Consider the following 57,671-nt stretch of genomic DNA (forward strand, 5'->3'; position numbering starts at 1 on the left):
ATGCTGGCGCCGGGGGTCAAGGGCGACGGGATGAAGGTGCTGGGCGGGGCGCCCCAGGCCGAGGAGAAGACCCTCGCGCCTTATGTCTCGATCGTCGATGGCGACAAGCTCGAAGTGGGTTTTGGCAATGGCAGCGCGCGGGTCAGTTGCCGCACCTTGCACCCGGTGCTGTTCAACGACGTGTGGAGCGACCTGCACATCCGCTACGCGGGCAAGGGCGACAACCCCTTCACCCTGATGGTGAACGACGCGCCAGTGCCGCTCACACCCTGCAGTACCACGGCCGAGCCCTGCGGCACGGCCATGGCGCTGGTGGCGGCGGGCAGCAACGGCTTTGTCGGTGCGTTGAAGCGCCTCGCTGTCACGGTGGCGGGCACCGCCGTGGTGCAACTGGACTGCAACAGCGTCAACTACAGCGACAACCCGCCGACCACGCTCAACCAGGCCGCCTCGGGCGTGAAAGTAACGGTGCAGGGCGCGCGCCTGGAGCCGTCGGCTTCGCCGGTCAACAGCGACATGAGCGGGGCGTTCTACATCGACGCCATGGGCCTGACCTACTACGCCGGCCTGGCCGGGTTCATCCGCCCGAACGCGGCCACCTGCCTGATCGACGGCTCCGACGGCCTGCTGCACCTGTACTACCCCGGCGACGGTAACCTGCTGACGGTGGCGCAGTTCTCCACCCAGTCGGCGCGCGCCACTTTCACCGTCGACTGGACCACGCAATGGGGCAGCAGCGGGGCCAGGGCGGCGGCGTTGGAGCTGCCCGCGACTTCGGTGGCGCTGTACCGTGGCGTGAGTTGCGAGCACTGGGCGCCGGTGGCCGCGCGGCTGTTGGTGGCCCCGGACACCACCCAGAGTGGCTTCGTCAACTTCGTCGCCCACCGGGTGGGCACCTACATGAACAGTACGCGGATCACGGTCGCGGCCTCCAGCGTGTCCGAGCTGCTCTGCGACATCCACGTAGAGGCCGCGCAAAGCGTCGGCACGGAGACCTGGCGGGGCCTGCCACGGGATATCGCGCAACTGACACAGGTCTGGAACGGCGCCGCTTCCAACAACCCGGACGACCCCCAGGTGCTCGACCAGTCCAAGCCCTATTTCGACTATGCGGGCAGCGCGCCGGCAGTGCTGGTGCCGACCCGCGCGGGCGGCAACGGCAGCTTCTTCCTGCTGACCTCGGTGCCGCAGTTGCCGGTCACGCTGACCTCGGTGGCGGTCGCTGCCGGGGCCACCGATGAGTTCGTGGTGGTCGACATCACGATGGCGGCGCCACCGCGCTGGCCGGCCAGTGCCACCCTCAACCAGCACTGGCCCGCCGTGCCGGCGACACCGCGCACCCTGCTCGACGTGTTCGCCGGCAAGGCGCCGCACTACGACTACAGCGCCGTGACCACCGCTGGCAGCCGCGCCTACGGGCTGCCCCTGAGCCTGGCGCGTTCCGACGAGCAGGTCAGCCATGTGCTGGTGTTCGTGCGCGACGAGCAGAAGGACTTCACGGTGACGGTCAGTGCCGCCACGCAGCCGCTGCTGTGCAACGTGGTCATTTGCGGCGTCAGCCTGCCCGATGTGCCCCGCGAGCAGGCCGGGTTCGTCAAGGTGCTCAATGGCGACGCGGCCGGTTATGCCTACCCCAGCGGTTACCAGGCCGGCCTGGCGACGTTGATCTATGCCCTGGGCAACGGCTTGAGCGCTGATGTGGTCGACACCCCGGCACCCGCGCCCGAAGGTGGCGCGTTCGCCTATGCCGGGTTGCTGCGCGTGCTGTTCCAGGGGGCAAGCTACGATGCCCCCGGCATGGCCACCCAGGCCTTGACCCACGCGGCGGTGATCCAGGGCGCGCGGTTGGCGTTCAATGGCCGGGACGATGCCATTCGCGGCTCGATGCTGTTCGGTGCGCTGGTCGACGCACCGCCCACCGACGGTGGGGTAGGGCGCCTGACCAACACCTCGGTGCACCCGGGCGGCATCGCCCCGGTGCTGACGCCCGGGGTCAACGGTGGCTGGATGCCGTTGCCACCGAGCTTCAGCCTCGACCTGAACCCGCCGAGCAAGAGCAACTACGTGGCGTTCAATGTCGACAAGGCGTTCTCGCCCTCGGACCAGTTGGCGATCACCGACGACCTGACCGTGGAGGCCTGGCTGGCCCTGAGCGATAGCCGTATCAACCCGTCGTCGCGGGCGCTTTCCTACAACGTCATGGGCAACCGCAAGCACCCGGACCTGCCGGTGCAATACATGATCGGCGCCCGGCAAGGGCCGGGGCTGGAGATGAGCGACAGCACCTACGTGACCCGTGCCTTCAACTTCAAGCCGCCAGCGCTGTCCTTGCAGGTCTATGTCTACTTGCCGCAGAGCGGCCTGAGCGGCACGCTGCTGTCGGTCTCGCAGGTGCGTGGCAGCGACCAGTACGTGCAGTTGGCGGTGAACGAATACGGCAAGGCGGTGTTCACCTTCCTCGAAAACGCGGGCGAAGTGCAGACGGCCCAGCCGCTGCCGGTGGGAGCCTGGACCTGCCTCACGGCGGTGGTGGAACTCGCCGGGCAGGGGCAGGTGACCCTGAAGTTGTCGGTCAACGCCGGAGCGCCGGTCAAGGCCACGGCCAGCAACAGCTTCAGCGGCGACCTCGGCGCGCTGATGCTGGGCAGCAACCAGGGCGGCAGCCTGCCGGCCCGGGTCAATGGCGTGGCGTTCTGGCAACGGGCGCTGAGCGACAGCCAGATGCAGAACAGCTTCAGCCAAGGCTTCGCCGACACCGACTCGATGCTGGGTATCCGCTGGAACCTGGCCGAAGGCACCGGCATCGTGATCACCAACTCGGCCGCCACCGGTATCGAGTACGACGCCACGCTGATCAACCCTGCCAGCCCCGCCTGGAGCGCGCAGGGGGCGTTCCAGGTGCCCTATGCCGGGCGCAACGAACTGGTGCTGACCTCCAACCGCATCCTCAAGGGCTGGACCCATGTCGCGCTGGCCTCGCGCCAGGGGCATGGGCTGAGGCTGCTGGCCAGCAACTACGGCAAGGTCAGCGACGGCGATGCCTTCAACCCCTCCAGCACCTTCGCCCTGGAAGCCTGGATCGCGCCTTCGGCGTTGAACCGCAAGCAGATCCTGCTGGAGAAGAACGGCAGCTACTCGCTGTACATCAACACCCTCGGCCAGGTGTGCCTGACCGTGCAACTGCAGATGGACCCGCCCAAGTACGACGACCCACCCGTCAACTTCACCCACGAAGTGAAGTTCGCCATCACGGCGGGGGTGACCACCTACGTGGCCCTGAACTTCAGTACCGGCACCGTGGCCAACGACAACGGCAGCAAGGAGTATGTGGCACAGAAGTACTACGTGCGGGCCGGGCTGTACCTCAACGGCGTCCAGGTGGCCGAGCAGATGCGCAACGACCTGGCGCGCCCGGCCACGGTGCGCACGCAGACCTCGTCCTTCTACCTGGGGGTCAACGACGACCTCACGTTCAACTACGAGGGCCTGATCTCCCACGTGCGGGTGTGGAACCGCACCCTGGCCACCGACCAGATCGCCCAGACCTACGACCTGCGCCTCACACCCGCCTCCACCGATGGCCTGGTGGCCGCCTGGGACTTCGACGAGATGGCCGGCACCAACGCCAAGGACCTCACCGGCAACAACACCCTGATACTGAGCAGCAACCAGCTGTGGACGATCTGGCAGGACGTGGCCCAGGCCAGCCTGGTGGTCAATGGCCGTGGCAGCCTGCCGCTGCGCCTGACGGTGGCCGATGTCGGTGGCTACCAGGACAGCCAGTTCACCTTCGGCGGCGCCCGCCAGGGGACGACGCTGACGCTGCCGTACAGCGGCCGCATCGACGACGTGCGGCTGTTCTCCACGCGCCTGACCGAGCAGCAGATCCGCGAGAGCATGAACAAGGCGCTGACCGGTGGCGAGGAGCACCTGGCCGCCTACTGGCGCATCGAGGCCGGCTCCGGCCCGACGCTGTTCGACTTCACCGGCTACGGCAACAACGGCACCCTGACCCCGGCCGGCAGCCCGCCGCAGTGGAGCAGCGCCGCGGCGCCGATCCAGAACGAGGCGCAGTACGTGGTCAACACCCTGGGCGGCACGCCGGACTACTACGTCGCGCGGATCCAGGGCCAGCCCTCGGTGATCGAGTACGCCAGTGCCGAGAAGGACGCCTACGGCAAAATCTTCAGCGTGATGAAGCGCGGCTACTTCTACCAGAGCAGCGACGGCGTGACGGCGTTGGAGGTGGGCTACAAGGTCGGCGACCTGGACACCCTGTTCGTCGGCCAGGTGCAGAGCAAGCCGACCATCATCGGCTTCATCGAAGGTGGCCCACCGCTGCCCAGCGAGAACCAGACCCTGGCCTACTGGGTCGGCGACATGGGCGGCCCGGCGTCGGACTACGCCACGGCCTGCTCGGTCACCTACCAGGAGAGCGAGAGCAAGAGCTGGACCTTCACCGGCAACAAGACCTCGACCTTCAACGGCGAATTCAACCTCAAGGGCGGCCTGTACCAGAAGAGCAAGAGCGATGTGTCGGTGGGCCTGGGCGCCGAGGCCGAGACCATGGTGCTGGAAACCACCATCACCGGCGGCGCCAAGATGGTGCTGTCGGGCAACCTGGGCGAAGGCCTGGAGGTGTCGCAGAACCATTCCAGCAGCGTGAGCCTGGCCACATCGATGACCCCCGCCGGCAACTGGGAGGCGGCCAACGCGGTGCTCAACCTGACGGTGGGGCGGCGCTACATCCAGAACAACGTCGGCATAGCCCTGGTCAAGTCGTCCACCGCCGACCTCTACATGCAGGCGCTCAAGGGCACCCAGACCCCCGTGGGCTATGTGCTGGCGCCGAACACCACGATCCCGGTGGACACCAACATCATCGACTTCCCGATCAACCCGCGCTACGTGAAGAACGGCACCCTGGACGGCAAGGTCGGCCTGGTCAACGACCCGGACTACCCCGAAGCCAACGATGAGCGCGGCAGCTATTTCAAGCCGCTCGAGGCCTACGACACCAAACGCAGGATCGAGAAGCAGGAGCAGCAGCTCAAGGCCTACTACGACCAGTTCGACGTCAAGAAGTACCGTACGGTGGCCGCCATGGACAACCTGCGCGACAAGCTCAGGTCCAACCAGTTCTACGACTTCGCCAACCAGCGCAACCTGCGTAGCCTCTACAACAACTACGTCTGGACGGCGGCGGGGGGGCTGCACAAGGAGGAGCACAGCTTCGCCAACAGCTACAGCGAGACCTACACCGGCACCAGCAGCCTGACCTTCGCCGCGGGCCTGGAGTTCAAGGCCGACATCGGCACGCCGTTCGGCGGCTACTACATCGAGGCCGACACCCTGCTGGGCAACACCTGGACCATGACCGCGACCAAGGTCGAGGCGCTGTCCAACGGCTTTGCCCTGAGCTGCAGCGTAAGCCCGACCAACTTCCTGCCCGCGCCAATCCTCACCCAGGAGGGCGGCAACCTGAAGTTCAGCGGCTACGGCGCCAACGCCGCGCCAGGCAAGGTCGACGCTTACCGCTACATGTCGTTCCTGCTGGCACCGGCCGCCGACAACTTCAGCGTGCTGGCGAAGGTGGTGGACCAGAACTGGCTGAACAACGCCACCAGCGCCTCGGCCGCCGCCATGCGCGAGGCCATGAACAACCCGAGCGAGCCCTGGCGGGTGATGTACCGCACCACCTATGTCAGCCGGGTGCCCGCTGCGTTCCAGCCGGTCAAGGCCGACACCAACGCGCCGAACATCACGCCACCGGCCAACCTGCCGTCCAATCACTGGCTGGTGAGCGTGATCGACAAGCAACTGGACAAGGCCGACCCGACTCGCCTGGAGATCGGGATGGCGATCGACACGGTGCTGGGGAGCCCCAGCGCCGGCCCAGGCTTGCTCAAGGACCTGATCCCCTGGTGGGCCGCCTTCTACACGGCGGCCAAGGTCTACGGGAGTGACGAATTCCTCGAACTGGCCGAACTGCGGGTCGACTTGTTGAACTACATGGCCAGCAAGTACGAAGCAGAGCACTACCGCACCAACTGACCCACAACCCACGTAAAGGAGCTACGAACATGGCAGATACAAGCTTTGCAGTGACCGGCATCTTCTCCGGCCTGCAGATCGTCTCGACCGGCGTCGGCGGCCTGGTCAACGTCGCCTCGAGCGTCTCGGCGCAAACCGGCTACGCCATCGCCCGCCAGCAGACCTCCGACGGCACGCCGTACACTTTGCTCACCGCGGCGAACACACAGGTGGTGAAAGACCCGGCCAGCCTGGTGGTCAGTGCCCAGTACGCGCAGATCGTCACCTTCGCCGAACTGGACCTGGAGGTGCGCTACACCGACATCCCGGCCGATTCCCAGGTTTCGGTGGATGCCACCAACCCCAAGCTGGCGGTCTCGCGCCAGGATATCGCCGGCACCAGCCTGCTGGGCAAGCAGAGCAAGAAGCAGGAAGCCTTCGAGATGGACCTGAGCCTCAACCTGTGGGTGGCCAAGCCCGAGCAGCTCAAGGCCACGTCGTCGATCACCCTGAGCCTGTCTAGCATCGATGGCAGCTCGGGTGGGCCAGTGAAGAAGACCCTGCTGCAGAAGGTGCAGATCAACCTGTCGAAATAACCCCTGCAAGGAGCACGCAACATGGCTACTGAAACCTGGAGCGGCATCGTCGTGCGCGCGACCCTGGCGGAGAGCGGCACGGTACCGCGCAGCGCCTCGTCGTCCTCGCCTGACATCATTCTCGCCGGCAAGGAACCGCTGGCCGTCCCCTCGGTACTCACCGACCCGGCCAACTACAACAACGGCTACGACAACAAGCTGTACATCGGCTTGCCCAACTACCTGTACGTGCGCGGCAAGAACTACACCGCCGGTGACCTGGCGGGTTACTGGAACCTGTTCTGGGCCACCCCCAACATCCTGCTGTACCCGTACCTGTGGGAGGGTAACCAGCTGAAGACCTCGGGGGGCGACAAGAACCCGCCGTTCGCCATCAAGGCCGGGGCCATCGGCGCGTCCCTCGACTGCTTCACCTGGGTGCCGCCAGACACCTCCGACCACTACTGCATGATCGCGGTGGCCAGCACCCCGGAGCATCCCAACCCGCTGAAGGGCGTGACCAACATCACCGACCTGGCGGACGTGCTTTCGAAGAACGCCAACATCGCCCAGCGCAACGTGCAGATGGTCCGTGGCGACCTGCCGCAAGTGGTCAGCACCGCGGGCTACAACCAGGGGGACGAGGGGGCGCTGGTGGACCTGGCGGTGGTGTTCGAGAACATCCCCAAAGGCACCAAGTACACCATTTCCTCGGGCACGCCGCTCAATGGCAAGACCCTCAGCCACTCCGACAACAACACCCTGGACAACGACTTCAAGTACGCCTGGGTCGGCCAGGATATTCCCGCCAACTGGCAGACGCTGTTTACCTTCACCCTGTCGTTCGGCAGTGACTGGTCGGGGATCCCTCCCGGCAAGAAGCCCAAGGTGACCATCCGCGGCGAGCTGGTGCAGGGCTCTGCGGACCGGCTGTACAACAACCCGGCGGCGTACTTTGCCGACCCGCATCCACACACCCGCGCGGTGCGCCTGGATGCGACAGGGGGGCCGGTGAAGCTCATCGTGGCGGGCAGTGTCACCACGCTTTACACCGACATCGGGCCTAAATAGCCGTTGTAGCGTCCATGAAATCGAGCGCCGCTCTCGCGGCGCATCGCGGATGAATCCGCTCCTACACACAGGCAGGGTCACGTGTAGGAGCGGATTTATCCGCGATGCGCCGCGCGGGCGGCGCCCGACCGCAACACATTCCTTGCGCCAGGCTAATACTTTAGTCGTACAACCCTCGGTCCAAAGAGGCCCCCAACCGCGCTCCCCCTATAGACTCGCCCGGTAATCCGACAATCCAACAAGAAAAGGACATTACCGTGGCCGCTGAAATCCAAGACAGCCGCTCCGCCCGCTTTGCCCTGCGTTGCTCTAACTGGGCCGAACGCTGGTTCCCCGACTCCTGGGTGTTCGCCGCCCTGGCCGTGATGCTGGTGTGCCTCGGTGCCCTGGCCATGGGCGGCAAGCCCACCGACACCGCCAAGGCCTTTGGCGACGGCTTCTGGAGCCTCATCCCCTTCACCATGCAGATGGCCTTCGTGGTCATCGGCGGCTATGTGGTGGCCAGCTCGCCACCTGCCGCGCGGCTGATCGACCGCCTGGCGCGGCTACCCGGCAACGGTCGCTCGGCGGTGTGCTGGGTAGCGCTGATCTCGATGCTCGCCTCGCTGCTCAACTGGGGCCTGTCGCTGGTGTTCGGCGGCCTGCTGGTACGCGCCCTGGCCCGGCGCACCGACCTGAAGATGGACTACCGCGCCGCCGGTGCCGCCGCCTACCTGGGCCTGGGCGCGGTGTGGGCACTGGGCCTGTCGTCGTCGGCCGCGCAATTGCAGGCCAACCCCGCCAGCCTGCCGCCGTCGATCCTCGCCATCACCGGGGTGATCCCGTTCACCGAGACCATCTTCCTCTGGCAGTCCGGGGTGATGCTGGCGGCGCTGGTGATCGTCTCGCTGATCGTCGCCTACGCCACCGCCCCCGGCCCGAACAGCGCCCGCAGTGCCCAGGACTGCGGCGTCGACCCCAGCTTCAGCGCGCCGCCCTCGCCACAGCGCACCCGCCCGGGCGAGTGGCTGGAGTACAGCCCGATCCTGATCCTGCTGCTGGTGGCCCTGGCTGCTGGCTGGTTGTACCAGGAGTTCGCCACCAAGCCTGCGATCACCGCGATCTCCGGGCTGAACACCTACAACCTGTTGTTCATCATGCTCGGTGCCTTGCTGCACTGGCGCCCGCGCAGCTTCCTCGACGCCGTGGCCCGCGCCGTGCCGACCACCACCGGGGTGCTGATCCAGTTCCCGTTGTATGGCTCGATCGCCGCCATCCTCACCCAGGTCAAAGGCGTCGATGAGCAAACGTTGGCCCATCACATCTCGCTGTTCTTCACCCAGATCGCCACCCATGACACCTACGCGCTGCTGATGGGGGTGTATTCGGCGGTGCTGGGCTTCTTCATCCCCTCCGGTGGCGGCAAGTGGATCATCGAGGCGCCATACGTGATGCTGGTGGCCAACGACCTGCAGTACCACCTGGGCTGGGCGGTGCAGATCTACAACGCCGCCGAGGCGCTGCCGAACCTGATCAACCCGTTCTACATGCTGCCGCTGCTGGGGGTGCTGGGCTTGAAGGCGCGCGACTTGATCGGTTTCTCGTTCGTGCAGTTGCTGGTGCATGTGCCGTTGGTGCTGGTGTTGCTGTGGGCGCTGGGCACCACCTTGCAGTACGTGCCGCCTGTGATGCCGTGACAACGGCTTTCGCCAGCAAGGCTGGCTCCTACGGCAGGCGCATCCCCTCGTAGGAGCCAGCGTTGCTGGCGAAAGCGCCCGTAAGACCACTGCAAGCCTTTCTTCTTGTTACTTTTCGATAATGATTCACAACCGCGAATCGTTCTCCTATGACTGTCGCTCACCGACAGCCAAGGACACCCCCTCGAATCGAACAAGGAGACAGGCAGCGATGTTCGCGCCCATCAGCCGTTCCATGACCCTCACCCTGGGTCTGTGCGCCACCGTCATCGGCCCATTCGCCCAGGCCGAAGAGACCGACCCCAGGCCCACCGACGGCGTGCTGGAGCTCGGCTCCACCGAAATCCTCGCCCAGGGTCTGGGCAGCACCACGGAACACACCCGCTCCTACACCACCGGCAGCATGAGTGCGGCCACGCGCTTGAACCTGTCGATCAAGGACACCCCGCAATCGGTATCGGTGCTGACCCGTCAGCAGCTCGACGACTTCCAGCTGAACTCGCTGTCCGAGGCCATGGCCCACGTCACTGGCGTCACCGTGCAGCGCAACGACTCCGAGCGGCCGACCTATTTCTCCCGTGGCTACGCGATCAACAACTTCCAGATCGACGGGATGCTCAACACCTTTTCCGGGCTCAAGTCCGACTCCGACACCATCATCTTCGACCGCATCGAAGTGGTGCGCGGCGCCACCGGCCTGACCACCGGGGCAGGGGACCCGTCCGGGACCATCGCCATGGTGCGCAAGCGCCCGACCGCCAAGCTGGCGGTGCGCACGGGCCTGAGCGCCGGCAGCTATGACAACTACCGCGGCTATGTCGACGTCGGCGGGCCGCTGGGCTGGGAAGGGCGCCTGCGTGGGCGCACGGTGCTGGCCTATCGCGACAGCCAGTCGTACATGGACAAGTACGCCAGCCAGCGCGAAGTGGCCTACGGCATTCTCGAAGCCGACCTCACCGACAGTACCGTGCTCGCCGTGGGCTACGACTACCAGAACAAGCACGTGCAGGGCGCCTCCTGGGGCACCGTGCCGTACTGGAACGCGGACGGCGGCAAAGCACACATGGCGCGCTCGACCAACCTGGCCGCGCCCTGGTCGTCCTGGCCCTTGAAGGACCAGACCGTGTTCGCCACCCTCGACCAGCACCTGGGTGACGATTGGCTGCTCAAGGCCGCTTATACCCACCGCCAAAGCGACAGCGACGGCAAGGTGTACTACGGCGGCAACGGCTTCCCCGCGGCCGACCGCAGCGGCATGAACGCCTGGAGTTCGCACTTCGCCGGGGTGGAGAAGATGGACGCCCTCGATCTGAACCTGGCAGGGCCTTATCAGTTGCTGGGGCGCAGCCACGACTTCATGGTCGGTTATGGCGTATCGGAGTTGCGCAGCACGGCGCCGGCGTTTGTTGGCCGCGTCGACCCCAAGGATTACGCCAAGATCGCGGATTGGAAGTACATGGGCGGCATCCCCAAGTTCAGCGACCGCGACAGCGGCCTGGATTCGTCGCGCTCCTACACCCGGCAGAAGGCCGGCTATATCGCCACCCGCCTGAACCCCACCGACCGCCTGCATTTCGTGCTGGGCAGCCGCTACGGCAGTTGGGAGAGCGAGAGCAAGAGCTGGAGCTACGACGCCAACCTTGCAGTGACCCGCTCCAGCGTCAGCAAGCAGACCCAGAACGACCAGTGGACTCCTTACGCTGGCGTGCTCTACGACCTCACCGAGCAGTACACCGTGTACGCCAGCTACACCGACATCTTCAACCCGCAGACGCGCAAGGACGTCAGCGACAAGTTCCTCGAACCCATCGTCGGCAAGGTCTATGAAATCGGTTTGAAGGGCAGCCTGTTCGACGACCGCGCCAACCTCAGCACGGCCGTGTACCGCAGCAAGCAGGACAACGTGCCGGAGATCGACGACTCGGTGCCGCTTGGGCCCAATGGCCAGCAGTACTACAAGTCCGGCGGCAAGGGCGTGGTGGTCGAGGGCTTCGAGGCGGAGCTGGCCGGGGAGGTGATGCCGGGCTGGCAGATGAGCCTGGGCTATAGCTACAGCCATGCGGCCAATGGCGACAAGACCCGCAAGAACACCGAACAGCCGATGAACCTGGTGCGATTCTCCAGCACCTACCAGTTGCTGCCGCAGTTGACGGTGGGTGGCACGCTCGATTGGCAGAGCGACATCTATGGCAACGGCAGGCGCCCGATCGGGCGTGATGGCAGCGGCAACATTGTCACAACGCCGGATCGCATGACCCAGGATGCCTATGCCCTGGTCGGGCTGATGGGGCGCTACCAGTTCGACGAGCACCTGTCGGCGTCGGTCAACGTGAAGAACCTGTTCGACCAGCACTATTACAACAATGTCGGGTTCTACAACGGTGTGTACATGGGGGAGCCGCGGACGGTGATGGTCAGCCTTGATTGGAAGCTGTAACCGTAGTCGACAAGTAGAGGGAGGGCACCCGTTCAACCAGCCAGACACCATTGTCCGCCTGATAGAACTCGAATCCCGCCTCGCGCATGCGTTGGGTGTCGATACCGAGCAACACCGGTTGCCCATAGCGCTTACCCACCGCGAGCGCAGTTTGTGGGTCTTCACTCAGGTGCACATGGTGGCGGCTGCCGGGGATCAGGCCTTGCGCCTCGATGGAGGCCATGAAGCGGCTGGCGGTACCGTGGTAGAGCAGGGCAGGTGGTGTCTTGGCGAGATGGTTCACCTGCACCTGGGCCGTGCTGTGGCCCTGGGCGGCGCGGATGCGCAGGCCATCGTCGGAGAGGGTGAAGCGTTTCTTGTCGTTGGTCTCGACCACTTCACGCAGCATCGGCAGGTCGACGTCGTGGCCTTGGGCGCGGGCACCCTGGATGAGTGCCTGGGTATCGGCCCAGCCGTCGTGGTCGAGGGTCAGGCCGATGGATTCGGGGGCGTGGCGCAGGATGTAGCTGAGGAACTTGCTGAGGGTGTCGCGTTGTTTCTGGTTCATGGGAAAGGTCCTTTTCCGTTGGTTTCGGGTCTTTGTCTTTGGGGCGGCATTTTCCCCATCTGCCAGCAGGACTACAAGGTTGCCTTTCGAGGTGTTTGACGGGAGTAGTGCGGTGTCTATGGGATCGAGCGCCGCCCGCGCGGCGCATCGCGGATGAATCCGCTCCTACATCGGTTGCAACGTGCCACACCTGTCAGGCCATGGTTGCCAGCCTTGGCGCAAGGCTTGAGATTGGTGGGGCGGCGACAGCGCCAACCAATAAACCGCGTCGTGCCACCAAGGCGGACAACCATGGCCTATCAGGCATAGGCACGTTGCAACGAATGTAATCGGATGGACTCGCCCCCGCCGAGGCATCACAGTGCCACGGTGGCGTTCTAAAAAGCCAACGGCAGCGAGGGCGAGACCATGAGCAAGCATAGGACGAAGCGCAATTCCCTGTCTTCCAACGATGTAACGCTTTGCCAACATCTGTCAGTCGACCTGGCCAAGCAAGTCTTTCAGGTGGCCGGAGATGACGGTTCCGGGCGCGTCATCTACGAAGATCGAATCAAATCCCGTGAAGCCTTTCATGCGTTCCTGACCAGGCTGCCACCCACCGTGACGGTCCTGATGGAAAGTGGCCCCGGCGCTCAAGCATGGGGGCGTTTGCTACAGGCGCAGGGAACGCCAGTCCGCATCCTGCCCGCGCAGCGAGTGGCGGAGCACCGCAGTGGTGCCAAGAACGATCGTAACGACGCCCATGCCATCTTGCGCGCAGGCCGGGATACCAGCATTGCTGCGGTGCCGATCAAGAGCACTGCCGCTTTGGCGATTCAAGCCTTACACCGCGCCCGCAGAGGCTATGTCAGGCGCCACACCGCGCTAGGCAACCAGATCCGCGGCCTGTTACTGGAACAGGGCGTCGCCCTGGCGCAAGGCGATTTAGCCGTCAGCCACGGTGTACCGCGCATTCTTGAAGATACGACTCAACCATTGCCAGATCTGCTGCGTGAATTGCTCGATGAACTGCTCGCCGAATGGCGCTATCTGAGTGAGCGTATCGCCATCCTGACAGGACGGCTCGAAACAGCGGCGCAGGCCGACAAGGTCGCATGCCGCCTGATGACGATACGCGGTGTCGGCCCGATCATCGCCACAGCGATGCTGGCCAAGCAGCCTGAACCCTCGCGTTTCCCCAATGCTCGACAGTTTGCCGCTTACTTTGGCCTGGTGCCCGACCAGCACAGCAGTGGAAAGAAGGTCAGGCTAGGCAAGATGAGCAAGCGAGGTGACGGCTACCTGCGCAGCATGATGATCCAGGGTGCGCACGCGGTTCTTAGCCATTTGAAGCCTGATTCCGATCAGCCAGACGATCGCCGCCTCTTGCGATGGTTAACTCGACTTGGTCGCAAGGAGGCGGCGATCAGACTGGCTAATCGAAATCTGCGCATCATCTGGGTGCTGCTACAAGGTGAGCAGGTCTACCAACGCCAACCGAACGATCGTCAGGAGCCCGCCATGAGCCACTGACTTACGGTGTTACGCCACCGGGGTGCCGAGCGCCCCAGCCCCTGCTAGTGAACATCGACCCTAGGTAAGACCGTCGCGGATTAATGCCTACGCTCCTACCGGCCCAAGAGGCCTAAATGTAATGGGCATGCTGCGAGCTCACCCCGATGTTGGCCAGAAGCACCAAGCTTCCTCGAATAGGCCTGATACATAGATGCAACCGGGTAACCTTGTTCGAAAAGCAGGTAGACAATGTAGGCGAGTCCATACATAGGAGCGGATTCATCCGCGATGCGCCGCGCGGGCGGCGCTCGATCTTCAGAACGCTGCAAGACGACCGGCTTGCACCTGGCCGCCATCACGCGATATCTGTAACAAGCCTTTCGTAGTTTCCTGGCTCTGAACGCCGATATCGCGCCAACGAGTCGGAATTTCCCTATTCCATGTAGTCTATTTCCGAAGCATGCTTTTGCCGCCCTCCAGCCCTTGCCCCAGGCCAACCCGGTCACTAGTCTCGGCCAGCCGCTGCCAATTCAGCGGCCGGTTTTGACAGACCGTCGATTGTTGTCCACGTGTGCATTCGCTCAATGGCGGCTGTACGTGCGGGCACCTTGTGTGCGCCGAGTGCCAACAATCTCGGTCTGTCAACCCGCGTACAGCTGCCACCCGACTGTTTGACAGCAGCTCAGCTGACAGCTCAATCCTCAACCATTGTTGGAGTACGAGCATGCTGAAGATTGTCCCCGATCCACCTTCCCCCCAAGACCACGCCCACTTCCTCGAAGACACCCTGGTGCGCGCCCTCGAGTACGCCTTTTGCGCACTCACGGTCGCCAACCAGGCCGTGCAGCTGAAACCCAGGTCGCCCGGTGCGATTCTGATGCTGGCCGCTGCCCACGAAATGGAGGCGGTGCGCACGTTGCTGGAGTCCGCCCTGGCCCAGGTGCAGCATTCGGCCCATGCGCAGGCCGAACCACCCACGCTGCACTGAGGGAGATCGAGCATGACCACAGATAATGGCAATACCCCCGTCACCCCCGGCAAGACCCGCTTCTACCAGGGCGAGGGCAAGAACGCCCAACCGCTGTTCTGCATCGAGCCCGGCATTCCCTGCCAGCATGCCCGCGAGCAGGCGTCCGAACTGATGGACTACGTGCGCCACCTGACCCTGGTCGGGGTGATGGACGAAGACCCGCGGATGGTCTGGGCCGCGCACTACCTCAGTGCCCTGGCCAAAGCGCTGATGGATGATGCGGAACTGGGCATGGCGCACTGACGCCCAGTGGGGCGGTTGACCCCGCCCCACTGGCTAAACCGCTTCGTAGGCGCCGGCTTGCCGGCGATGGGCCGCACAGCGGCCCTGGCATTTCTGCCAGTTTCGCGCTCTCCCCAAGTCGTCTACCGTCCTCCCAAGCGCATCTGGGAGGACGCCCATGCAGGCCATGGCAATGGATCTACACGCGAACACACCCACGGTGACGGTCTTCAGCAACCGCAGTCAGGTGGTTCGCGAGGTTGCCTTTCACCGGCATCCCGGCACCCCGACCGTTACCGACACGCGCATCACCCGCCACCACTACGACCCGCGCGGTTTCCTGAACCGAAGTCAGGATCCCCGATTGTTCGCTGCCGATCTTACGAACTTCACCTGGCTGAACGACCTCGCCGGCACGGTGGTCCGCACCCAAGGTGTCGACCCCGGCATCTCGCTCGACCTCAACGACATCGCAGGCCGCCTGTTACTGACTGTCAGCCAGATCGCCCCGGGCCTGGACGGCGATGACTACAGCCAGGCGGTCACCCGTACCTGGCGCCACGAGCCGCCGACCTTGCCCGGGCGCCTGCTGGCCATCACGGAACAGGCCAGCGGCGAGCCTGTTCGCCAAGCCGAGCGCTTCGTCTATGCCGGCGCCGACCAGACGGCCAGGCAGCGCAACCTGGCCGGCCGCTGCAGCCACCACTACGACACGGCGGGGCTGCTGCGCACCGACAGCCTGGCCCTGACCGGCCCGGCATTAGCCAGCATGCGACGGCTACTCAAGGTGGCCGACGATGTTGCGGTGATGAGCGACTGGCAAGGCGAGGACGCATTGGTGTGGGAGACGCAGTTGGTGCCGGAGGGCGAAGGCCACCGCACCGTGGGCACCCTGGACGCCACCGGCACGCGGCTGACCAGCATTGATGCCGCCGGCCATGGGCAGCGTGTGGTCTATGACGTGGCCGGGCAGCTGCGAGGCAGTTGGCTCGCGGTGAAGGGCACGGCGGAGCAGGTGATCGTCACGTCGTTGAGCTATACCGCCACCGGCGAAAAGCGGGAGGAGGTGCATGGCAACGGGGTGGTGACCCACTACACCCGCGAACCCCGCACGCAGCGCCTGGCTGGTATCAGGACCGAGGGCCCGGGAGCCAAGGTGCTGCAGGAGCTGCATTACACCTACGACCCAGTGGGCAATGTGCTGGGCCGAGTGGACGAGGCGCTGGCGATCACGTACTGGCGCAACCAGAAGGTCGAGCCGCGCAACACCTATGACTACGACAGTCTGTACCAGCTGGTCAGTGCCAAGGGGCGCGAGATGGCCGGCGGCGGCAAGCTGGGCTCGGCCCGGTTGCCCTTTCAGGCATTCGATTACGCGACGTACACCAACTACACCCGGCTCTACACCTACGATACGGCCGGCAACCTGACGCGGATCGAGCATCAAGCCGATGCCAGCGGCAACAGCCACACGACCGACATCACCGTCAGCGACCGTAGCAACCGAGCGGTGACCAGCGAGCTGGCGAGCGGCGCGGTGGACGTGGAAGCACTGTTCACGGCGGGCGGCCAGCAGAAACAGCTGTTCCCGGGCCAGCACCTGGCCTGGAGCCCGCGTGCGGAACTGCTGCAGGTGAAACCGGTGAGCCGCGAAGGCGAACCAGGCGATCACGAGGGTTACCGTTATGCGGGTGACAGCCAACGCTTGCTCAAGGTCAGCGCGCAGAAGACCTCAGGCGGTGAGCGAACGCAGCGGGTGGTATACCTGCCAGGGTTGGAACTGCGCCGCACGGCAACGACGGGGAGCGCGCCGGAGGACTTGCAGGTGATTTGCGTGGGGCAGGCGGGGCGGGCGCAGGTTCGCGTCTTGCACTGGGTGACCGGTAAACCGCCAGAGATCAGCAACAACCAGTTGCGCTTCAGCGTTGACGACTTGCTCGGCAGCAGTGCGCTGGAGCTCGATGGCCAAGGCGAGGTCATCAGCCAGGAAGAGTATTTCCCGTTTGGTGGCACGGCGGTGTTCAGTGCGCGCAGCGAGGCCGAAGGTCGTTACAAGGTGCTGCGTTACTCGGGCAAGGAGCGCGATGCCACGGGGTTGTATTACTACGGCTATCGCTACTATCAGCCGTGGGTGGGGCGCTGGCTGAGCACGGACCCAATGGAAACGGTAGATGGGCTCAATCTGTTCAGGATGGTGCGTAACAGTCCGGTTTCTTTCAGGGATGAAAACGGACTTGTGACAGTTGCTGAACTGAGGCAAAAACACCAGCAAGAGATCGACGCGAATAGACAAGGGGCCGGAACGCAACCGCCTCGAGTCGCGGCGCCCCGACCCAGTGTAAGTCGTCCGGAGCCCGGTGCTGCTGTGATAAATAAAAGAGAGATTCATACAGTAAGGCCAAGTGGGGTGAAGGCGCCCGGAGTAGAGAAACAGGAGCCCCCCCAATCGACCTCTGAAAAAAGGCCGGCGACGGCAGCGGTACAGGCTAATGCTGGAGCGGAAGCGGTCAAAAAGTCCTACACATTCTATAGAGTTGATGGGCGTGATTTTGAAACGCTGAAAAAGAATTCCCCGGAAGGCTTCAGGGCTTGGCAACCTCTTGATACATCAGCCTCAAGAAAGCTTGTAAACGTATTTTTAGGGGGGAAGGATATCAGTGGCCTTCCAAAGAACCTATCGGAGGAAATTAAAAGAATGGGCGCCTCACCCAGTCTGCAGGACCTTTCAAGGTATATAAAAGTTACAAAGGATAGGTCAACGACGACATGGGTTTCGGCTGCAGTAAATACCAATGGTGGAGGGCAGAGCGGCGGTAGTCCAGTGTACGAGATTTCCATGGAATTGTACGAGTTTGTGGTGGTCAAGAAAAAACTTGCTCCCCACCTGGGCGGGGCGGCAGGTGTTATGAAACCGACTATTTTTATGGATGCGATTGAGCCAGATAAAGCAACGATAGTTGCATTGGGTCATGGTCCTGACGATGACCGGGAAGTGTCGTTTCTAAGTTTGATTCCTATGAAAAACATCAAACCGCACAATAGAAAAGCTTAACGACCTTGTGCAGGGTCTGTCGCTCGGCAGGGTGACTGCAGCAACAGGTAGTTGCCCTCACTGCAGGTTCCGGTACCCACCCCGGCGAAACCACACGCATCATAGAACGCCAGCGCGGCGACATTGCACATCAGGCACTTGAGCCGGTAGCAAGTGCCGGGCCAGCCGGGCAGGGCGGCCAGCAGGGCGCGGCCGATTCCCTGGCGGGCGTGGCTGTCGGCGATGTACAGGTGATGGATGAAGTGGTCTGAGGCCCAGACTGAGATAAAGCCGACACAAAGACCGTCGATTTCGGCCAGCAGTATCTGCTCGCCTTCGGTCTGGGTATCGAAGTCCATCAACTGGAATTGCTCGCTTTGCTGCCAGCTAAAAGTTACCTGGCGACTGCGCAGGAACAGCTCGCGCAAGGCGGCTCGGTCTTTTGGCGTGGCACGCCGGATACAGGGGGAAGCGGCTTCGCACGCGGCGGGATTGGGTTTACGCGACATGGGCGGCGCGAGAGGTACAGCTCACCCCCTGTAGGAGCCGCACGGTATTAACCGTGCGGCGCAGGTTCTTTCCCCGTCGTGCCCGCATACTGGACCTTCAGATGCCCCTGGTCGTCCAGCAGATACGCATCCATCACCTCGCGCACCACCGGCCCGGCCACCCGGCCACCGGCCTCACCGTTCTCGATCATCACCGCCACCACCATGGCCGGGTGTTCGGCCGGCGCGAAGCCGACGAACAGGGCGTTGTCGCGGTGACGTTCGAGGGTCTTGTCGCGGTTGTAGCGTTCCCCCTGCTTGATCGCCACTACCTGCGCCGTGCCGCTCTTGCCGGCGATGCGGTACTGGGCGCCGGCGGCGGCGGCGCGGGCGATGCCGCGCGGGTCGTGCATGACCATCTGCATGCCTTGGCTGACCTGGTCCCAGGCACGCCGGTCATGCAGCACGATGTCCGGCATCGGGTTGGGGTCGATGGGCGCCTGGCCGCCAACGCTCATTGCCAGGTGCGGGCGGTGCCACGCGCCCTTGCTCGCCAGCAGGCTGGTGGCCTGGGCCAGCTGCAACGGCGTGACCTGCATGTAGCCCTGGCCGATCCCGAGAATCAGCGTCTCGCCGGGGAACCACGCCTGGCGCCGGGTGGCGCGCTTCCAGGCTTGTGACGGCATCAGCCCGGGCGCTTCCTCGAACATGTCCAGCGAGACCTTCTGGCCCAGGCCGAACTCGGCCATGTAGTCGTGCAGGCGGTCGATGCCCAGCTTGTGCGCCAGGTCGTAGAAGTAGGTGTCGTTGGAACGCATGATCGCGGTGTACATGTCCACCCAGCCATCGCCGGTGCGGTTCCAGTTGCGGTACTTGTGGTCGTAGTTGGGCAGCTCGTAGTAGCCGGGGTCGAACACCCGGTTGCCCGGGGTGATCACGCCGCTGTCCAGGCCGGCGATGGCCACCTCCGGCTTGACCGTTGAACCGGGAGCGTAGAGGCCGCGCAGCACGCGGTTGAACAGCGGCCGGTCGATGGAGTCGCGCAGAGCCGAGTACTGCTTGTAGCTGATGCCCTTGACGAACAGGTTGGGGTCGAAGCTGGGGTTGCTGACCATGGCCAGCACGTCGCCGTTGGCCGGGTCCAGCACCACCACCGCGCCACGGCGGTCACCCAGGGCTTTTTCGGCGGCCTGCTGCAGGTGGGCGTCGAGGCTCAGCACGATATCCTTGCCCGGCACCGGGTCGTGGTGGCGCAGCACGCGCATCACCCGGCCCTGGGCATTGGTCTCGACTTCCTCGTAGCCCACCTGGCCATGCAGTTCGTTCTCGTAGAAGCGCTCGACGCCGGTCTTGCCGATCGACTGGGTACCGCGGTAAGCGGTGCTGTCGAGGGTCTTGGCTTCTTTCTCGTTGATCCGCCCGACGTAGCCCACCGAATGGGCGAAGTGCTCGGCCAGGGGGTACTCGCGGATGAACTGCGGCGCCACGTCCAGGCCGGGCAGGCGGAACTGGTTGACGGCGATCAGGGCGATCTGTTCCTCGCTCAGGCCGACCATCAGGGTCACCGGCTCGAACGGCTTGCGGCCACGGCGCAGGTCCTTGTCGAACTGGTGGCGGTCGTCCTCGCCCAAGCCGAGGACCTGGGTGAGGGTGTCCAGCACCTTGGTCGAGTCGCCGGCGCGTTCGCGGGTCATGGTCAGGTCGAAACTGGGCTTGTTGGTCGCCAGCACCACGCCGTTGCGGTCGTAGATCAAGCCGCGCTCGGGCGGGATGGGCAGCACATGCACGCGGTTGTTTTCCGACACCGCCGACTGCTGGTCGTGCTGCAGCACCTGGAGCACGTACAGCCGGCCCACCAGCACCGCCACCAGGCTCATCACCAGGACGGCGCAGGCCAGCAGCCGGCGGTTGACCAGGCTCTTTTCCTTCTCGTGGTCCTTGAGGGGGATGGGTTGCGGCATGGGGCTCGGTTTGGATCGCCAAAGGCACAGGTAATGATGGCGCCGCAACGAGAAACACGCGGGTCCTCGGTGCGGCACAGGGGCGGGGGATGCTACGCAAGGTGAACGGCCGGCTCAAGGCAGGCGCCGTACCTGCCGATGTGCCGGGCGGCGTCTGCGCCCCGCGTACAGGGCGCCTGCACCGAACATGAAGATTCCTTCACGTGACCGGTGGCCGCTGTGCCTTGCCACCCTGCATCACGGTCGCCATTGCCCAGGAACGCTGTCGGTCCTGCTGAACCAGACTTCTATCACGCCCCTGGCGCCATTGAGCGCGGGGGAGAGGGGCTCAAGTGTCCAGTCAGCGCCTGGCACGGTGGCTTGCACTGTGCTGACGATGTTGCGGGCGCACTCATATCCCGTTGCGTCGTGATAGCGCACCGTTGTCCTGGACACCTCCTTGGGCGCGGGACGTGCCGCACGGAACGCGGTCGCGACGACATCTTCGATCGGTGGCACGCTGGCCTGCCACTTGTCGTGCCACCAGCTCCTGAACACCCGAACCTGGTTGCGCATCTCCGGGCCATAGATCTGCATGTAGATCGTGTTGCCCTTGCACAGCGTACTTGCGGCTATTTGAGCCGCAGACGATCGCTCAGGGCTGGTGGCAGTGGCGTCAGGCTCGGCGGACGCCTCTGCTGGAGGCGGTGCGGGCATGGCCATCTCGGTGCCATCGGTCGGGGGCACAGCCATCGCGGCCATTGCGTGGCACCCCACCCGGACACCCGCCAGTTCTTCCGGTGAGCGGGTGTCGCTGACATCGATCTGGTAGGTCTCCTTGAAATCGCTGTACTGCTCGACCAGCGCGCTTCGTTGCGTGGAGCAGGGGTGCAAGGTCTTCCAGTTGCCGCCTTCGCTGTAGTCGTACCCCCAGTAGACGGTCGGCGATGGCGGCGCGGTCCTCACCAGGCACGACCCCGCATCCAGTGATTTCAGCCCGGACCTGGCTTCGACCATCGCCTGGCAGGCAGGCCCCATGCTGCCCTTCAGGGACGCGCAGGCGAGCACGCCATCGGCGATCACGCGCCTGCCGAACTCGGATTTCATGAGCCAGCCGGCGTCACCCTTCATGCAATAGGTGTCGCCCGCGCGCAGCAGGGCGACCGCCAGCCGATTCGCGGCGCCCGCGAGATCACTCGAGGACGTTGCCGGCGGCAACTGTTCCCACAGTTTCGAGATCTCCACCAACGCCGCGCGCTCGTCCGCCATTCTGGTCTTCTGGGCGGTTCGATACGCATCGATGGATTGCCAGGCGGCAACGGCCAGCGAGAGCACCACGCCCGCGCCTACGGTCGCGCCGACCGGGCCGACCTGGCGCCCCCAGACACTTCTCGAGGCGCGGTCAGTGGTCGGTTTGGCGGATGCGGCGGCACTTGCTGATGCCGGCAAGGAGGGGGTGTTGTCGGCATCCAGGTCGAACAGCACGTCCAGGTTCGCCCTTGTCTGGTCGATCAGGCGGCGGCTCAGGTATCCGCCCAGCTCGCTGCCCAGCGCGAAATAGGACTCCCACTGGCTCTCGCTGAAGAACTGATCGCCAGTGGGCTCCTGGGGGAACAGCGGGCACTGGCGCTTGTAGTTCGCCACGTCCATCGACACCGACCTGCAGATGTTGGGCTTGACCACGATGAGAATCGCCTGTGGCGCATCCGGATAGGTGATGGTGGCGAGTGCCAGGCAGCTTTCGTTGTCGTCCTTGGCCAGGTCCTGCAGGGTGCCGAAGTAGCCGATGCTGTCGCACCACTCACACGCCGGATCGTCGGCGGTGGCCGGCGAGGACAGCCATGGGTTGCGTGGCTGGCGGAAGGTGATGGTGATGTTCATGTCGATGCGCGCCTTGCGCACCAGGTTCTCGACATCCTCGAACGAGTAGCCGGGGTCTGCGCCACAGTCGGCCAGCACGATCACGCTGGCCCGCTCCAGCAGCAGCGAATACACACCGGTATTCTCGAAGTGCCCGCCGTCGGTGACGAACCAGTCGTGCTCCGGGCCTGCGCCGAAGCTTGCGGACAGCTCATGGCGCAGCGCCTTCGATTTGGCGGCCATGCCTGCAAGTCGACGGCGGGTCGAGGCGCGAGCGGTGCCCGTCGGCCCACCCCGTTCATCCCGGGAGAGCCAGTAACCCAACCGCACACCGGCCAAGGTCAATAGCGCCGCCAACCCGCGTTGCGTGCGGGCGCCAAGCCCCGGCGCGGCCGCCGCGCCGGAAATCGCCATCCAGCCGCCCAGGCTGAGCTTACCGATGCCGGGGAACTCGCTACGCCAGCCTTCCTGGTTGAATCGCGAGGCGCCGCCAGCCCGCACGCTGAGGATCAACCCTTTGCGATCACGATTGAACAGCCTGCCCTTGGGGTCGGCTGTTTGATTCACGCACGTGCTGATGATGTGCACGGGGCCACCAGCCAGATGCGGCTGGTAGGCTGCAAGGGAGACATCGTCGCCTGGCGCGACCTTGCCGACATTGCTGACCTCGTTGGTGGTGAGCTCGTTCGGTTCGATCCGGGCAAGGGCCGAGGCCGCGCCACTGCCACTGAAACGTGCCGGGTTGGTTGCCCCCAGGTAGCTGCGCACCAGCCGCGCCTTGTAGAACGTATGCAGGGACGACAGGTTGAGAAAGCCCAGGTTCGATCCGGTGGCCGCGACATACAGTGCCGGTGGGACCACGATGCACAACAGCGTCAGCCATCCCGCGCCGAACTGCGGCTGGATGACCTCGGCCGGGGCGCCATCCGACTTCACGAAATCCGGAAAAACGGGGGTGAAACCCACTTTCAGGACCAGGGACACCCACCAGACGAAGAGCGCGGCGGCAAGCAGGTAGCCGGCCAGTTGCAACAGCAACGGCATGAGACGGCTGGGAGGTGTGGCCTGCCGTTGTTGGCGGCCTTTGCTTGCACGCAAGCTGAGCATCAGTGCCTGGGCCGCACCCGAGATGACCGCCAGTGCGATGCCGAGGTCGAGGGTCTCGAACACCCGGGTCTGGAACGCCACCAACCAGGCCAGCCGCTCGGCGATGCCCAGCGCCAGGATCAGCAGGGCGATGGCAAGGCATGCCCTTAGTTGCAGGGTCAGGCGATTGCGCATTTCCGACAGGGCATCTTTTTCGGCGGTGTCCCGAGCCGCCTGCTGGCCTTGCGCGGGCCGCAGGCGGAGCCAGCTGACCCGGGCGTGGGTTGCGGATGTGGCCAGAAGCAGGACGACCAGCAGCGCAATACTGGGCAGGAGGCGGGCCAGGCCCGCCGATTCCTGGTCGGCGGCGGAAGCCTGCGCCATTTCTCTCACCAACACCGCCGCGGCGATCAACACAAAGGACATCACGAGCTTGGCGAAACAGTACCAGGCAAAGTGCTTGGCGACCCATTGCGAATCCCAGTAGGTCAGCACCAGATGCAGCGCGATCGGCACCACCAGCACAAGCAGGAGCCAGGCCGTCGGCAGCCAGGGCTTGAGGACCATCAGCCCATTGAATAGCGAGGGTGTATCCCACTGGTACCCCATGGCCGCCAGACCTTGCCACACACCCAGGTCGAGGGCTGCCAGCAGGCTGCCTGCCAGCACCGCCAGCAAGCCGAACTCGAAGTGCAAGGCCAACAGGTTACGCAGGTAGAGGGTGATGGCGAACAGCCGGTCCGCAAAACCAGCGGGGGCCAGGTAGCGGCCGTTGGCGCGCAGCCACCAGCCGAACCATCGGCCCTGGGCATCGGCCATGGCGGCCTGCACCTGGTCGGCGGCGGCCGGAGGTGGCGTGCCATTCGATACGCCGGTCGCAGAGGGTGCTTCACCGTCTGGCCGGATTCGATCGTAGAGCCGGCCAAGCATGCTGCCGACATAGCTGCCGCCGGAAACGGTCGACAACAGGTCGAAGCGGCTGAGCAGCCCCTGCCTGGCGAGCCCGCGCAACAGGCCCAGGCTGAACGTCGCGCTGCGGATGCCACCGCCGGAGAGCGCCAGGCCCCATACGTCGCTGCCGTCCCTGGGGAGCTGCCCACTTGTGGCCAGCTCGGCCCCGTCCTCGAAGAGGCGCTCTCGTCGTTTGGCGATGAGGTCGCTCGATAGATTCGAAGGCGCGCCAGCGGGCGTTTGTGGTTGTGGAGCGTTGTTGGTAGAGCATTCTTCGTTCATGGCTCATTCCCTTGAAGGTATATCCGGGCGTCCAGATTCTGTGAGCAGGTACCTGTACGCCGGGTCATCGCGCGCTCCGCTCGTGGTCTTGGGCAGGTGGCAGGGGGATCTCTGCAAAGGGCTTGGGCAGGTATACCTGAGCCGCAGGAACCTGTTTCGCCGCCAGCTGTTGCACGTGCCGCTGCATCTGCTCGACAGCCTTGGTGCTCAGGGGGCGGGGATGGTCCGGCTCGTACCCGAAGAAGTTTTCCCAGTGGCCTAGCACCACCACTCTTGGTGTGTACGCCTTCAGCAGCCGATCAGGGTAGCCCGCTGCCTTGCGCCACGAACCCACGCTGAGCAGCTCGACATCGACTGCCTCGCCATCGGGCCGAACAGGCAGGATGCCGCAGGGCGCGGAGGCGGCGCTGTCCTGGAAGTGGATCCGGTGCTTGAGTTTGCCTGTTTCATCCAGCAGGTCGATCAACCAGGCCATGGACTGGCCCTGTTTCCATCCGGACACGGTGGTCGGGACTTCGCTCAGGTCCTGGGTGTAGTTCCCGTGACCGACGGTGTACCCCAGCACATGCGGCGCATGCATGCTCTGGATTGGCATGGCCCTGATATGCCCGCCTCGCGAGGTGATCCAGTAGCCGGGCCTGGCGGGCCCGCGTTGGCCATCGCACCCTGGGACCGTCGCCATGTAGCCCCTGGCGCTCTTCACTCGCTCCGGGTCCACCCATGTCCAGTGCGCGTCCTCTTGCCGGGTGGGGTCTTTCATGGCGCGGAGCATATGCACGACGGTGTCCGAGCCATAGACGATGGCTTTGGGCGTGTACCTGCGCATGATCCAGGGCACGTCCAGCAAGTGGTCATAGTGCCCGTGGCCGACCAGCAGCAGGGTGACGTCCTGCGCCTTGAGCCGTTGCATGTACTGGTCGATGCGGGCCTTGTCGGCTTCGACCCGCAGGGGAGGGAGCCCCTTGGACAGCCCCGAAGGGTTGCTGAAAGAGGGCGCGAGCATCACACCTTCGCCCCGCCAGCGGATGAGCCAGCCGCCTACACCCAGGAACTGGATCTTCGGCTCGGGCAGGCCGCGCGCATTCCAGTACTTCGGATAATCGTCCTCGGCGCCCTGTGCGCAGGTGCTGAAGACCAGCCACAGGACCAGCCACACGGTTGTACGCATGGACGTCACCTCGTCAGGCGATGATCGGTACTGCTCTGAGGAAAGCGTAGGGTACGAAATGGCGGGTGACAAAGTCGGCGCGCCTCAGGCGCGCCGTGGGGGTAGAGCTTCAGAAGTCCACGGTGGCGGACAGTTCATAGGTGCGCGGTGCCCCCAGCCCCAGGCTGGCGGTCAGCGGCACGCCCCAGTAGTCCTTGTCGGTCAGGTTGGAGATGTTGGCGCGGAAGGTCACCGGCTTGCTGGCGATCTGCATGGCATAGCGGGCGCCCACGTCGAAGATCGTGTAGCCGGGGATCGATAGGCTGTTGTCGGCGCTGATGTACTGCTTGGACAGCGACGTCACGTTACCCGTCAAGGTCAGCCCTTCCACCGCCGGGGTGTCCCACTCCATGCCCAGCTTGCCCTGCAGCTTGGGGAAGGCGGTGGCGGTCTTGCCTTCGTTGACACCGCCCGCGGTCTTGGTCACCTCGGGGTCGACATAGGCCACGCCGCCCATCAGGCGCACGTCCGGCAGCGGGGCACCGAAGAAGGTCCACTCGACGCCGCGGTTGCGTTGCTCGCCGCCGAACGAATAGACATTGGTGGCCGGGTCGGTGTAGCTGTTCGGGCGCTTGATCTCGTACAGCGCCAGGGTGTGGCTGAAGGTACCCAAGTCCAGCTTCAGGCCGACTTCCTTCTGCTTGGACTTGAACGGCGCGAACACCTGGCCGGCGTTGGCGGCGGTCACCGGGGCGATGGTGCCCTTGCTCAGGCCTTCGATGTAGTTGGCGTAGAGCGACAGCTCGTCGGTCACCTTGAACAGGATCGCGCCGGCCGGGGTGGTGGCGTGGGTGTCGTAGCCGGGCTTGTTGCGTGCGCCGGTGGCGACGTTGTAGGTGTCGGTGACCACTTCCTGGCGGCGCACACCGGCGGTCAGTTGCAGGCGGCCGTCGAACACCGACATCGTGTCGGCGATGCCGTAGCTCTTCAGGTCGTTCTCGGTGTGGGTGATCTGCGGGAAGGCCTGTGGCGCCTTCGGCCCCCATACCGGGTGGTAGATGTTGGTCACCCAGTTGCCGCCCGGTACCGAACGGCGGCCGTAGTCCTTCTGCTTGTCGCTGTACTCGGTGGCGTTCACCGACCATTGGTGGTTGATGCCGAAGGTGTCGAAGTGGCCGCGCAGGCCCACCTCGGCGGAGGTCTTCTCGATCTCCATCTTCAGCTGGCCCATGGAGGTGCTGAGGTCGCCGGCGTTGTTGATCACCGTGGCGACCATGGCGCCGCTGTACTTGTAGTCGGTCTTGCTGGTGCCGATGGCGCCGTAGGCCAGTAACTGGTCGGTCAGCTCGTACTCGCCACGCAGGATCACGCCCTTGTCCTTGGTCTCGACATAGGCCCAGTCGGGGTTGAGCAGGGTGTCGGACTTCGGTGGCTTGGGCACCGCCACGCCGGGTGCCAGGCCCAGGCCGCGGTTCTGGCCGCGGATATGGTCGTCGGCGTCGAACAGGTCGACCGACAGCTTGGCGCGTTCGCCCCGCCAGTCCAGGGCCAGGGACGACAGCACGTTGCGCTTGGACTGGTCTTCGGTGCTGGTGTCGCCGTCGCGGTACACGCCGTTGAAGCGCACGCCGAACTGGTTGCCCTCGCCGAAGCGCCGGCCGACGTCGACATGACCGCCGAACTGGGCGTCGGACTCGTAGGTGGCGGTCAGGCGGGTCAGGGGTGTATCGCCGGCGCGCTTGGGGATCAGGTTGACGATACCGCCTACCGAGCCGCCGGGCGGCATGCCATTGAGCAGCGCCGACGGGCCCTTGAGCACCTCGATGCGTTCGTACATCTCGGGCGAGGCGCGGTAGTAGGGCGCCATGCCGAACAGGCCGTCGACGGTCATGTCGCTGACGCTGGTCTGGAAGCCGCGGATCGAGTAGTTCTCGCTGAAGGTGCCCTTCAGACCGTTGCTGAACACCGACGGGTCGGTGGCAGCGATCACGTCGGTGATGTCCTTGGCCTGGCGGTCCTGGATATAGGTGTCGGTGTAGCTGACGGTGCTGAACGGGGTCTCCATGAAATCCTTGTTGCCCAGCAGGCCGACACGCCCGCCCGTGGCGACCTGGCCGCCAGCATAGGGCGGTGGCAGGTTGTCGGGGCTGTCGGTGCTGCTTTCGATGCGGGTTTCGTCCAGCTCCAGGCTGGCCGGCTTGCCGGCCTCGGCCGCCGTCACTGCCAGCGGGGCGCCACCCAGGCCCAGCAACAGGGCCATGTGCACGGCGACGCAGGTGCGGTTCAGGGAGAACTGTGGCGCGACAGGGGTGAGGTGTCGTGAAGTACAACGTTCCGACATGCTGGCTTCCTTTCGATTCGGAGGGTAGTGAAGGCATTCACTAGGGTTTCCGAACCAGATCGCCAATACCTCAATGATAATCATTGTTATTTGTTGCGCGTGCTTCGTGTAGGAGCCGGCTTGCCGGCGAACACCCGCATGGCCGGTGCCATGCATCGCGTTGCCCGGCTCGCCGGCAAGGCCGGCTCCTACAGGGTTACCTCAGCCTTGGTAGCCTTGCATTACTTCGTCCGCCATGCGGTCCAGGCAGGTCACGCTGGCGGTGCACAGGTACCAGGTCTGCGCATCGACGAAGACCACCCGGCCGTTGTTCCAGGCCTTGGTCTTGCGCAGCAGGGGGTTGTCCAGGGTCTTCAGGTCGAGCGCAGGCCGACGTTCCATTACCGCGGTGCGGTCGATGACATAGAGGATGTCGGGGTCGGCCTGCTGGATGAATTCGTTGGAGATCGGCTGGCCGTGAAGACCGGCCTCGATATCGCTGCTGGCTGGTTTCACCCCCAGGGTGTCGAAGACGAAACCGTAGCGCGACTTCACGCCATACGAGGTGAAGGCGCCATTGTTATGCAGCACGATCAGGGCTTTCTCAGGCCGCCCTTCAGTCACCTTGCGGGTCTGCTCGACCTTGGCCTGCATCTGCGCCACCTTCTGCTGGGCCAGCGCCTCCTTGCCGAAAATGCGCCCCAGGGTGGTGAGGTGCTGCTTGGCCGCGTCGATGAAGTTGCCGTGCGTGTTGTTGAGGTCGACATCGTCGTACACGGTCGGCGCGATCTGGCTCAGCTCGGCGTAGTTCTGCGCCTGCAATGGCGAGATCAGGATCAGGTCGGGCTTGAGCGCGTGCAGGCGTTCGAGGTTGGGCTGGATGGTGGTGCCGACGTCGGCCACGGCCGGGTCGTCGCGGTACTTGCTCAGGAAGCTGGCCACGTAGTCCTTGGCGATGCCCGCCACCGGCGCACCGAGCTGGTCGAGGCTGTCCAGCTCGCTCATGTCGAACGCCACCACGCGCTGGGGCAGCTTGTCGATCACCGTGGTGCCCAACGGGTGCTCGATGCTCACGGGCTGGTAGGGCACCGCCGAGGCTTGCGCCTGCGCGGGTGCTTGCGCCGTGGGTTTGTCGCAACCCTGCAGCGCCGTGGCGATGGCGAAGGCGAGCAGGGTGGCGGTGATCCGTTTTCCGCGGGCAGAGGTCATGTCAGTTCCCTTGATGGCGATGGATTGAAGTAGTTGCAGACGAAACCCCGCTCGCTGCGCAGGATCTCGAAGTCCAGGTCGAACAGCTCGCCCAGGCGCCGCTCGTTGACCACTTCGGCCACCGGGCCCTGGCAGTGCACGGCGCCGCGTTTCATGGCGACGATATGGTCGGAGTAGTTGGCGGCGAAATTGATGTCGTGGACCACCAGGATCACCGTGCGCCCCTGCTCGTCGCACAGCCGGCGCAGGGCGCGCATGATCAGCACGGCATGCTTCATGTCGAGGTTGTTCAGCGGCTCGTCGAGCAGCAGGTAGTCGGTCTGCTGGGCGATGGTCATGGCCAGGAACGCCATCTGCCGTTGGCCGCCACTGAGCTCGTCTATATAGGAGCGGCGCAGGTCCTCCAGCGACAGGAAGGCGATGGCCTCGTCGATGGCCTGGTGGTCTTCCGTGGTGAGGTTGCCGCGGCTGTAGGGGAAGCGGCCGAAGGCCACCAGCTCTTCGACGGTCAGGCGCAGGTTGAAGTCCGGGGCCTGTCGCAGGGTGGCCACGCGCTTGGCGTAGTCGCGGATGGCGATCGACGCGATATCGCGCCCGCCGATGCTCAGCTCACCGCGGGTGGCGGTCTGCAAGCGTGCGATCAGCATCAGCAGGGTGGTCTTGCCGGCGCCGTTGGGGCCGATCAACGAGGTCACCTTGCCCTGGGGAAACCGCACGCTGACATCGCGCAGTATCGGCTTGTCGCCGTAGGACTTGTGTACATGGCTGAGGGAGATCATGCGGTGCCTCGTGTGCGAACCATCAGCGCGAGGAAGTACACGCCACAGACCAGGTTGATCAGGATGCTGACGGAGGTGTTGTAGTTGAACAGTTGCTCGACCAGGTACTGGGCGACGATGAACAGGGCAATGGCGATGGCGCTTGCCATGGGCAGCGTGACCCGGTGGCGGTGGGTGCGGGCCAGGGTGTAGGTGATGTTGGCGACGAAAACCCCCATGAACGCGGTCGGCCCGACCAGGCTGGTGGACAGCGCCACCAGGAGTGCGATCAACGCCAGTTGCAGGCGCACGCTGCGCTGATGGTCGACCCCGAGGGAGATCGCCTGGTCACGCCCCAGCGCCAGCACATCGAGCACCGGCAGGCTGCGCCAGGCAACCAGGCCCACGGCCGCCACCAGCGCGGCCGCCGCCAGCACCTGCGCCGGTTGGGCTTTGTTGAACGAGGCGTAGTTGAAGCCCTGGAAGATGGAAAACTCGCCGGGGCTGATCTTCAGCTGGATGAATTGGGTGAAGGTGGTGATCACCATGCTCAGCACCAACCCCAGCAACAGCAGCAGGTAGACGTTGTTGCGCCCGTCGCGGAACAGCCAGCGGTGGATCAGCCAGGAGTACAGCAGCATCAGCAGGATCGACAGTGTCATGTTGCCGCCGCGCCCCACCAGCAGCAGGCTCTGGGTACCGAGGAACAGGATCAGCAGCGCCTGGAACAGCAGGTAGATGGCTTCATAGCCCATCACGGCGGGGGTGAGGATGCGGTTGCCGGTGAGGGTCTGGAACACCACCGAGGCATACGCCACGCAGACCCCGGCCACGCCCATGGCCGCCAGGCGGGTGAGGCGCCTGGGGATCACCCAGGCAAAGTCGAAACCGGAACCCAGCAGCAGGAAGCCCAGTGCCAGCGCCAGCACCAGCAGCCACAGGCCGCGGCGGATCAGCGTGTCGCTCATGGCTTGCTCCTCATCAGCAGCACCAGGAACAACACGCCGCCCACGCTGCCGGCGGTCATGCCGATGGGCACCTCGAAGGGGTAGATCAGCAAGCGCCCGACGATATCGCAGGCCAGCAGCAGCGAGGCGCCGCACAGGGCGACGATGGGCAGGGTGCGTTGCAGGTTTTCGCCGTAATAGATCGCCACCAGGTTGGGGATCACCAGCCCGACAAAGGGGATGGCGCCCACGGTGATCACCGTGGCGGACACCGTCAGCGCCACCAGTAGCAGGCCCAGCGCGGTGTTGGCGGCGTAGTTCAGGCCCAGGCTGCTGGCCATGCCTTCACCCATGCCCAGCACGGTGAAGCGCTGGGCGAACAGGTAGGCCAGCGCCACGATGGGCAGGATCAGGTAGATGATTTCGTAGTTGCCCTGGACGATCTTGGAAAAATCCCCCAGCAGCCAACCCTGCATGCTCTGCAGGACGTTGTGCTGGAACGCATAGAACTCGGCGATGGCGCTGAGCACGCTGCCGTACATCAGGCCGATCACCGGCACCAGCACGGTGTTCTTGAAGCGGATGCGGCGGATGATCGCGACGTACAGCAGGCTGCAGGCGAAGCAGAACACCAAGGCGACGCTCATCTTGATGAAGGTGCCGGCACCTGGCAGGGTGGTCAGGGCCACCAGGATGCCCAGCTTGGCCGCGTCCAGGCCACCGGAGGTGCCCGGCTCGACGAAGCGGTTGCGCACGATCTGCTGCAGGATCACCCCGCACACCGCCAGCCCCACGCCAGTCAGCACCAGCGCGGCCAGGCGCGGCAGACGGCTGGCGGTCAGGGTCAGCCAGGCATCCTCGGAGAGGTTCAGCAGGTCGCCCCAGGCCACCTGCTTGACCCCGATCATCAGCGACAGGCCGCACAGCACCACGAACAGCAGGACAAGATAGGCAATGCGGTTCAAGCAGTGCCCTCGCGGACCGGCTGCGCAGCGATGCGCCAGCCCTTGGCCGCGCGGCGCTGGGCCAGGAAGTGCGCGTACAGGCCGGGTGTTTCGAGCAGTTGCGCGGGTGTGCCTTGCTCGGCGATGCGGCCGTTGTCGAGCACCACGATGTGATCGGCCATGGCCACCGTCGACAACTGATGGGCGATCACGATCAGCGTGCGTGTGCCGCGCAGGCGCGCCAGCGCCTCGGCGATCGCCGCCTGGTTTTCCACATCCAGTGCCGCGGTGGCTTCGTCCACCAGCAGGATTGGCGCATCCTTGATCAATGCCCGGGCGATGGAGATACGTTGGCGCTCGCCGCCGGACAGCCGCGCACCGCCTTCGCCGACAGGTGTTTCCAGGCCTTGCGGCAGCCGTTCGATGATCTCCAGAACGCCCGCCGCGCGCGCGGCCTCCAGCACCTCGGCGTCGGTGGCGTCGGCTTTGCCGATGCGGATGTTGTCGGCGATGCTGCCCTGGAACAGGTAGGCGTCCTGGAAGATCTGGCTGATCTGCGCCGCCAGTTGCCCGGCGGACATCTGCCGCACATCCACGCCGCCGACCTTGAGGCTGCCCTGGGTGACATCGAAGAAGCGTGCGATCAACCGCACCAGGGTGGTCTTGCCGGAGCCGGAGGCACCGACCAGCGCCGTCATGCTGCCCGGCGCGATCGTCAAGCTGAGCTGGCGCAGCACCTCAGGCTGATCGTCGCTGTAGCGAAAGCTCACCCCGTCCAGCTCGACCCCGGCATGGCCTGGCGCGATCGGCTGCTGCGCCTGTGGCAACGGCTTGACCGCGAACAGCTCGCGCAGCACCCCCAGCTGGCTGCGCGCGCTGCGCAGCACCTCGCTATAGCTGGCCACTTCCAGCAGCGGGTCGATGAAGCGGCTGACCAGCAACAGTGCCAGGACCACCGGAATCAAGGCGCTGGCCGGCAAACCGGCGCCCCACAGCTCGCCCAGCCACGCCACGCAGCCGACCAGCAGGGCGGCAAAGGCGGCCTGCACCGTCCAGGTGTTGAACACCACCGACATCGCCGAAACCTGGATCAGGCGCTTGGCCGACTGCTGCTGACGGGCGATGGCCTGTTCGAGCAAGCGTGTGCCGCCGTCGGCGCCATTGAAGGCGCGCAGCACCGACTGGGCCTGGGCGAACTCGACCATGCGCTGGCTGGTGCGCGCGGTGTCGGCGTGGAAGCCTTCGTCGGCGCGTTGGCCGAGGCGTGCGGTGAGCGCGAACAGGCCGAACAGCAGGGGGAGGGTAAGCAGGGCGATCAGGCCCACCTGCAGGTTCAGGACGAACAGCGCCACCACCACCACGAACGGCGTGATCACCCCGGTGATCAACGGGGTGAAGACGTGGGCCGGCAACTGCGCCACGGTCATCATGCCCTGCGCGGTGACATGGTTCAGGCGCGCGGTGTTGTGGGCGTCGAACCAGCCGACCGGCAGCTGCGCGACGTGGTCGCCGAGGCGATGCCGGCCACCCTGGAGCACAGCGACACCGACGCGGATGCCGGCCTTTTCGACCACACGGCGCAGCGCCCAGCACGCCAGCGAGGCGACCAGCAGCACGCCCAACCAGCGCGTGGCACCCGGCACGTCGCCTGCCAGCAAGTGGCCGAGCACCGGCAGCACGCTGAGGATGGTCAGCCCGCACAACAGCCCGTAGACCAACGCCTTGGCGAGATAGCGATGCAGCACCGGGGCGTCATCGCCGAGCAGTTCGATCAGGGTCTTCAGCATGGCGCCTGCTCCTGTTGCGTGGTCTGTGGGTAGCCACCCAGCGCCCACAGCCGGGCGTAGTGGCCGTTGCGCGCCAGCAACTGCGCGTGGTCGCCCTGCTCGAGGATGCGGCCGTTGTCGAGCACGATGATCTGGTCGGCGTGCATCACCGTGTCCAGGCGGTGGGCGATGACCAGTAGGGTGCGCTGGCGGGCGAAGCGCGACAGCGCCTGTTGGATCTGTACCTCGTTCTCGGCGTCGGCCGCGGCGGTGGCTTCGTCCAGCACCAGCACTGCGGGGTCGAGCAGCACCGCCCGGGCGATGCTCACCCGTTGCAGTTCGCCGCCGGAGAGTTGCACGTCCTCGCCGACCACCGAGTCGTAGCCGCGGGGCAGGGCGAGGATGCGCTGGTGGATATTGGCGGTGCGTGCCGCTTGCTCGATTTCTGCCTGGCTGGCCGAGGGCCGGCCCAGGGCGATGTTGTCGCGCAGGCTGGCATGGATCAGGCGCACCTCCTGCAGGACGAAACCGATATGCCGGTACAGCTGGGCGGTGTCGAGATGGCGCAGGTCGACGCCGCCCAGGGTGATGCGCCCATGGGTGGGGTCGAAGAAGCGCAGCAGCAGGCGCGCCAGGGTCGACTTGCCGGCGCCGGACGCGCCGACGATGGCCGTTACGGTACCGGGTTCGAGGGTGAGGCTGATGTCGTCGAGTACCGGGGTGTCGCCGTCATAGCTGTAGCTCAGGTGTTCGAAGCGAATCTCGGCGTCTTTCGCCAGCGTCCGGCCGTTGTGCGCCGGGGCATCCAGCAGCGGCGTGCGCAGCAGGCCGTCCACCCGCTGCGCCGCACTGGTGGCGGCATGCAGGTCGTGGGTGATGTAGCTCATCAGCAGCAGCGGCGCGCACATGCCTGGCGCCACCAGGGCGAAGGGCAGGATGTCCACCGGGCGGATCCAGCCCAGGTAGGTGAATAGGGTGCCGAAGGCCAGCACCACGCCCAGCACCGCCACCGGGGTGACCAGCGCGTGGGCGTTGGCCATGGCGCTGACCAAGGGCCGGGTGAAGTCGGTGAAGGCGGCGGCGAAACCATCGACCGCCTCGCGGTAGCTGCCATGGGCCTTGCCCTCGATCCCGAAAGCCTTGACCACCGGGATACCGTTGACGAATTCGACTACCGCGTTGTTGATGCGCCCCATGTGCGCGCCGAACGCTTGCATGTTGGCGCCGCTGGCCTTGGTGGCCCTGGACACGAACAGGAAGAACAGCGGGAAGGGCAGTAGCGAGACGATCGCCATGCGCCAGTCCATGGCGAACAGGTAGAGCACCGTGGCCACCACCGCGCCCCAGGTGCGGCCGAGGGTGGTGTAGTAGTGCGCGGTGAGGCTGTGCAGGGTGTTCACATCGTCCTGCATCGCCTGCTTGACCTCGCCTGAGGCGCGGCTGGTGAACCAGCCCAGCGGCACCTTCGAAAGGCGCTGGGTGATGGCCAGGCGCAGCTGGCGGGTGATCTGGTTGTCAGCCAGGTGGGCGAAGGTTTCGCCCAGGGAGATCAGGAGCATGCCGGCGAACAGGGCGCCGAGGCTCAGGCCCAGCACTTGCCAGACACTGGCCTGGATCTGCGCCCAGGGCGCTACGCTGTCACCCTGGCCCAAGGCGAGCTGGCCGATATGCGCGACCCCGGCCAGGGGTACCAGGGTGAGCATCGTGCCGACCGCCGCCAGGGTGCCGGCGACGATCAACCGCCCGCGGATCGGCCGCAGTACCTCGGACACCGGGTTGCTGGCGGCGGTGTGCTCCTTGCTCGCATCGTTGGCGCTCATTCCATCTCCTATGGAAGCAAACGTGGTTCTTGCTGTGACTGCGGTTCGCCGGCGAGCCGGCTCCTACAGGTTCGGCGCTGCCCGCTGCAGGAACCGGCTTGCCGGCGAACAGCGTGTGCATATATGTATCCCGAACGGCCGCAGAAAACCCTCAATGGGTTTCACGCAGCTGTGCTGGAGAAAACGGTGAGCAACTGCGCAGGGCCGAGGCGATGTACTTCTCGACCGACGACACCGATACCTTCAGCTCGACGGCGATATCGCGGTGGGCCATGCCGTTGAGCTTGTGCAGCAGCAGCGCCTGGCGGCTGTTGGCGGATTGGCGCTGCAAGGCGGCATCGACCGCGACCAGCGCCTCCAGGGCCAGGGCGCGGATTTCCTCGGAAGGGGCCAGCGCTTCGTCACGCTGCATGAGTTCGTCGAGGTAGCGGGCCTCGAGCTGGCGCCGCCGGTACAGGTCGATCACCTTGCCATTGGCGATCTGCGCCAGGTAGCGGCGGCAGTCCTGCGCCGCGGGCACGCAGCCCTTGTTCAGCAGGATGAGGCAGATGTCGTGGGCCAGGTCGGCGGCGTCGCAGGCATTGCCCAGCTTGCGCCGCAGCAGGTTGCACAACCAGCCATGATGGTCGACATACAACTGTTCCAGTTGTTGTCGGAGTGCGAACGATCCCTTGTCCACGAACTTCTCCAATACCGCACGAGCAAACAGATTTTTGACTAATGATAATTACTACGATTAGCATCGAAAGCATACGGTGTTGATCAGGCACATGCAACGCAGCCTGAAGCCGTTGATCCAGCGCCCGGCATCGCCGGGCGCGACTCCAGGACCGAGGATCGGTCTGTCTGCCCGAATACGGGTTGTACTGTTTGACAAGGCGGAGCAATTCCATGATGGAACTCAATTCAGGCGCGCAGTCCCAGCGACCTGTCAGCGAATTCGAAGAACATGCCTGGCTGCTGCAGCAGCAATTTCCCGAGCGAGTGCTCAAGCACTTCAGTGCATGGCGGCTGGGCGAGGATATCGACCTGGCCAGGCTGCAGGGGGCGATTGCGACCGTGGTCGCCAGCCTGCCGGCGCTCAATGCCCGCTACCGCTTCAATGACGACGGTGATGTGCAAAAGGTTCACGACAGCGATCCGCAGGCCTGCATCGGTGAACTGACCGTCAACTCCGATGCGCAAGCCAGCGAACGGCTGCTGGCCTTGCAGGCGCAGCCCTGGGACGCCGAAAGCCAGGCGCCGCTGGCGGCGCTGATCATCCGTGGCGGGCAGGCGCCGATCCTGGCTTTCGTGTTGCACCAGGTGCTCGACCAGACCTGCCGCGAGGACGATCTCTACCGCTTGACCATGGACGCCTACGCCGGGCGTCCGGTCGGTGCGCCACACCTGCCTTGGCTGCAGCGCCAGGCAGCAGGCGATCAAGCCAACGCCGTGGCGGCCACTGCCCCAGCAAACAACGACGCTGACGTCGCCGGGCTCATTCTCGATGAATTCCGCCGTGCCCTGGGCGTGGCGAACATGACGGCGCAGGACGACTTCTTCGACCTTGGCGGCCACTCGCTGCTGGCCACGCGGATCATCGGCAAGCTGTCGAGCAACCATGGCATCGAGGTGCGCTTCAACGACTTCTTCAGCGCGCCGACCGCCGCCGCGCTGGCCGCGCGTGCGCAGGTGCTAAGGCACAAGGGTGGCGCGGATACCGCTCAGCAAGACGATGTGCAACGAGCACCGTTCGCCCTGGCCCAGGCGTCCCTTGGCCGGGCCTACGCCGCGTTCGAGTTCGGCACCATCTTCAACCTGCCGTTCGCCATGACCTTCCTCGACCCGGTCGACGAGGCGGTGTTCGAGCAGGCGTTTTCCGACCTGGTGAAGCGCCACGCCAGCCTGCGTACCACCTTCCATTTCGAAGGCGACGAAGCCTGGCAGCAGTTGGTGCCGATCAACCAGCTGGGTCAGTACAAGTGGTTCTGGTCCAGCCGTGAAAGTGCCGGGGCGAACCTGGCCAGCGAGGCCGGTCATCGCTTCGACCTGTCCCGCGAGCTGCCGATGCGCGTGCGCTTCTTCCGTGACCCGCACAGCCAGCAACAGTCGCTGTCGTTGCTGGTCAACCACATGGCCATCGATGAGTGGTCGCTCAACGTGATGATGGAAGACCTGGCCCGCGCCTATCTCGCACGCGCTCAGGACCAGTTGCCACGCTGGGACGCGACCGTGCCGTCGTTCCACCAGTACGCGGTGAAGGAGCTGGCACGCGGCATCAACCCGCAGCACCTGGCCTATTGGACCGACATGCTGCGTGATGCCACCCGCGGCCTGGCCCTGCCGGTCATCGGTGAGCAGGGCAGCGCGGCCGTGGCCGAGGTGTCCACCCGCGCGCAGTGGTTCGAGATCAAGCCAGACCAGGCCATGGTCGACTTCCTGCATGGCTTCGCCCGGCAGAACGACTCGTCGCTGTTCGGGGTGATCTACACCGCCATCGCCCTGGCCCTGCACAAGGTCGGCAACCTCTGCGACCTGGTGATCGGCACTTCGGCTTCGGGGCGCACCGACCCGGCGTACTACGAGACGGTCGGCTACTTCACCACCATGGTGGCGCACCGCGTGCAGTTCGAACCACGTCAGAACGTGGGGGCGCTGATCGAGGGCGTCAGCCGCCTGATCAACGACTCCATGGCCTATGCCGACGTGCCGATGGAGCATATCCAGCAGGCTTTGGGCATGGCCCCGGCGGACGGGTTGCTGTTCGATGTGTACGTGCAGATCCACGCCAACAACGCCTTGAATGGCGCCCTGGTCACGCCCGAGGCGGGGAACATTCGTTACCGGCAGATCGACCCGGAGAAGAACGAGTCGATGTTCGGTATCCAGTTCGAGATCATGGACAACCTGATCGACGGCCAGCGCGCGCTGCGCCTGGTGGTCACCTACCGCACCGATCGCTACAGCGCGCAGCAGATGGCGCGGGTGACCGAGGCTATCGAGGGCGTGTTTGCCCTGTATGCCAGTGAGGGCGGGGCGGCGATGGCGGTCGAGGACGTGCGGGTTTGAGCAAGGTGGGGTTGCCCATTGTGATGGCGCAACCCCCGTAGGAGCGGCTTCAGCCGCGAAGCGGGTGCCAGATACCCTGGCGCCTGCATCGCGGCTGAAGCCGTTCCTACAGCGGGCCGCAATCAGTCCTCATGCATGCCATAGCGTTGAAACGCCGAGCGCTTCGGCAGACGATAATGCGGCCGCCCCAGCAACTGGTTGACGATGCTCGCATTGCGGATCGCGGCAATCCCCAGGTCCGGCGAACCGACCCCATGCTGAAAGATCTCGGCGTTCTGCACGAAGATCCGCCCGGCGCCCTGGTCGCCGCGTTGCGCGGTGAAGTCATCCCGAACGATGCAGTCGCCATGCTCGTCAGTGGCCAGCACGTTGCCCTTGAGCCGTTCGAACCACTGTGGCCAGGCATGCCCGTAGCCCGTCGCGGCGACGATCGCATCCGCTTCGAACGCACTGGTCTGGTCCAGTTCACGGTGGCGGTAATTGATGCGTAGCCGCCCGCCGACATCCTCGACACGCTCCACCTCGCAGTTGGACAGCAGCGTCAGGCCGGTGTCGGCCCCGCCGATGGAACGTTCGTAGATCAGGTCGTAGATATCGCCGATGGTCGAGAAACTGATGCCCTTGTACAGCAGCCCTTGGCCGGCGACGATTTCGCGGCGCCGTTCCCGTGGCAGGCTGTGGAAGTACGCCATGTAGGAGGGGGTGAAGCACTCCTGGCCCAGCTTGGAATACTCCATCGGGTGGAAGCCCTGGGAGCGGGTGATCCAGCGAATCGACGCACCCGCCGCGACCCGTTCCGGGGTCAGCTCGTTGAACAGCGCCAACACGCACTCCGCCGCGCTCTGCCCCGAACCGATCACCGTCACCTGCCGACACTGGGCCAGCTGTGCCTGGCGCTTGGCGAATTCGGCCGAATGCACGATCGGTGCCGTGCTCTTGACCTGCGCCCACCGTGGCAACAGCGGTGAGGTGCCCACGCCCACCGACAGGTGCTGGCTGTAGTACTGGCGCTTGTAGCCGGACAGCGACTGGCTCTCGATCAGGAAGCGACCGGCGTTGGCGTCATAGCGCACATCGCACACTTCCTCGCCGAAATGGCAGCTCGCCAGTTGCTGCGAAGCCCAGCGGCAGTAATGGTCGTACTCGCGGCGCGGCACCTGGAAGTTGTCGTAGTAGTAGAACTGGTACAGGCGCTCGTGCTGGTGCAGGTAGTTGAGGTAGCTCAGTGGATGCGTCGGGTCGGCCATGGTCACCAGGTCGGCGAGAAACGGCACCTGCAGCGTGGTGCCCGGCAGGATCAAGCCTTCGTGCCAGCGAAACTCCACCTTGCGATCCAGGAAGACACCGCTCACGCCAGGATGCTTGGCGAGCAGCGCGGCGAGGCCCAGGTTGAACGGGCCGATGCCGATGCCGGCGATATCCACAGTGGGTAAGTCCTTCATCCAATCCATCTCCTTTGGTCCAGCAGTTCAAGAAGGCGCGGCCAGCATTGCAGGCAACGCGCCCTGATTCGTATCAAGTGATTCAGCCGAGCAACCGCTCGACGTCCTGGGCGTTGCGGCAGCGCAGCAGCTGGCCGGGTGAGAGCGAGACAGCCAACTGCGCCTGCAACTGGGCCGCGACGGCTTTCAGGTGCGGGGGGCGCAAGCCCAGGCTGATGAAGTCCACCGCGCTGTCGGTACCGGCGTCGGCTGGGTGGCCCAGCACCTGCAGGTAGATCGCCAGCACCTTGTCCCGCACCGAGGCAGTGGCCGGCGCGCTCAGCAGCTCACGGGCCCGGCGACGATCCGGCTTGCCGTTCTGCGACAGCGGCAGCGCAGCGACACCGAGCAGGCGGGTGGGCACATGGGAGTGGGGCAGGTGCTGGCGCGCGTAGTCGCGCAGCTCGGCCATGCTGGGTTCGCCTGCCTGTGGGTCGCAGACATACAGCGCGCCCAGGCACACCTCGCCCAGGCGTTGTTCGCCGTAGTCGACCACCAGCACATGGCGCAGTGCCGGGTGCTGGTTGAGCGCCATTTCGATGTCCGGCAGCGAGACCCGCACCCCGCGCACTTTCACGTAGCCATTGACGCGGCTGTCGAACAGCAAGGTGCCGTCGGCACGATAGCGCCCGCAATCACCGGTGCGAAACGCACGCACCGCCTGGCCGTGCTCGTCGTCCACCGTGATGAAGTCGCTTTGCTGCAAGGCACCGTCCAGCAGGTAACCCAACGCCAGGTTGACCCCGGCGGTGTGGATGCGGCCCACCACGCCCACTGGGCAATGGTGGCCTTGAGCATTGAGTACGAAATAGCGGTTGCCGGGCAACGGTCGGCCATAGGGGATCAGCGCGCGGTCGTCGGCATCGATCTCATGCCAGATGCTCCAGATGGTGGTCTCGGTCGGCCCGCCCAGGGAAATCAGCCTGGCCTCCGGCAGCAGTTCGCGCAGCCGGGCGATTACCGCCGGCTTGATGTAGTCGCCGCCCTGGGCGATCAGGCGCAGGCTCTGCAAGCCCTGTTCGCCGCGGCAGGCCAGGAGCATCTCGAGGATTGCCGGCACCGAACACCACAGGGTGACCTGGTGCTGGGCAACCAGCTGGTTCCAGCGCAGCGCGTCCTTGTCTTCGCCGGGTGCCGGCAGCACCAGGGTGGCGCCGGCGGCCAGGCTGCCGAACACGTCGAACACCGACATGTCATGGTGCAGCGGGGTGACCGACAGGAACACATCGCGCTCGGTCACCTGCCACTCGGCCAGGGTGCTGCCGATCACGTTGGCCGTGGCGCGGTTGTTCAGCACCACGCATTTTGGTTTGCCAGTGGTGCCCGAGGTGTACAGGTAGTAGCTCGGCGTTTCGCTCAGGGACAGGTCGGCGAGGTGGCGCGGCGCCGCTGCGGGTATGGCGAGCAAGGCCGCGATGGTGGTGCTGGGCTGGTCGAGCGTTTCGTCCTCGATAAGCACCACCAGGTCCGGCTGGCAGTTCTCCAGCAGGTAGTGACGCCGTTCGGCCGGGGCCGCCACGTCGATCGGTACCCAGATCACCCCGGTCAAGGCGCAGGCCAAGGTCAGCATCGTGTGCTCCGGGCTGCGCGGCAGGCAGATGGCGACCACCTGGCCTTGCCCGATGCCACGGGCGCCCAGCGCGGCGATGATCCGTGCCACGCCATCACCGAGCTCGGCATAGCTGAGCTGCCGCTCGCCGCTGATCAGGGCGACCTTGTGGTTGCCGGCGGTGAACAGGTTGTCGGCGATCCGTGCCAGGTAGCCCTCGTTGCAGGCCGCTTCGGCAGGGCTGTTCAGGCGATAGTGGTCGGTGTCGATGAGCGCTGCGGGTGCGAGGGCGAACTCGCCATGCTCGGCGATCTGCCCGATGGCCCGCTCCAGCGTGCTCAGGAAGTCGCTGACCAGCGCAGGGGCGAGCACCTCGCGGGCGTAATCGATGTCCAGTTGCAGCGCGCCGTCGGCGCCGGCCCAGAAACGGATGTCCATGGCCACTTGTGGCGTCTGGGTCAACCCGCCCTGCAGGCGCATGGCGCTGTCGGAGGGCGCCACTGGCCAGGAGAAGCCGTTGGTGATCACCACGGGCAGTACCGGGCCGGGGCCGTGCCGCTCGAACAGTTGGCGCGCCAGGTCGACACCGGAGCATGCCAGGTGCTGCAAGCCTTCCAGCACATCCACCTGGAGCCCGGCCGCACGTTCGACGAAGTGGTCGGCGGCGCTGTTCCAGTTGATCGCGAGGAAGCTGGAGCGGTTGGCGAAGGCCGCGTCGCTGGGCGGTGCCACCGGTACCGCGACGCACAGGCCGCCTTCGCTGACCCAGTGCGACAGCACTTCGAGGATGACCGCCATCAGCGTGGTGTTCTTGAACAGCCGTTGCCGTGCGCCCACGGTGCAGAATTTCTTGAATGTCTCGCGGGGCACGCCCAGGCTTTGCCGCTCATAACGGGCGGCGCCGGCCTGGTCCAGGGGCACGCTCCAGGGCAGGCGAGGGGCACCGTCCACCGCAGCCAGCTTGGCGCTCCAGTAGGCGGCGTCGGCTGCGCGTTGCTCGGGCTGCTCCGCCGTGGCGGGGGTGTCGGCCTGGGGCGTTTCGTCCAGGTGGCCTTCGAACAGTTCCACCAGCAGCGTGGCGATGGAGCGGCCATCGAGGATCAGCGCGTCGAGGCGCACGAACACCACCAACTCGCCGTGCGCCAGGTGGAACACGGTGACGTTCCAGGGCGAGCGGTCCAGCGGCGAGAGGCTGTGGGCGTAGTCTTCGCGGCGTGCGTCGATAGCGTCGAGGGCTTCATCCAGCGGCAGGTGGCCGAGGTCGACCTCATCCAGGTTCAGGCGCACCTCGTCACTGACGAATTGCACGCGCTTGTCGGCATCGATACGTGTGCGCAGGCTCGGGTGGCGGCGGACCATCGCGTGCAGGCGGCTGCGCAGCATGGCGCTGTCCATCAGGCCGCGATACTCGCGAAACTCCTGCATGGCCACGCCGCCCAAGGGCATCTGCGTGGTGCGGCCCAGCAGGTAGGCCTGCTGCAGCGGGTTGAGCGGGCGTTTTTCCGGCGCACGGGGCAGCGCCCGATCCAGGGTGGCGGGTTGGTGGGCAACCTCGCTCGCCAGGTTGACGAAGCGCTCGAACAGCTGCGTCACCCAGGCCTCGGGCAGGGCATCGAGGCGGATGTCCCAGTTGATCAGGATACCGCCGTCGGCGCAGGCGATCTGCGCATCCAGGGCGACCTGCGGGCCTTGCGAGATCAGCCAGCCCAGCGGGCCGAAGGCGTTCTTCACCCGCGGTGAAAACAGCTCCTTGCCAGGCATGTCCAGCGCGGCGGTGAACACCACCGGCGTGAGCTGCGGCGTGCCATGGTGGCGCGACAGGTCGCGCACCAGGTTAACCCCGGGGTAGGCGCTGTGTTCGAGGCACGCCACCGTGCCCTTGGCCAACTGGTCGCACAGGGCCGCGATATCGGGTGCCGCATCGAGATCGACGTCGACGATCAGCACATTGGCGAACTCGCCGACGATGTGTTCGACACCGTCGATCAGCGGCGCGCGCCAGAAGCTGGGTACGTTGAGGCGGAACTGGCGGTCGCCGGTCTGGGCGCCTAATGCGCTGGCGAACAGCCCGAGCATCAGGGTCGACAGGGTCACCCTGCGTTGGCGAGCCAGTTGCCTGAGTGCCTGGTGCTGACCGGCGTCGAGCCAGGTGCTCAGGCGCTGGCTGTGGGCCTGGGCGGGTTGTTCATCGAGCAGGGGCAGGGTAGGGGCCGGCGCGATGCTGTCGAGGCGGGCGCGCCACCATTGGCGGTCACGTTCCTGGGTGGCTTTCAAGGCCGGGTCGGCACGCACGGCGTCCCACCAGTCGAAGAAGCTCGGCGGGGTGACGGCAGGCGCGTCCGGGGTCTCGTAGCAACGCGCCAGGTCTTCCATTAGCACGCGCAGGCTGGAAGGGTCGATGGCGATCATGTCGGTGTCGACATGCAGGCGTGAACGTTCGCCATCCAGCTGGCTGACACTGAAGCGTGCCGCGCAGCCATGGCGCAGGTCCAGTTGCTGGTGGGTCCAGGCGTCACGCTTGCGCAGCAAGTGCTGTGCTACGTCTGGCTGTGCAAGGCCGCGCAGGTCGTCGACCTCCAGGCGCGGCGACTGTTCCAGTGGCGCAAGGCTTTGCAGCCCGTTCTGGTCGATGCGCAGGCGCAACATCGGGTGCAGCTGGGAAACCTGTTCGAGCGCTGCGCGCAGCCGCTCCAGGTCAATGGCATGGCCATCGAACTCGGCATACAGATGAGCTGAAACTTTCCCTAAAGCCGCATGAGCAGTGCGCCCGATCCAACAGGCCGCTTGCATTGAAGTTAACTCTCTCATGGGTCACTCGTATCGCGTGATTGACAAGTCCAGAAATATGGCGCCTCCTATTAAAGATGATAATGATTAAGATTAATATCATTATTTCTTTCGAATAAGCAGGAGGCTTAACCGAGATGAGAGCGAGTACGCTCATGACGACTGGCATGGATGAAGAGCAGGTCGCCGACCGTTCCATGGCCTTTTCCTTTACCTCGGGTGACCGAGAACTGGTCGTCAACGGTGCGTTGCAACGCATCGATACCCCGGCCGTCGGTGGCGAAGACGCCGACAGCCTGTTGCAGAAAACCCTCGCCCTCGCCTTCGAACAGGCGCGCCGGGCAGGGCAGGCCAACCCCCTCGTGGTCGGCGCCATTCCCTTCGATCCCATCGAACCGTCCTGCCTGTACATTGCCCGCGACGCGCACTGGCGTGCGCGTGGGGCAACCGAAGCAGGCGGCGAGCTGCCGGCGTTGCTCGAGCAGAAGCCGATCCCCGAGGAGGACGCGTTCAAGCGCTCGGTGGAGCACGCCATCGTCAACTTCCGCCACAGCGACGTGCGTAAGGCGGTGCTGTCGGTGCAGCGCGAGCTGGTGTTCGCCGAGGCGGTCGACGTCGAGGTGCTGCAGCGCAACCTGCGCGCGCAGAACCCCAGCGGCTATCACTTCCGTGTGCCCTTGGCCGACGGCGCCACGCTGCTCGGGGTCAGCCCCGAGCTGCTGGTGCGCAAGGAAGGCGCGAACTTCATCTCCAACCCGCTGGCCGGCTCGGCCAGGCGCATGGCCGACCCCGAGGCCGACAAACGCAACGCCGACTGGCTGGTGGCCTCGGAGAAGGACCATTACGAACACGGCTTCGTCACCCAGGACATCGCCGCCCGGGTCGGCGAACTGTGCACCCGCCTCGATGTGCCGCAACGCCCGTCGCTGATCAGCACCCCAGCGCTGTGGCACCTGTCCACGCGCATCGAAGGCCACCTGATCGACCCGCAGGTGACGGCCCTGCAACTGGCTTGCCGCCTGCATCCGACCCCGGCGGTATGCGGCTTCCCCACCGAGCGGGCACGGCGCCTGATCCGCTTCGTCGAGCCCGCCGAGCGCGGCCAGTTCACCGGCATGGTGGGGTGGTGCGACGGCGAAGGGAACGGCGAGTGGGTGGTGACCATCCGCTGCGGCACCGTCAAGCACAACCGTGTGCGGCTGTTCGCCGGCGCCGGCATCGTCGAGGCCTCGCAACCGGCGGCGGAATGGGCGGAAGTCCAGACCAAGCTCGGCACCATGCTGCGCGCCTGCGGGCTGGCACATTAATCAAGGACGTTCGAACACCATGACCATCGAATTCACGGACTGGCCACAGGACCGTGCGCAGCGCTATCGCGACGCCGGCTACTGGATCGACCAGCCGCTCACCGAGATCCTCCATTCCCGTTGCCAAGCGCAACCACAAGCCCTGGCGATCATTTGCGGGGAACGTCGCTTCACCTACGGCGAGCTCGACACCCTGTCCTCGAACCTGGCCTCGCGCCTGGCCGAGCAGGGCCTGGGCCAGGGCGATACAGCCCTGGTGCAACTGCCCAACGTGGCGGAGTTCTACATCGTCCTGTTCGCGTTGCTGAAGGCCGGGATCGTGCCGCTTAACGCCTTGTTCAGCCATCGTCGGCTGGAGTTGACCGCCTACGCCAAGCAGATCGTGCCCAAGTTGCTGATTGCTTCCCGAGAGCACGAAGTCTTCCGCGACGACCGCTATGTACAGGCCTTTGCCGAGGTCGGCGCGGCACCTGCGGTGACCTTGCTGCAGGGTGAATCGAACCCGGCCGCCAACCTGGCGCAGTGGATCGAAACCCCGAGCACGCAACCGGTGCGTATCGCGCCTACACCCGCCGACCAGGTCGCGCTGTTCCAGCTGTCCGGTGGCAGCACTGGCATCCCCAAGCTGATCCCGCGCACCCATAACGACTACCACTACAACGCCCGTGCCTGCGCCGAGGTCTGCGCGCTCAACGCCCACACCCGCTTCCTCTGCGCGGTGCCGGCGGCGCACAACTTCCTGCTCAGCTCGCCCGGCGCACTGGGCGTGTTCCATGCCGGTGGCTGCGTGGTGATGGCCGCCAGCCCCGAGCCGCTGAGCTGCTTCGCGCTGGTCGAGCAGCACGAGGTCAACACCGTTGCGCTGGTGCCGAGCGCCGTGGCCCTGTGGCTGCAAGCCGCGCCGGCGCACCGTGACAAGCTGCAATCGCTGGCCTACCTGCAAGTGGGCGGCGCGGTGTTCGCCGACTCGCTGGCACGCCAGGTGCCCGGCGTGCTGGGTTGCAAGCTGCAGCAGGTGTTCGGCATGGCCGAGGGGTTGATCAACTACACCCGTCTGGACGACAGCGACGAGCAGATCTTCACCACCCAGGGCCGCCCCGTCAGCCCGGACGATGAAATCAAGATCGTCGACGAGCAGGGCGTGCCCGTGGCTCCTGGCGAGCCTGGCATGCTCGCCACCCGTGGCCCCTATACCTTCTGCGGCTACTACAAGGCCCCTGAGCAGAATGCCAGCGCCTTCGACGCCGAGGGCTTCTACTACTCCGGCGACCTGGTGGTGCTCACCCCCAGCGGCGACCTGCGCGTGGTCGGCCGCATCAAGGACCAGATCAATCGTGGCGGCGAGAAGGTCGCCTCGGAAGAGATCGAGAACCTGTTGGTGCTGCACCCGGAGGTCACCCACGCCGGCCTGGTGGCCATGCCCGACGAGGCGCTGGGTGAGAAGAGCTGTGCCTTCGTCGTTTCGCGCAACCCCAGCCTCAAGGCCCCGGCCATCCGTCGCCACCTGCTGGAACTGGGCATCGCCGAGTACAAGCTGCCCGACCGCATCCGCCTGATCGAGGCCATGCCGCTGACCGCGGTGGGCAAGATCGACAAGAAGCAGTTGCGCCACCTGGTGAGCGTGGAGAACACCCGCACCTGGCTGCAGACCCGTCTGCGCCAGCTGATCGAGGACAGCGAGGAGCTGGACCCGGAAGAGAACCTGATCTTCTACGGCCTCGATTCGCTGCAGGTGATGAAGCTGGCCGCCGAGCTCAAGGCACGTGGCATTGAGGTGAGCTTCGAAGAGCTGGCCAGCACGCCGACCCTGGCCAGCTGGTGGGCACTGGTGGAGGCGCGCCAGAAAGCCGCCTGATGTACCGCGGGCCGCGCTGCGCAGGGCGTGGCCCGCCAAGTCAATTTAAAAGGAGTTGGATATGACTTTGTCTTCTGCCGACCAGGCCCGGCTGGATCAATTCTGGGAGCACTGCCTGAAAAACCAGTATTTCAATATCGGCTACCCGGAAAACGCCGATTTCAACTACGCCCAGTTGCACCGCTTCCTGCGTTTTTCCATCAACAACTGCGGTGACTGGGCCGAGCCCGGTAATTACCTGCTCAACTCGTTCGACTTCGAGAAGGACGTGATGGCGTACTTCGCCGAGCTGTTCAGCATTCCCCTCGAAGAGAGCTGGGGCTATGTCACCAATGGCGGCACCGAGGGCAACATGTTCGGTTGCTACCTGGCGCGGGAACTGTTCCCCACCGGTACCCTGTACTACTCGAAGGACACCCACTACTCGGTGGCGAAGATCGTCAAGTTGCTGCGCATCGACTGCCGCGCGGTGGAATCGCTGCCCAACGGTGAGATCGACTACGACGACCTGCTGGCGAAGATCGCCATCGACGGGGAACAGCACCCGATCATTTTCGTCAACATCGGCACCACCATGCGCGGTGCGATCGACAACATCGCCACCATCCAGCAGCGCCTGGAGGAGGTGGGGATCGCCCGCGAAGACTATTACCTGCACGCCGACGCGGCGCTCAGCGGCATGATCCTGCCCTTCGTCGATAACCCGCAGCCGTTCAACTTCGCCGATGGCGTCGATTCGATCTGCGTTTCCGGGCACAAGATGATCGGCTCGCCGATCCCCTGCGGCATCGTCGTGGCCAAGCGCGAGAACGTCGAGCGCATTTCGGTGGACGTGGATTACATCCGCGCCAACGACAAGACCATCAGCGGCTCGCGCAACGGCCACACCCCGATGATGATGTGGGCCGCGCTGCGCAGCCACTCGCCGGCGCAGTGGCGGCGCCGGGTGCGGCACAGCCTGAACAGCGCGCAGTACGCGGTCGACCGCCTGCAGGCCGCCGGTATCGACGCCTGGCGCCACGACAACTCGATCACCGTGGTGTTCCCGTGCCCGTCGCCGCGCATTGCCCGCAAGTACTGCCTGGCCACCTCCGGCGACACCGCGCACCTGATCACCACCCCACACCATCAGGACAAGAGCATGATCGATGCCCTGATCGACGAGGTGATCGCCGAACGCCAACCCCAGGAATGGCGAGCTGGCCTTGGGCTGGTAGGCCTGGACGGCGTGCCGCCGGAGCGCGTTGCCGACCCGCATTTCGACGTGATCTGACCTTTTCCCTTTTTGATTCGAGACCCTTTCATGCTGCAACCTAAAACCCCTGAAGCCTGCACCAGCCTCACCGACATTCGCGCCGGCATCGACTTTCACGACCGGCAGATCTTCGAGGCGCTGGTCAAGCGCCTTGGTTACGTTAAGGCCGCAGTGCAGTTCAAGGCCAACGAACAGGCGATCCCGGCGCCGGAGCGTGTCGCCGCGATGCTTGAGGACCGCCTCGAGTGGGCCGCCGGTGAAGGGTTCGATGCGCAGTTCATCGAACAGCTGTACACGCTGATCATTCACTGGAATATCGACCAGCAGATCCAGCACTGGCGTTCGATTCATGGTGAGAAGGCCTGATCGACAGAGGCGTCAAGTACCGCCAGAAACATGAGTGCGAGCGATAGGGCGGGGCAAGTCTGCGTCCACACCCACCTCAAGCCTTGCGCGAACCCTTGTGGGAGCGGCCTTGTGTCGCGAAAGGGCCGCAAAGCGGCCCCAGCGATCATTGCATCGACACTGAGACCCTGGGGCCGCTACGCAGCCCTTTCGCGACACAAGGCCGCTCCCACATGGGCTGCGCCTGTAGGAGCCGGCTTTGCCGGCGAACACCGGCAAAGCCGGTGCCAAGCCCCGCAGAGCCTGCTTCACGGCGAGCGTTGTAGGAGTGCCCGGCGCAGATGCCTGTAAGCGACAGGTGCATGGCGCGGTACCGGAAGTGCCACGGGGTTGCAAGCGTGCAGGGTTGCCCTAACCCCATTGGTCGAAACCCGGCCGGTCACCCCGAACGACGGGAGGTCGCATTCCAACGTGCATACCTGATACGCACCGCGCCGGCATTTCAGGTTGAAGCGGATCACAAAGCCCTCATCGACAATCACCGCGCCTTCGCGCCAGTCATCCCAGAAGTGGACCTGCAAGGCGCGACCCAGCAAGCAGCGACGGATAACGCTCGTCAGCCTGATCCCCGGCGCGAAGTCGAAGCCATCGCCCAGATCCTGGCTGGCCTGGAAGTAGCGCTTGTACCCCAGTTGGACGCGGCGTTGACGATGCATCACCCAAAACGCCCGCTCCCAGAAATGGAAGTCGTTGCACTCACCTATCAAGTCGAAGCCAGCCGTGGCCAGGGTTTCGGCGGCAAAGTCCGGGAGCCCAAGGGTAGCCGCTTGCGTAATCTGGCCTGCCTTCAAGAAGTCGGCGAGCAGGGCGAAAGCGTCGCAGCGGACCGTCATTGCGGCTCAAGCCCTTGGGCGGCGCGCCTGGCTGCCTTTTCCCGAGCCACGTCCATCCTCAGCTGATATTGGTAACGCGCGGTCTCCACGATGTCCTCGTCTTCGTCATGCATGAGGCGTTCGAGAATGGGCAGCGGGGTTTTCTTGTTAACGGCGATCCGCGTTCGCACGTCGCTGCTCACATCACGCGACAAGCGTTCGAACAGTTCCGGCGACAGCTTGCGCTTTTCAGCGACAAAGGTCCTGAGCCTTTCACCGAAATTGCACAGGTACTCCAGGATCTCCAGGGGGACGGTCTTGTTGTGGATCACCCATTGGCGATAGTCGGGGTATTTATCGATGACCTCGTACCAGACGCTGAGCGGGACTTCCTCCCAGGCGGAACGGTCGTATTCACTTTTAAGGCGGCTGCTGCGCAGGCGGATGAATTCTTCGGCGTCGTCGATCATGTTTTTTGATATTGGTTAGTTTGGCCAAAAAATGTCGATTTTTTGAGCTAAGGGCTTCCTGTGAGGTATCTCCGGAGGGCAGGTTGAACGCAACTTCCGGCATGTGACACTATAATCAATATTTCTCCTGGCTATTTTGAAAAAATCTAGCCGGGTCGGTTAGATGAGTTAACGAACGCATTGAAACTATCAGCAACCTCTAAAAAATCTCCTGTCTCATGGCTCCATATGCCAACTACAGGCTCGCCACTGGAGCCCAAGGATTTATAATTAAAACAGTAAAAGTCACCAGTGCCAAACTCCGCAAAGGGAAGTAGCCCTGAAAAATCCTTTCCATCATCAGAGAAGTTCTCAAGCCAATCCGACCACGAATCACTATAGACTTTAACTATTGATCCCCAGGTCTTGCGAGGATCTCTGCTATCGTAAACGGGGAAGATAACAAGTGCACCAAGCGACCTTCCATTATTCAATAAAAGCCACTCCGCAAATGACTCAGGAAGCCGCATTTTTAGCTGAAACTCAGCATCCTTAATGGCCGCAGCCGTTGTTCCAATGATACGTTTCTTAGACATTAAGAGCTCCTATGGAAGTGCACCACGCTTTGGCAAGCTTAACTTTCCGGTCCCAGGGTATCCTGATTTAGGCATGCGTGCGGACCAGCACCCGTTACGCTTTCTCCAGTATCGATGCTGAATGCCTCTATGGTCGGCAGCAAGCATGGGATCGGCGTGAGAGTAATCATAACCCAGGTCATTCTCAAACCGTGGTCTATGTGCCAACTCGTACCCTGGAGGCGCCTTGATGTTAGATTGTTTTCCGGCTCGAACACGACGGTCTTGGTTTTCCAACCATCCCCGCATAGAGCTAGTGTCGTGAGCGGTTAATTCATTTTCTTACGTGCAACGATATACTGTGCGCCCCTCGCCCAGAGATGGTTCCGGTATGCCTCGTCCAATCGCCCCCTTTGCTCTGCAACCCGCCGACGTTGTTACGCTTCAAGGTTGGCTGCGAATGAGTACGCTGGAGCAGAGCCTTGCGCAGTGGGCGCGGATACTGCTTTTGCTCAATGACGGGGTGACGCCCATTGCCATCTGTGGGCAGTTGCAGATCACGACACCGACCGTGTTCAAGTGGCGAAAGCGCTATTTGGAGACGGGCATCGAGGGCCTGAGCGACCTGCCGCGCAGCGGCCAGCCTTTGAAGCTGGGCGCTGAGAAAATCAAAGAAATCCTGACCCTGACCACGCATCGGGTTCCCAAGGAAGCTACGCACTGGAGTGTCCGGTTGATGGCCAAGTACGCTTGCGTCACCACCTGGCAAGTCCGGCAGATCTGGGCTGCGTCCGATCTCAAACCGCACCGTCTGAAGACCTTCAAGATCAGCAACGATCCGCACTTCGCTGAGAAGGTGATTGATGTGGTAGGGCTCTACCTGAGCCCTCCGGACAACGCCATGGTGCTGTCGGTTGACGAAAAAACTCAGATCCAAGCACTGGATCGTACTCAGCCAATGCTGCAACTTCGGCCTGGGCAGATCGAGCAACGAACTCACGATTACAAGCGCCATGGCACGGCGAGCCTGTACGCCGCGTTCGACATCATGACCGGTGAAGTCATGGGTCGGATTACCCAGCGGCATCGGGCCAAGGAGTTCCTGGATTTCCTCCGGCAGATTGATAACAACACGCCTGCCGAGTTGGATCTCCATGTGATCCTGGACAACAGTTCGACCCACAAAACCGCAGCGATCAGGGCCTGGCTGGAAAAACATCCACGCTTCAAGCTGCACTTCACGCCGACCAGTGCGTCCTGGCTAAACGCGGTGGAAGGTTGGTTTTCACAGCTGGAGAGACGCGCGCTGTATCGAGGTGTCTTCACCAGTGTTACTGATCTGAAAGTCGCGATCCGCCAGTTCATCACTGCTCATAACGAGCATTCAGCCAAGCCGTTCAAGTGGACAAAAACCGCAGCGGCCATCATCAGCTCGGTACATATGGCAAAGCTGAGCGTGATCAAAAATAAGCTAATGAATTAAGCGCTCAGGACACTAGCATTTTTTGGCATCGCTCATTTTTATTGGTTCCTCTTGGTACCAAGATGTCGACTCTTCGAGTTTGAAAATCCGTCCCCTTTCTGTAATTGAAGGGGCATCGACATGTGATGCTAATTGAGAAGGGCTAATTATTTATATGGCATATGCGCAGAAGCTCCTCAGTGTCGTCGTCATTGTGTGAGTGGTAGTGCTTTCCAAGTAGCTCAATATCCATGGCTTCTATTGAAGATAGATAGTTCTGGATTCTCCAGGTGTCGAGCTTTCTTGGGTTTTTTTCCATGTCGTCATGAGCGTCTATTAGTTCGCCTGTGGCGCGCTTCGTAAAGCATACTCCTGCGCCGTGCTTTTTGAATTCCCAAGGCTCCTGGTTAATTTTCAAAACTCCATGTTTTGGCCATTTTTTTTCATTCTTTGTCAGTGTTAGGTAGGCGTAAACCAATTGCTGCTGAATGTCCGAAAAGGATTTCGTTATCTCAATGAATTCTTTTTCTGTGATCTTTTTCATGAGCACCTCGATTCATACATGTCATTCTCAAGTTTTTTTGCGGTTTCTGGATCAACTTCATGTACTATAACTGGAGCCTTGGGTATACCTGCTTTGCTCGCAGCCTGAGCTCTATGATGCCCGTCGATTATGATTATCTGGCCATTGACTTCTGCTACATCCACCGGGTGATCATGATCGTAACCGCTCTTTCGCATCTTTGATGCAAGTTTGTCAACTTTATTTCTCGACATTTCTGCGCGAGTCTGCCTGGATCTTAGGTTTCTTGGGTCGATTTCTTTCGGTTTGTCTGGACAGATCTCACAGCTGCATACTGTGTCACCCATTTTTTTAGATAGACCTAGCGGGTCGATCCAGGAAACAGGATTGGGAGAATAGACAAATAAATTTAAGCCGCCAGAATATTTTATAGGGTCGCTGCTTATAAATCTGCCAAGTTGGAAGTCATAATATCGATAGCGATTGTAGTGCAGCCCGGTCTCGTGGTCGTGATATTGGCCCTGGAAGCGAAGCGGGTTGCCCAGGCCGTGCTGCTTGGCCCACTCCGAACGTTCCTCTTTGGCTTCACCCCACGCTTTGTACTGCCCGGCCCAAGCGACATGGCCTTGCTCATCGGTCAGTTCCATCGGCGTACCGAGGTGATCGCACTGGTACCAGGCAATCGCGTCGAATGCCTGTGGTTTCACCTCGGTATGCCACAACGGATCCTGATCGAAGTCGTATTCGCGTTGGCTCCAATCCGGTTGCTTGTGCAGGCGAATCGGGTTCTTGCGCAGGGCCTGGGCGACCGGCACGAAGCTGCCCGGCTCGTACAGGTAATGCACGGTGCGTCCGGTGTCGCCCTCGTCGCGTGGAGGTGAGCTTTCCCAGGCCAGGGTGTCGCCGTCCCAGCCGAACAGGGTGAAGCCACAGCCGAGTTCGCGTTGGCGCTTGGCCCGTTGCAATTGGTTCCAGCCGGTGCCCGCTTCCGGGCGATCCCAGAAGTGCGCCACCGAATGCTTGTGCAAACGTCGGCCCAGGGCGTCGTAGCTGTAATCGACCTTGAGCTGGTCATCGTTGTAGCTGGCCAGACGGTCGAACAGGTCCCAGGTGAAGTGGGCATGGGCGCCGTTGTGCAACCGGTGCACCAGGTTGCCGCGTTCGTCGTATTTGTAGTGGGTCCCGGCGTACTCACGCAGCAGGTTATCCATCAACTTGTTGCGTCGCGGATCGGCTTCCAGCGGGCGGTTCAGTTCCTGGGTTTTCTGGTCCAGCAGGTTACCGGCCGGGTCGAAGGCGAAGGTTTCCACGCCCAGGCGGCTGGTGGCTTTGAGCAGGCGGCCGACGGGATCGTACTGGTACTCCAACGGCCCACGACGGCTGTCGTGGATATTGGTCAGCTGGCCGGCGGCGTCATAACGGTACTGGCGCTTGAGCAGCGTGGTTTGGCCGTCATGGCTGCCCAACAACTGTTCCTGCAAACGCCCGGCCGGGTCCCAGGCCTGGGTCTGCATCAGCTTATTGCCCTGATGGCGCACGATTTCGCGGTGCAGGTCGTCGCGCTCGTAAGCCAGCATTTCGTGCTGGTCGAGGGTCATGCCGAGCAGGTGGCCGCTGCCGTAGTTCAGCCAGCTGACCTTGTGGCCGTCCGGACGGATCGTTGCAGTGCGCTGGTTGAGCGCGTCGTATTCGTGCTGCCACACCGCGACCATCGGCGTGCCGGTGGCCAGGTAATACTGATGCTCACGGGTCAGGTTGCCGGCTTCATCGTGGAACCATTGCAGCTTGCTGGCGGCGTTGACGGCCTGGATCAACTGGCCGTTGCCGTCGTAGGCAAAGGTTTCGCTCTGGCTTTGGTTGCCCAGGCGGGCCGTGCGCTCACTCAATCGGCCCATGGGGTCGAAGGTCAGCTCGATACGGCGCTGGCCGACTTGGGTCGAGGCGAGGCGACCGCTGTACGGGTCGTACTGGTAACGGGTGACCAGGCCATCGAAGCCGGTTTCTTGCAGCAGTCGGCCGACCGGGTCGTAGAGGAAGGTGGCCTTGCTGGTGTTCTCGTTTTCCAGCCCGATCAAGCGGCCGAGCTTGTCCCAGCGGTAGCGCAAGGTGTGCTCATTGGCGTCGACGCGTTCGGCAAGCATCCCCGCAGCGGTATAGGACCAGGTGGTGCAGCGGTCGAGCGCGTCGACGTGGGCCAGCAGGCGACCTTCGGCGTCGTAGTTGAAACGCTCCTCGGTCTTGTCCGGGTGGGTGACCTTGGCTAGCTGTCCGGCCTGGTACTCATAGGCGGTCTTGTTGTTGGCCGCGTCGGCGAATTCGGTCAGCTGGCCGAAGGCGTTGTACGTCCATTGGCTGGTTTTGCCGGAGCAGTCGGTGTACTCAAGCAACTGCCCGGCAGCGTTGTAGGCCAGTGTCTTCTCGTTGCCCAGCGCATCCTTGATCGCCTTGACCAACCCGGCCGGGGTATAGGCGAACTCAGTCTTGTTGCCCAACGGGTCGACGCTCTCGACCAGGTTGCCGCGCTCGTCGTAGTCGCGCTGCCACAAGCCCCCCTCGGCATCGCGCAGCTTGATCGGCTGGTCATGATCGTCGTAGGCGTAGTGCACCGTGCTGTGGTCGGCGCGGATGTGCTGCAACAGGTTGCTGCGTTCATCGTAGGTGTAGCGGTCCTGGCTGCCGTCGGGGTGGACGTGGCGGATGACGTTCTTGCGTTCATCGCGGAATAGCCACTCCTCGCGGCCGTCCGGGTGGATCAGGCGGTAGGTGTAGCCGAGGGCGTCGTAGTAGTGCCAGGTTTCCTGGCCGTGGGCGTCGGTGACATAGGTCAGGCGGATGTTCGGGTCCCAGGCCAAGCGGGTCTCGAAGCTGCCGTCGTCGGCCCACTCGTGGATGGCCTTGGCCTGTGGGCCGCTGCCGTCCCATTCCAGGTTGATGCCGCGCCCGGTGCGGTCGGTGTAGCGGGTCACCAAGTGATGCTGGTACTGGTAGTGCCAGGCGGCGCCGTGCTCGTCCTGGGCGGCGATCAGGTCGCCTTGATCGTCGTAGTGGTAGCCGCACAGCTGGCGCAGCGGCGTGCCGTCGACCACCTGCCATAGGCCCTGGATATGCCCATGGTCGTCGAGCAGGGTGCCCAGTTGCAGGTGGACTTTTTCGGGGTCGTTGTCGGAGTAGGTGTTGATGTCCGACAGCACCGGGCGGCCGTTGAATTGGTGCTCGTAGTGCAGCATTGCCCCGGCGCCGCTGCGCAGGACGATGTGGGCTAGGTAGAAGCGATCACCGACCCGCTCGTAGGTCTCACGCCGCGAGAGGCCGCGGATGAGGATGAGCTGGGTCTCGGTGGTGCGCACCAGGCTGACGTACTCGATCGGGTCATAGTGCGGCTTACCGACCTTGGGCAGCGGGTAGTCGTGGCTGCGGCCGTCGCTGTCGTGGAACACCACGCCCTTGTCCACGACATCGAGGCAGGTGGTGAACTCGGTGATCCAGCGGGCGCCGAGCGAACCATGATCGAGGGCCGCCAACCGCGAGTTGTACACCCGCGTCCAGTTGACCGGGAACGGCCCGGACAGACTGAAATCCTGATGGGCCAGCGTCTCGTCACCGAGCACATGGCCGATGCTGAAGCCGGTGCAGGCGCAGGGGCCGTTCTTCTCGGGCTTGGGCTGCTTGTTGGCGCGGACCTGGCTGCGTACCACCTCGGTCGGCCCTTCCGCATGAACATGCCGGGCCTGATGAGTAACGCCGGGGCGGATGGCGACGGCCATGCCCGGGCGGCGCGGGTTGGCCAGCACGGTCTCGAGCAGGCGGGTCAGCAGCCAGGCGATGCTGTTTTCCATACCAGCGCTGCCCAGGGCCTCGAGGCGGCGGGGCACGACCTTGGCCAGGTCTTCGAGGGTGCGGATCAGGGGACCCAACAGAGTGTCCAGTTCACCGCTGAAGTGTCGGGCGACGCTGTTGTAACCGTCCTTGAGGCTGCCCTCGGTGGCGTTGGCCAGGGCCGACAGGGCCAGGCGCCAGGCGTCGGTCTCCAGGGCTGAGTCGTACAGCGCCACCTGGGCCATCTGCGCGCGGGCCAGGCGGTGGCTGCTGGCGGCATCCAGCTTGCCACGGGCGGCGGCGGCAATGGTCTTGGCCAAGGAAGTAAACAACAGGCGTGCGGTGTCGGCGGCGGCACTGAGCATCGCCGGCAACTGGGCCAGGGCCTCGCGCACGTAGTGTTCCAGGGCGCCGCGGATATTGGCGTGCAGGTGGCCGTCGATGATCTCCAGGATCACCGCGCCGATGTGCGCGCCGGGGCGGCGGCGCAGGGTCTGGCGGGTCAGCTGCAGCACCGGGCGCAGCACCGTGCGGGCCCGGGATAGGCCAGGCGGATAGGGGACGATACCGATCAGGTTGATGCCCAGGCTGACCCACAGCAGCGGGTCGGGGGAAGGGTTTTCGACCAGTTCGAGGATGTCGATCAGCGCGTCGATGCAGGACAGGGCGTTGGCCATCACCGGCACACTTTCGGCGGCCTGGCGCAGCAG

Annotated in this window: 36 protein-coding genes (2 of these 36 only partly in view); 15 read left to right on the forward strand and 21 right to left on the reverse strand. The window is 64.2% G+C overall.

All coding sequences use genetic code 11. The features are described 5' to 3' along the window. The 5 genes from IM733_RS05425 to IM733_RS05445 form a co-directional block, all read left to right on the forward strand. Positions 1 to 6,054, forward strand: the 3' portion of a protein-coding gene (locus IM733_RS05425; protein WP_248919889.1) for a LamG-like jellyroll fold domain-containing protein. It extends 1,059 nt beyond the left edge of the window; 6,054 of the gene's 7,113 nt are visible here — the last part of the coding sequence; the start codon falls outside the window, past its left edge; the stop codon is at positions 6,052 to 6,054. Positions 6,055 to 6,083: 29 nt separating this feature from the next. Further along, the gene (locus IM733_RS05430; RefSeq protein ID WP_248919890.1) at positions 6,084 to 6,629 is read left to right on the forward strand and encodes a hypothetical protein; all 546 of its coding nucleotides are present in this window, start codon (positions 6,084 to 6,086) and stop codon (positions 6,627 to 6,629) included. Between the two features lie 21 nt (positions 6,630 to 6,650). Continuing rightward, the gene (locus IM733_RS05435) at positions 6,651 to 7,679 is read left to right on the forward strand and encodes a hypothetical protein (RefSeq protein ID WP_248919891.1); all 1,029 of its coding nucleotides are present in this window, start codon (positions 6,651 to 6,653) and stop codon (positions 7,677 to 7,679) included. Positions 7,680 to 7,936: 257 nt separating this feature from the next. Beyond that, positions 7,937 to 9,355, forward strand: a complete 1,419-nt coding sequence (locus IM733_RS05440; protein ID WP_248919892.1) for a short-chain fatty acid transporter — start codon at positions 7,937 to 7,939, stop codon at positions 9,353 to 9,355. Between the two features lie 211 nt (positions 9,356 to 9,566). Continuing rightward, positions 9,567 to 11,792: a TonB-dependent siderophore receptor gene (locus IM733_RS05445; protein ID WP_248919893.1), complete on the forward strand. Its 2,226-nt coding sequence runs from the start codon at positions 9,567 to 9,569 to the stop codon at positions 11,790 to 11,792. On the opposite strand, the gene IM733_RS05450 is transcribed toward IM733_RS05445, so the two are convergent. Next, positions 11,770 to 12,339 (reverse strand): RNA 2'-phosphotransferase, encoded by a 570-nt coding sequence (locus IM733_RS05450; protein WP_248919894.1) that lies wholly within the window; start codon positions 12,337 to 12,339, stop codon positions 11,770 to 11,772. The two genes, IM733_RS05445 and IM733_RS05450, sit on opposite strands and share 23 nt — an antisense overlap. 408 nt (positions 12,340 to 12,747) lie before the next feature. On the opposite strand from IM733_RS05450, the gene IM733_RS05455 reads away from it, so the two are divergent. The 4 genes from IM733_RS05455 (at position 12,748) to IM733_RS05470 (ending at position 18,137) form a co-directional block, all read left to right on the forward strand. Further along, the gene (locus IM733_RS05455; protein ID WP_248917269.1) at positions 12,748 to 13,851 is read left to right on the forward strand and encodes an IS110 family transposase; all 1,104 of its coding nucleotides are present in this window, start codon (positions 12,748 to 12,750) and stop codon (positions 13,849 to 13,851) included. A 706-nt stretch (positions 13,852 to 14,557) separates the two neighbouring features. Beyond that, a complete protein-coding gene (locus tag IM733_RS05460; protein ID WP_248919895.1) occupies positions 14,558 to 14,821 on the forward strand; it encodes a hypothetical protein in 264 nt (87 codons plus the stop codon). 12 nt (positions 14,822 to 14,833) lie between these two features. Then, positions 14,834 to 15,106 (forward strand): DUF3077 domain-containing protein, encoded by a 273-nt coding sequence (locus IM733_RS05465; protein WP_011533689.1) that lies wholly within the window; start codon positions 14,834 to 14,836, stop codon positions 15,104 to 15,106. Positions 15,107 to 15,263: 157 nt separating this feature from the next. Continuing rightward, the gene (locus tag IM733_RS05470) at positions 15,264 to 18,137 is read left to right on the forward strand and encodes an RHS repeat protein (RefSeq protein ID WP_248919896.1); all 2,874 of its coding nucleotides are present in this window, start codon (positions 15,264 to 15,266) and stop codon (positions 18,135 to 18,137) included. On the opposite strand, the gene IM733_RS05475 is transcribed toward IM733_RS05470, so the two are convergent. The 12 genes from IM733_RS05475 to IM733_RS05530 all read right to left on the reverse strand — a co-directional run bounded on the left by IM733_RS05475 (position 18,134) and on the right by IM733_RS05530 (position 36,313). Next, positions 18,134 to 18,544: a GNAT family N-acetyltransferase gene (locus IM733_RS05475; protein WP_248919897.1), complete on the reverse strand. Its 411-nt coding sequence runs from the start codon at positions 18,542 to 18,544 to the stop codon at positions 18,134 to 18,136. The genes IM733_RS05470 and IM733_RS05475 overlap by 4 nt on opposite strands. A 128-nt stretch (positions 18,545 to 18,672) precedes the next feature. Further along, entirely contained in the window at positions 18,673 to 20,565 is a 1,893-nt protein-coding gene (gene mrdA, locus IM733_RS05480) for a penicillin-binding protein 2 (protein WP_248919898.1), read from the reverse strand. Positions 20,566 to 20,802: 237 nt separating this feature from the next. After that, positions 20,803 to 24,723: a patatin-like phospholipase family protein gene (locus IM733_RS05485; protein WP_248919899.1), complete on the reverse strand. Its 3,921-nt coding sequence runs from the start codon at positions 24,721 to 24,723 to the stop codon at positions 20,803 to 20,805. A 64-nt stretch (positions 24,724 to 24,787) separates the two neighbouring features. Then, the gene (locus IM733_RS05490) at positions 24,788 to 25,891 is read right to left on the reverse strand and encodes an MBL fold metallo-hydrolase (protein ID WP_248919900.1); all 1,104 of its coding nucleotides are present in this window, start codon (positions 25,889 to 25,891) and stop codon (positions 24,788 to 24,790) included. A gap of 109 nt (positions 25,892 to 26,000) precedes the next feature. Then, positions 26,001 to 28,211, reverse strand: a complete 2,211-nt coding sequence (locus IM733_RS05495) for a TonB-dependent receptor (protein WP_248919901.1) — start codon at positions 28,209 to 28,211, stop codon at positions 26,001 to 26,003. Between the two features lie 201 nt (positions 28,212 to 28,412). Next, entirely contained in the window at positions 28,413 to 29,399 is a 987-nt protein-coding gene (locus IM733_RS05500) for a siderophore ABC transporter substrate-binding protein (RefSeq protein ID WP_248919902.1), read from the reverse strand. Then, positions 29,396 to 30,178 (reverse strand): iron ABC transporter ATP-binding protein, encoded by a 783-nt coding sequence (locus IM733_RS05505; RefSeq protein WP_248919903.1) that lies wholly within the window; start codon positions 30,176 to 30,178, stop codon positions 29,396 to 29,398. The genes IM733_RS05500 and IM733_RS05505 overlap by 4 nt, the downstream gene beginning before the upstream one ends. After that, the gene (locus IM733_RS05510) at positions 30,175 to 31,125 is read right to left on the reverse strand and encodes an iron chelate uptake ABC transporter family permease subunit (RefSeq protein WP_248919904.1); all 951 of its coding nucleotides are present in this window, start codon (positions 31,123 to 31,125) and stop codon (positions 30,175 to 30,177) included. The genes IM733_RS05505 and IM733_RS05510 overlap by 4 nt, the downstream gene beginning before the upstream one ends. After that, complete coding sequence (locus IM733_RS05515) at positions 31,122 to 32,069, reverse strand: ABC transporter permease (protein WP_283107518.1); 948 nt, start codon at positions 32,067 to 32,069, stop codon at positions 31,122 to 31,124. The genes IM733_RS05510 and IM733_RS05515 overlap by 4 nt, the downstream gene beginning before the upstream one ends. Continuing rightward, positions 32,066 to 33,835, reverse strand: coding sequence for an ABC transporter ATP-binding protein (locus IM733_RS05520; RefSeq protein ID WP_248919905.1), 1,770 nt, complete (start codon positions 33,833 to 33,835; stop codon positions 32,066 to 32,068). Before IM733_RS05520 ends, IM733_RS05515 begins: the two co-directional genes overlap by 4 nt. Then, positions 33,829 to 35,634 carry an ABC transporter ATP-binding protein gene (locus IM733_RS05525; RefSeq protein ID WP_248919906.1) on the reverse strand — a complete coding sequence of 602 codons (1,806 nt, stop codon included), beginning with the start codon at positions 35,632 to 35,634 and terminating at the stop codon, positions 33,829 to 33,831. Before IM733_RS05525 ends, IM733_RS05520 begins: the two co-directional genes overlap by 7 nt. Positions 35,635 to 35,785: 151 nt before the next feature. Continuing rightward, complete coding sequence (locus IM733_RS05530; RefSeq protein WP_248919907.1) at positions 35,786 to 36,313, reverse strand: sigma-70 family RNA polymerase sigma factor; 528 nt, start codon at positions 36,311 to 36,313, stop codon at positions 35,786 to 35,788. A gap of 212 nt (positions 36,314 to 36,525) precedes the next feature. Here IM733_RS05530 and IM733_RS05535 point away from each other — a divergent pair, with 212 nt between their 5' ends. Further along, entirely contained in the window at positions 36,526 to 38,685 is a 2,160-nt protein-coding gene (locus IM733_RS05535) for a condensation domain-containing protein (protein WP_248919908.1), read from the forward strand. Between the two features lie 122 nt (positions 38,686 to 38,807). Here IM733_RS05535 and basC read toward each other — a convergent pair whose 3' ends face one another. Together basC and IM733_RS05545 are read right to left on the reverse strand one after the other, a co-directional pair. Beyond that, the gene (basC, locus tag IM733_RS05540; RefSeq protein WP_248919909.1) at positions 38,808 to 40,127 is read right to left on the reverse strand and encodes a putative histamine N-monooxygenase; all 1,320 of its coding nucleotides are present in this window, start codon (positions 40,125 to 40,127) and stop codon (positions 38,808 to 38,810) included. An 82-nt stretch (positions 40,128 to 40,209) separates the two neighbouring features. Then, positions 40,210 to 44,505 carry an amino acid adenylation domain-containing protein gene (locus IM733_RS05545; protein WP_248919910.1) on the reverse strand — a complete coding sequence of 1,432 codons (4,296 nt, stop codon included), beginning with the start codon at positions 44,503 to 44,505 and terminating at the stop codon, positions 40,210 to 40,212. A 134-nt stretch (positions 44,506 to 44,639) separates the two neighbouring features. On the opposite strand from IM733_RS05545, the gene IM733_RS05550 reads away from it, so the two are divergent. The 4 genes from IM733_RS05550 (at position 44,640) to IM733_RS05565 (ending at position 49,285) form a co-directional block, all read left to right on the forward strand. Then, positions 44,640 to 45,809, forward strand: a complete 1,170-nt coding sequence (locus IM733_RS05550) for an isochorismate synthase (protein WP_432760393.1) — start codon at positions 44,640 to 44,642, stop codon at positions 45,807 to 45,809. A gap of 19 nt (positions 45,810 to 45,828) precedes the next feature. Beyond that, the gene (locus tag IM733_RS05555; protein WP_248919912.1) at positions 45,829 to 47,664 is read left to right on the forward strand and encodes a (2,3-dihydroxybenzoyl)adenylate synthase; all 1,836 of its coding nucleotides are present in this window, start codon (positions 45,829 to 45,831) and stop codon (positions 47,662 to 47,664) included. A 61-nt stretch (positions 47,665 to 47,725) separates the two neighbouring features. Further along, a complete protein-coding gene (locus tag IM733_RS05560; protein ID WP_248919913.1) occupies positions 47,726 to 48,937 on the forward strand; it encodes a histidine decarboxylase in 1,212 nt (403 codons plus the stop codon). A 30-nt stretch (positions 48,938 to 48,967) separates the two neighbouring features. After that, positions 48,968 to 49,285 carry an isochorismate lyase gene (locus IM733_RS05565; RefSeq protein ID WP_248919914.1) on the forward strand — a complete coding sequence of 106 codons (318 nt, stop codon included), beginning with the start codon at positions 48,968 to 48,970 and terminating at the stop codon, positions 49,283 to 49,285. A gap of 287 nt (positions 49,286 to 49,572) precedes the next feature. Here IM733_RS05565 and IM733_RS05570 read toward each other — a convergent pair whose 3' ends face one another. The 4 genes from IM733_RS05570 to IM733_RS25645 form a co-directional block, all read right to left on the reverse strand. Then, positions 49,573 to 50,157: a hypothetical protein gene (locus IM733_RS05570; RefSeq protein ID WP_248919915.1), complete on the reverse strand. Its 585-nt coding sequence runs from the start codon at positions 50,155 to 50,157 to the stop codon at positions 49,573 to 49,575. Next, on the reverse strand, positions 50,154 to 50,606 hold the full coding sequence (locus tag IM733_RS05575; protein ID WP_248919916.1) for a hypothetical protein: 453 nt from the start codon (positions 50,604 to 50,606) through the stop codon (positions 50,154 to 50,156). Before IM733_RS05575 ends, IM733_RS05570 begins: the two co-directional genes overlap by 4 nt. 146 nt (positions 50,607 to 50,752) lie before the next feature. Then, complete coding sequence (locus IM733_RS05580) at positions 50,753 to 51,181, reverse strand: SMI1/KNR4 family protein (protein ID WP_248919917.1); 429 nt, start codon at positions 51,179 to 51,181, stop codon at positions 50,753 to 50,755. A gap of 9 nt (positions 51,182 to 51,190) precedes the next feature. Beyond that, positions 51,191 to 51,469 carry a polymorphic toxin type 8 domain-containing protein gene (locus IM733_RS25645; RefSeq protein ID WP_432760394.1) on the reverse strand — a complete coding sequence of 93 codons (279 nt, stop codon included), beginning with the start codon at positions 51,467 to 51,469 and terminating at the stop codon, positions 51,191 to 51,193. 82 nt (positions 51,470 to 51,551) lie between these two features. Between IM733_RS25645 and IM733_RS05585 the strand changes: the two genes are divergently transcribed. Then, entirely contained in the window at positions 51,552 to 52,643 is a 1,092-nt protein-coding gene (locus tag IM733_RS05585; protein ID WP_248919918.1) for an IS630 family transposase, read from the forward strand. A 142-nt stretch (positions 52,644 to 52,785) separates the two neighbouring features. On the opposite strand, the gene IM733_RS05590 is transcribed toward IM733_RS05585, so the two are convergent. Together IM733_RS05590 and IM733_RS05595 are read right to left on the reverse strand one after the other, a co-directional pair. Next, entirely contained in the window at positions 52,786 to 53,166 is a 381-nt protein-coding gene (locus IM733_RS05590; protein WP_248919919.1) for a DUF6896 domain-containing protein, read from the reverse strand. Then, positions 53,163 to 57,671: the 3' portion of an RHS repeat-associated core domain-containing protein gene (locus IM733_RS05595; RefSeq protein WP_248919920.1), read on the reverse strand. The gene runs 156 nt beyond the window's last position; the window shows 4,509 of its 4,665 coding nt (coding positions 157-4,665); its start codon lies off the right edge, out of view; its stop codon occupies positions 53,163 to 53,165. Before IM733_RS05595 ends, IM733_RS05590 begins: the two co-directional genes overlap by 4 nt.

Origin of the sequence: Pseudomonas entomophila, from assembly GCF_023277925.1 — a bacterium.
GTDB classification, from domain to species: Bacteria; Pseudomonadota; Gammaproteobacteria; order Pseudomonadales; family Pseudomonadaceae; genus Aquipseudomonas; species Aquipseudomonas entomophila_D.

Bases quoted from the DNA above. Each gene is read 5' to 3' on its own strand.
- IM733_RS05450 (WP_248919894.1), bottom strand. From the start codon at position 12,339: ATGAACCAGAAACAACGCGACACCCTCAGCAAGTTCCTCAGCTACATC.
- IM733_RS25645 (WP_432760394.1), bottom strand. From the start codon at position 51,469: ATGCGGGGATGGTTGGAAAACCAAGACCGTCGTGTTCGAGCCGGAAAA.
- IM733_RS05500 (WP_248919902.1), bottom strand. From the start codon at position 29,399: ATGACCTCTGCCCGCGGAAAACGGATCACCGCCACCCTGCTCGCCTTC.
- IM733_RS05560 (WP_248919913.1), top strand. From the start codon at position 47,726: ATGACTTTGTCTTCTGCCGACCAGGCCCGGCTGGATCAATTCTGGGAG.
- IM733_RS05445 (WP_248919893.1), top strand. From the start codon at position 9,567: ATGTTCGCGCCCATCAGCCGTTCCATGACCCTCACCCTGGGTCTGTGC.
- IM733_RS05535 (WP_248919908.1), top strand. From the start codon at position 36,526: ATGATGGAACTCAATTCAGGCGCGCAGTCCCAGCGACCTGTCAGCGAA.
- basC (WP_248919909.1), bottom strand. From the start codon at position 40,127: ATGAAGGACTTACCCACTGTGGATATCGCCGGCATCGGCATCGGCCCG.
- IM733_RS05590 (WP_248919919.1), bottom strand. From the start codon at position 53,166: ATGAAAAAGATCACAGAAAAAGAATTCATTGAGATAACGAAATCCTTT.
- IM733_RS05430 (WP_248919890.1), top strand. From the start codon at position 6,084: ATGGCAGATACAAGCTTTGCAGTGACCGGCATCTTCTCCGGCCTGCAG.
- IM733_RS05525 (WP_248919906.1), bottom strand. From the start codon at position 35,634: ATGAGCGCCAACGATGCGAGCAAGGAGCACACCGCCGCCAGCAACCCG.
- IM733_RS05580 (WP_248919917.1), bottom strand. From the start codon at position 51,181: ATGTCTAAGAAACGTATCATTGGAACAACGGCTGCGGCCATTAAGGAT.
- IM733_RS05550 (WP_432760393.1), top strand. From the start codon at position 44,640: ATGAGAGCGAGTACGCTCATGACGACTGGCATGGATGAAGAGCAGGTC.
- IM733_RS05585 (WP_248919918.1), top strand. From the start codon at position 51,552: ATGCCTCGTCCAATCGCCCCCTTTGCTCTGCAACCCGCCGACGTTGTT.
- IM733_RS05435 (WP_248919891.1), top strand. From the start codon at position 6,651: ATGGCTACTGAAACCTGGAGCGGCATCGTCGTGCGCGCGACCCTGGCG.
- IM733_RS05485 (WP_248919899.1), bottom strand. From the start codon at position 24,723: ATGAACGAAGAATGCTCTACCAACAACGCTCCACAACCACAAACGCCC.
- IM733_RS05555 (WP_248919912.1), top strand. From the start codon at position 45,829: ATGACCATCGAATTCACGGACTGGCCACAGGACCGTGCGCAGCGCTAT.
- IM733_RS05505 (WP_248919903.1), bottom strand. From the start codon at position 30,178: ATGATCTCCCTCAGCCATGTACACAAGTCCTACGGCGACAAGCCGATA.
- IM733_RS05455 (WP_248917269.1), top strand. From the start codon at position 12,748: ATGAGCAAGCATAGGACGAAGCGCAATTCCCTGTCTTCCAACGATGTA.
- IM733_RS05470 (WP_248919896.1), top strand. From the start codon at position 15,264: ATGCAGGCCATGGCAATGGATCTACACGCGAACACACCCACGGTGACG.
- IM733_RS05495 (WP_248919901.1), bottom strand. From the start codon at position 28,211: ATGTCGGAACGTTGTACTTCACGACACCTCACCCCTGTCGCGCCACAG.
- IM733_RS05545 (WP_248919910.1), bottom strand. From the start codon at position 44,505: ATGCAAGCGGCCTGTTGGATCGGGCGCACTGCTCATGCGGCTTTAGGG.
- IM733_RS05490 (WP_248919900.1), bottom strand. From the start codon at position 25,891: ATGCGTACAACCGTGTGGCTGGTCCTGTGGCTGGTCTTCAGCACCTGC.
- IM733_RS05570 (WP_248919915.1), bottom strand. From the start codon at position 50,157: ATGACGGTCCGCTGCGACGCTTTCGCCCTGCTCGCCGACTTCTTGAAG.
- IM733_RS05575 (WP_248919916.1), bottom strand. From the start codon at position 50,606: ATGATCGACGACGCCGAAGAATTCATCCGCCTGCGCAGCAGCCGCCTT.
- IM733_RS05520 (WP_248919905.1), bottom strand. From the start codon at position 33,835: ATGCTGAAGACCCTGATCGAACTGCTCGGCGATGACGCCCCGGTGCTG.
- IM733_RS05460 (WP_248919895.1), top strand. From the start codon at position 14,558: ATGCTGAAGATTGTCCCCGATCCACCTTCCCCCCAAGACCACGCCCAC.
- IM733_RS05465 (WP_011533689.1), top strand. From the start codon at position 14,834: ATGACCACAGATAATGGCAATACCCCCGTCACCCCCGGCAAGACCCGC.
- IM733_RS05565 (WP_248919914.1), top strand. From the start codon at position 48,968: ATGCTGCAACCTAAAACCCCTGAAGCCTGCACCAGCCTCACCGACATT.
- mrdA (WP_248919898.1), bottom strand. From the start codon at position 20,565: ATGCCGCAACCCATCCCCCTCAAGGACCACGAGAAGGAAAAGAGCCTG.
- IM733_RS05510 (WP_248919904.1), bottom strand. From the start codon at position 31,125: ATGAGCGACACGCTGATCCGCCGCGGCCTGTGGCTGCTGGTGCTGGCG.